Origin of the sequence: Pseudomonas sp. ES3-33, from assembly GCF_000952175.1 — a bacterium.
Taxonomy (GTDB): domain Bacteria; phylum Pseudomonadota; class Gammaproteobacteria; order Pseudomonadales; family Pseudomonadaceae; genus Aquipseudomonas; species Aquipseudomonas gregormendelii.
This window is the reverse complement of the sequence record NZ_JZRI01000036.1, coordinates 57672-104061: the sequence shown is the minus strand read 5'-3', so window position 1 is coordinate 104061 and position 46390 is coordinate 57672. Positions and strand designations below refer to the sequence as shown.

The 46390-nt window shown below is 61.5% G+C and carries 40 protein-coding genes (1 of these 40 running past the window's edge); 25 read left to right on the top strand and 15 right to left on the bottom strand.

Annotated features, from left to right (window positions below; translation table 11 throughout):
• Positions 1 to 371 precede the first annotated feature (371 nt).
• Positions 372 to 1259 carry a threonine/homoserine exporter RhtA gene (gene rhtA, locus UB23_RS04635; RefSeq protein WP_045058154.1) on the top strand — a complete coding sequence of 296 codons (888 nt, stop codon included), beginning with the start codon at positions 372 to 374 and terminating at the stop codon, positions 1257 to 1259.
• Positions 1260 to 1438: 179 nt separating this feature from the next.
• Positions 1439 to 1720 carry a hypothetical protein gene (locus UB23_RS04630; protein WP_045058153.1) on the top strand — a complete coding sequence of 94 codons (282 nt, stop codon included), beginning with the start codon at positions 1439 to 1441 and terminating at the stop codon, positions 1718 to 1720.
• Between the two features lie 7 nt (positions 1721 to 1727).
• Here the strand turns inward: UB23_RS04630 and UB23_RS04625 are convergent, their stop codons facing one another.
• The gene (locus tag UB23_RS04625; protein WP_045058152.1) at positions 1728 to 2288 is read right to left on the bottom strand and encodes a TetR/AcrR family transcriptional regulator; all 561 of its coding nucleotides are present in this window, start codon (positions 2286 to 2288) and stop codon (positions 1728 to 1730) included.
• 90 nt (positions 2289 to 2378) lie between these two features.
• Here UB23_RS04625 and UB23_RS04620 point away from each other — a divergent pair, with 90 nt between their 5' ends.
• Positions 2379 to 3107, top strand: a complete 729-nt coding sequence (locus UB23_RS04620; protein WP_045058151.1) for an SDR family oxidoreductase — start codon at positions 2379 to 2381, stop codon at positions 3105 to 3107.
• 34 nt (positions 3108 to 3141) lie between these two features.
• Positions 3142 to 3732 carry a 2-hydroxychromene-2-carboxylate isomerase gene (locus UB23_RS04615; protein WP_045058150.1) on the top strand — a complete coding sequence of 197 codons (591 nt, stop codon included), beginning with the start codon at positions 3142 to 3144 and terminating at the stop codon, positions 3730 to 3732.
• Between the two features lie 37 nt (positions 3733 to 3769).
• On the opposite strand, the gene UB23_RS04610 is transcribed toward UB23_RS04615, so the two are convergent.
• The 4 genes from UB23_RS04610 to UB23_RS04595 form a co-directional block, all read right to left on the bottom strand.
• Positions 3770 to 5578: an aminopeptidase P family protein gene (locus UB23_RS04610; protein ID WP_045058149.1), complete on the bottom strand. Its 1809-nt coding sequence runs from the start codon at positions 5576 to 5578 to the stop codon at positions 3770 to 3772.
• A 65-nt stretch (positions 5579 to 5643) separates the two neighbouring features.
• Positions 5644 to 6801 (bottom strand): cysteine desulfurase family protein, encoded by a 1158-nt coding sequence (locus tag UB23_RS04605; protein ID WP_045058148.1) that lies wholly within the window; start codon positions 6799 to 6801, stop codon positions 5644 to 5646.
• A gap of 204 nt (positions 6802 to 7005) precedes the next feature.
• Entirely contained in the window at positions 7006 to 7620 is a 615-nt protein-coding gene (locus tag UB23_RS04600; protein WP_045058147.1) for a LysE family translocator, read from the bottom strand.
• 98 nt (positions 7621 to 7718) lie between these two features.
• Positions 7719 to 7988 (bottom strand): hypothetical protein, encoded by a 270-nt coding sequence (locus UB23_RS04595; RefSeq protein WP_045058146.1) that lies wholly within the window; start codon positions 7986 to 7988, stop codon positions 7719 to 7721.
• A gap of 412 nt (positions 7989 to 8400) precedes the next feature.
• Between UB23_RS04595 and msuE the strand changes: the two genes are divergently transcribed.
• The 4 genes from msuE (at position 8401) to UB23_RS04575 (ending at position 12570) form a co-directional block, all read left to right on the top strand.
• Positions 8401 to 8964, top strand: coding sequence for an FMN reductase (gene msuE, locus UB23_RS04590; RefSeq protein WP_045058145.1), 564 nt, complete (start codon positions 8401 to 8403; stop codon positions 8962 to 8964).
• Between the two features lie 10 nt (positions 8965 to 8974).
• Positions 8975 to 10120, top strand: a complete 1146-nt coding sequence (gene ssuD, locus UB23_RS04585; protein WP_045058144.1) for an FMNH2-dependent alkanesulfonate monooxygenase — start codon at positions 8975 to 8977, stop codon at positions 10118 to 10120.
• Between the two features lie 134 nt (positions 10121 to 10254).
• Positions 10255 to 11442 carry an acyl-CoA dehydrogenase family protein gene (locus UB23_RS04580; protein ID WP_045058143.1) on the top strand — a complete coding sequence of 396 codons (1188 nt, stop codon included), beginning with the start codon at positions 10255 to 10257 and terminating at the stop codon, positions 11440 to 11442.
• A gap of 24 nt (positions 11443 to 11466) precedes the next feature.
• Positions 11467 to 12570, top strand: coding sequence for a sigma-54 interaction domain-containing protein (locus UB23_RS04575; protein WP_045058142.1), 1104 nt, complete (start codon positions 11467 to 11469; stop codon positions 12568 to 12570).
• On the opposite strand, the gene UB23_RS04570 is transcribed toward UB23_RS04575, so the two are convergent.
• Positions 12567 to 12932: an antibiotic biosynthesis monooxygenase gene (locus UB23_RS04570; RefSeq protein WP_045058141.1), complete on the bottom strand. Its 366-nt coding sequence runs from the start codon at positions 12930 to 12932 to the stop codon at positions 12567 to 12569. The two genes, UB23_RS04575 and UB23_RS04570, sit on opposite strands and share 4 nt — an antisense overlap.
• Positions 12933 to 13026: 94 nt before the next feature.
• On the opposite strand from UB23_RS04570, the gene soxR reads away from it, so the two are divergent.
• The 10 genes from soxR (at position 13027) to UB23_RS04520 (ending at position 20396) form a co-directional block, all read left to right on the top strand.
• On the top strand, positions 13027 to 13482 hold the full coding sequence (gene soxR / locus UB23_RS04565; protein ID WP_045058140.1) for a redox-sensitive transcriptional activator SoxR: 456 nt from the start codon (positions 13027 to 13029) through the stop codon (positions 13480 to 13482).
• 100 nt (positions 13483 to 13582) lie between these two features.
• Positions 13583 to 14041 carry a VOC family protein gene (locus tag UB23_RS04560; RefSeq protein WP_045058139.1) on the top strand — a complete coding sequence of 153 codons (459 nt, stop codon included), beginning with the start codon at positions 13583 to 13585 and terminating at the stop codon, positions 14039 to 14041.
• Between the two features lie 215 nt (positions 14042 to 14256).
• Positions 14257 to 15450: a PepSY-associated TM helix domain-containing protein gene (locus UB23_RS04555; protein ID WP_045058138.1), complete on the top strand. Its 1194-nt coding sequence runs from the start codon at positions 14257 to 14259 to the stop codon at positions 15448 to 15450.
• Complete coding sequence (locus UB23_RS04550) at positions 15447 to 15989, top strand: hypothetical protein (RefSeq protein ID WP_045058137.1); 543 nt, start codon at positions 15447 to 15449, stop codon at positions 15987 to 15989. Before UB23_RS04555 ends, UB23_RS04550 begins: the two co-directional genes overlap by 4 nt.
• Positions 15986 to 16309 carry a hypothetical protein gene (locus UB23_RS04545; RefSeq protein ID WP_045058136.1) on the top strand — a complete coding sequence of 108 codons (324 nt, stop codon included), beginning with the start codon at positions 15986 to 15988 and terminating at the stop codon, positions 16307 to 16309. The genes UB23_RS04550 and UB23_RS04545 overlap by 4 nt, the downstream gene beginning before the upstream one ends.
• A complete protein-coding gene (locus UB23_RS04540; protein WP_045058135.1) occupies positions 16306 to 16878 on the top strand; it encodes a DUF6162 family protein in 573 nt (190 codons plus the stop codon). Before UB23_RS04545 ends, UB23_RS04540 begins: the two co-directional genes overlap by 4 nt.
• A gap of 35 nt (positions 16879 to 16913) precedes the next feature.
• On the top strand, positions 16914 to 17837 hold the full coding sequence (locus tag UB23_RS04535; protein ID WP_045058134.1) for a metal ABC transporter substrate-binding protein: 924 nt from the start codon (positions 16914 to 16916) through the stop codon (positions 17835 to 17837).
• Positions 17834 to 18577, top strand: a complete 744-nt coding sequence (locus tag UB23_RS04530; RefSeq protein WP_045058133.1) for a metal ABC transporter ATP-binding protein — start codon at positions 17834 to 17836, stop codon at positions 18575 to 18577. The genes UB23_RS04535 and UB23_RS04530 overlap by 4 nt, the downstream gene beginning before the upstream one ends.
• Positions 18577 to 19476: a metal ABC transporter permease gene (locus tag UB23_RS04525; RefSeq protein ID WP_045058132.1), complete on the top strand. Its 900-nt coding sequence runs from the start codon at positions 18577 to 18579 to the stop codon at positions 19474 to 19476. The genes UB23_RS04530 and UB23_RS04525 overlap by 1 nt, the downstream gene beginning before the upstream one ends.
• Positions 19476 to 20396 (top strand): metal ABC transporter substrate-binding protein, encoded by a 921-nt coding sequence (locus tag UB23_RS04520; RefSeq protein ID WP_045058131.1) that lies wholly within the window; start codon positions 19476 to 19478, stop codon positions 20394 to 20396. Before UB23_RS04525 ends, UB23_RS04520 begins: the two co-directional genes overlap by 1 nt.
• 101 nt (positions 20397 to 20497) lie before the next feature.
• Here the strand turns inward: UB23_RS04520 and UB23_RS04515 are convergent, their stop codons facing one another.
• The 5 genes from UB23_RS04515 to UB23_RS04495 form a co-directional block, all read right to left on the bottom strand.
• Positions 20498 to 20725 (bottom strand): MbtH family protein, encoded by a 228-nt coding sequence (locus UB23_RS04515; RefSeq protein ID WP_045058130.1) that lies wholly within the window; start codon positions 20723 to 20725, stop codon positions 20498 to 20500.
• 80 nt (positions 20726 to 20805) lie between these two features.
• Positions 20806 to 22218: an aspartate aminotransferase family protein gene (locus tag UB23_RS04510; protein ID WP_045058129.1), complete on the bottom strand. Its 1413-nt coding sequence runs from the start codon at positions 22216 to 22218 to the stop codon at positions 20806 to 20808.
• Positions 22219 to 22259: 41 nt separating this feature from the next.
• Positions 22260 to 22781 carry a GNAT family N-acetyltransferase gene (locus UB23_RS04505; protein ID WP_045058128.1) on the bottom strand — a complete coding sequence of 174 codons (522 nt, stop codon included), beginning with the start codon at positions 22779 to 22781 and terminating at the stop codon, positions 22260 to 22262.
• Positions 22782 to 22888: 107 nt separating this feature from the next.
• Positions 22889 to 24214 carry an ATP-binding protein gene (locus tag UB23_RS04500; protein WP_045058127.1) on the bottom strand — a complete coding sequence of 442 codons (1326 nt, stop codon included), beginning with the start codon at positions 24212 to 24214 and terminating at the stop codon, positions 22889 to 22891.
• Positions 24211 to 24891 carry a response regulator gene (locus UB23_RS04495; protein ID WP_045058126.1) on the bottom strand — a complete coding sequence of 227 codons (681 nt, stop codon included), beginning with the start codon at positions 24889 to 24891 and terminating at the stop codon, positions 24211 to 24213. The genes UB23_RS04500 and UB23_RS04495 overlap by 4 nt, the downstream gene beginning before the upstream one ends.
• A 151-nt stretch (positions 24892 to 25042) precedes the next feature.
• On the opposite strand from UB23_RS04495, the gene dsbD reads away from it, so the two are divergent.
• The 5 genes from dsbD to rimJ all read left to right on the top strand — a co-directional run bounded on the left by dsbD (position 25043) and on the right by rimJ (position 29299).
• Positions 25043 to 26779 (top strand): protein-disulfide reductase DsbD, encoded by a 1737-nt coding sequence (gene dsbD / locus UB23_RS04490; protein ID WP_045058125.1) that lies wholly within the window; start codon positions 25043 to 25045, stop codon positions 26777 to 26779.
• A complete protein-coding gene (locus tag UB23_RS04485; protein ID WP_045058124.1) occupies positions 26779 to 27636 on the top strand; it encodes a TlpA disulfide reductase family protein in 858 nt (285 codons plus the stop codon). The genes dsbD and UB23_RS04485 overlap by 1 nt, the downstream gene beginning before the upstream one ends.
• On the top strand, positions 27612 to 28382 hold the full coding sequence (dsbG, locus tag UB23_RS04480; RefSeq protein WP_045058123.1) for a thiol:disulfide interchange protein DsbG: 771 nt from the start codon (positions 27612 to 27614) through the stop codon (positions 28380 to 28382). The genes UB23_RS04485 and dsbG overlap by 25 nt, the downstream gene beginning before the upstream one ends.
• A 147-nt stretch (positions 28383 to 28529) precedes the next feature.
• Complete coding sequence (locus tag UB23_RS30485) at positions 28530 to 28655, top strand: hypothetical protein (protein WP_269082872.1); 126 nt, start codon at positions 28530 to 28532, stop codon at positions 28653 to 28655.
• A 77-nt stretch (positions 28656 to 28732) separates the two neighbouring features.
• Complete coding sequence (gene rimJ / locus UB23_RS04475; RefSeq protein ID WP_045058122.1) at positions 28733 to 29299, top strand: ribosomal protein S5-alanine N-acetyltransferase; 567 nt, start codon at positions 28733 to 28735, stop codon at positions 29297 to 29299.
• A 164-nt stretch (positions 29300 to 29463) separates the two neighbouring features.
• Here the strand turns inward: rimJ and UB23_RS04470 are convergent, their stop codons facing one another.
• Complete coding sequence (locus UB23_RS04470) at positions 29464 to 42447, bottom strand: non-ribosomal peptide synthetase (RefSeq protein ID WP_045058121.1); 12984 nt, start codon at positions 42445 to 42447, stop codon at positions 29464 to 29466.
• A gap of 271 nt (positions 42448 to 42718) precedes the next feature.
• Between UB23_RS04470 and UB23_RS04465 the strand changes: the two genes are divergently transcribed.
• Positions 42719 to 43267 (top strand): RNA polymerase factor sigma-70, encoded by a 549-nt coding sequence (locus UB23_RS04465; protein WP_045058120.1) that lies wholly within the window; start codon positions 42719 to 42721, stop codon positions 43265 to 43267.
• 152 nt (positions 43268 to 43419) lie between these two features.
• On the opposite strand, the gene UB23_RS04460 is transcribed toward UB23_RS04465, so the two are convergent.
• The 3 genes from UB23_RS04460 to UB23_RS04450 all read right to left on the bottom strand — a co-directional run bounded on the left by UB23_RS04460 (position 43420) and on the right by UB23_RS04450 (position 46042).
• The gene (locus UB23_RS04460; RefSeq protein WP_045058119.1) at positions 43420 to 44433 is read right to left on the bottom strand and encodes a GNAT family N-acetyltransferase; all 1014 of its coding nucleotides are present in this window, start codon (positions 44431 to 44433) and stop codon (positions 43420 to 43422) included.
• Positions 44434 to 44532: 99 nt separating this feature from the next.
• Positions 44533 to 45327, bottom strand: a complete 795-nt coding sequence (locus tag UB23_RS04455) for a substrate-binding periplasmic protein (RefSeq protein WP_177328526.1) — start codon at positions 45325 to 45327, stop codon at positions 44533 to 44535.
• Positions 45328 to 45415: 88 nt separating this feature from the next.
• The gene (locus UB23_RS04450; protein ID WP_045058118.1) at positions 45416 to 46042 is read right to left on the bottom strand and encodes a TetR/AcrR family transcriptional regulator; all 627 of its coding nucleotides are present in this window, start codon (positions 46040 to 46042) and stop codon (positions 45416 to 45418) included.
• 227 nt (positions 46043 to 46269) lie between these two features.
• Between UB23_RS04450 and UB23_RS04445 the strand changes: the two genes are divergently transcribed.
• A protein-coding gene (locus UB23_RS04445; RefSeq protein WP_177328530.1) for an acyclic terpene utilization AtuA family protein crosses the window boundary here: on the top strand, positions 46270 to 46390 show its 5' portion. It continues 1670 nt past the right edge of the window; 121 of the gene's 1791 nt are visible here — the first part of the coding sequence; its start codon is at positions 46270 to 46272; the stop codon falls past the right edge of the window.

The following is a 46390-nucleotide window of genomic DNA, read 5'->3' as shown; positions in this document are numbered from 1 at the left end:
AGAAGTTTTCCAAGTTTCCTTAGCAACTTCAACCACTTGCGCTTTCGATCTCTCGTTAGCGGGAGGCGAATTCTACAGCGTTACACGCTGCTGTCAACACCTCTTTTTCAACTTCTTTTGCGCTTCGATGACCTGAAGCAGCTGACCGTCAAAACTGCGTAACTCATTGTTTACCAAGGAGTTTTCCGTTTCGACTGCGCCGGAAGTGGGGCGAATTATAGACATCTGAAATCTGCCGTCAAGCACTGATTACGCTTTTCTATCAGAGGATCGAATTTGCTGCATAGAGATAGACGTATCACCACCGAATGCGCAGTATATTGCCCAGATATGGAATTACTCTCGCTTCCTGCCTTGGACGATGCCGCGAAATGAACAACCAGCCCCGCACTCTCTCCTCGACCCTGTTCTCGGTTGGCCTGCTATTAATAGCCATGGCATCGATCCAGTCTGGCGCATCACTGGCCAAAAGCATGTTCCCATTAATAGGCGCTCAAGGGACCACGACCCTGCGCCTGATCTTCGCCAGCGTAATCATGCTGCTGATACTGCGGCCCTGGCGCGCCAAGCTCACCGCCAAGTCCCTGCGCACTGTAATCATCTACGGCATGGCGCTGGGCGGCATGAACTTCCTCTTCTATATGTCTCTGCAAACGGTTCCCCTGGGGATCGCGGTCGCCCTGGAGTTCACCGGCCCCTTGGCCGTAGCGATCTATGCCTCGCGCCGAGCCATCGACTTTCTGTGGATTGCTTTAGCTGCGGTAGGCCTGCTCCTGCTGATTCCTACCGGCGCCACCAGTACCGGGATCGATCTCGTGGGTGCCGGTTATGCACTCGGTGCCGGCGTGTGCTGGGCGCTGTACATTCTGTTCGGGCAGAAAGCCGGCGCAGACAACGGCGTCCAGACAGCCGCCTTGGGCGTAATGATCGCAGCGCTGTTCGTCGCACCCATAGGGATCGTGCATGCAGGTGCGGCCTTGCTTACCCCCTCGCTGATTCCCGTGGCCATCGGCGTTGCCATCCTGTCCACTGCCCTGCCTTATACGCTGGAAATGGTCGCCCTCACGCGCATGCCTGCCCGCACCTTCGGTACGCTGATGAGTATCGAACCCGCTTTCGGCGCACTGTCTGGCTTACTGTTTCTGCAGGAATACCTTTCGTTGTCACAGTGGATGGCCATCATGTGCATTATCCTGGCATCCGTCGGAGCGACCCTGACCATGGGCAGCAATGCAAAGCCCGCGGTCGCGGTAGACTGATGAAGGATTTTACGAGAGTCTGGTATTTGACGACCAATTAGGCCATGTTTAACGCCCTGCCCGGCCCCACGACCCGGTGCCAGGCAGGAATGTTCAAGATCTGGATATCAAAACGCTTCAAACGAAAGCGAATGCAGTCAGACCCGGGCATCAGACCCGGGGACGCTATAGGGATAGTAATGAAACGAATTTTGATACTGATCGCGGTACTCGCAATTGCGGGTTGTGCGGCAACCTCCAAAACCCAGGTCAAGCACGGCAAGAAAGGGCTGCACATCAACTGTTCCGGTCTGTCGTCCTCTTGGGACAAGTGCTACACCAAGGCTGTCGACTCGTGTGCACCCAAAGGTTACAAGGTCATTGCCAAGTCGGGGGACTCAGTAGAAGAGCCAGGCGATTACCCGTTCGGCCTCAATCCAGCCGGCTACACCAGCCGCAGCATGATCGTCATTTGCAAGTAAGCGCACGTCAGGTTCGCGGCTCTGCTATTTGCTTGCGGATTTCGTCGTAGCTGGACTTCAGCACCGTGCGCTGGACGTCCGGTGTCGCCAACATCCGCGCCACTACCAGTGCGCCAACGCACTGCGACAGGATGGCCCAGGCGAGGCTTTCGCTGCCCAGTGTCAGCGCCCAGTTTTGTTGAAGCCGACAGATCCAGTCTTGCGCCAGCTGACGGACCGCATCGTCCGAACGGGCAATCTCGGCGCCCAGGGCGGGCAAAGCGCAACCGTTCTGCGCACTCTCGACGTGCGCCATGCTGAGGTATTGCCGCAGACAGCGATCCAGCTTCTGCAAGTCCTGATCCCCTTCCAGCCGGCACAGGCTTTGCCCCAGCTCGCGCTCCACAATCGCAGCGAACAGTTCATCCTTGGACGAGAAGTGGCTATAAAAAGCCCCTCCGCTCAAACCGATCGCCTTCATCAGGCCATCCACCCCCACGGTAGAGAACCCGGACTGCTTCGCCGATACGGCGCTGCTCTGCAAGAGCCTTTCTCTGGTTTCCAGCTTGTGGTTGGCCGAATAACGCATCGCCCTGCCCTCAGAAGTAATCACCTTGACGCTAGTCGGATCGTAGCATAACGTTCGTTTAGTTAACGATCGTTTACTAAAGGGTTTGCCATGAATAACAAGAAGGTCGTACTCGTTGTTGGCGCCGGTGATGCTACAGGTGGCGCGATTGCCAAACGCTTTGCGCAGGAAGGCTTCATCGCCTGTGTCACCCGACGCAGCGCCGATAAACTCCAGCCCCTGGTCGATGCCATCAAGGCTTCCGGTGCACAGGCCCATGGTTTTTCCTGCGATGCGCGCAAGGAAGAGGAGGTCGTGGCGCTGATCGAGCAGATCGAAAGCCAGATCGGCCCCATCGAAGCCTTCGTTTTCAATATCGGCGCCAACGTTCCTTGCAGCATCCTTGAAGAGACGGCGCGCAAATACTTCAAGATTTGGGAGATGGCCTGTTTCTCAGGTTTTCTCAACGGGCGCGAAGTGGCCAAGCGCATGGCCCAACGGCAGCGCGGAACGATTCTGTTCACCGGCGCGACCGCCGGGCTGCGCGGTGCAGCAGGCTTTGCAGCTTTTGCCGGGGCCAAACACGGGATCCGCGCCTTGGCCCAGAGCATGGCCCGGGAACTGGGGCCGATGAATATTCACGTGGCCCACGTGGTGGTCGACGGCGCAATCGATACCGATTTCATCCGCGAAAACTTCCCCGAGAAATACGCCACCAAAGACCAGGACGGCATCCTTAACCCCGAGCACATTGCCGACAATTACTGGTACCTGCACAGTCAGCCCCGTGATGCCTGGACCTTCGAGCTCGATCTACGTCCCTGGAACGAACGCTGGTAAACCCTTCCCTACAATTAAGCAGAGCACTTCGATCATGACTAAAACCGTGGAGTTCTTTTTCGACCTCGGCAGCCCGGCCACCTACCTTGCCTCTACGCAACTGCCGCGGATATGCCAGCAGACCGACAGCCAGCTGATCTACGTTCCGATGCTGCTGGGGGGTGTATTCAAAGCGACGGGCAACGCTTCGCCGGTAACCATTGCCGCCAAGGGCCGGTACATGTTCCAGGACCTGGCTCGATATGCGAAACGCTACGGCGTGCCACTCAAGTTCAACCCGCACTTTCCCATCAATACCCTGATGTTGATGCGCGCGGTGACCGGCATGCAGCTACGCCATCCCGAGCGGTTCGAGGTATTCATCGACTGCCTGTTCCGGGCGCTGTGGGTTGAGGGTCGCAACATGGATGATCCGCAAACGGTTGCCGCAGTGCTGACGGAACACGGATTTGATCCAGCTGAAACGCTGGCACTGACCGCAGACGAGCAAGTGAAGACGGCGCTCAAGGACAACACTGAGCGAGCGGTACAACGAGGGGTGTTTGGTGCACCGAGCATGTTCGTGGGTGATCAGCTGTTCTTCGGCCAGGACCGACTGGACTTCGTGGTTGAAGCCCTGAGCTGAATACAGGCGCCGCCATCGGCGCCTGATATTGCGATAATCAGATGGCAGCTGTCCGTGTGTTCAACCACTCAAGCGCAGCGCCATCGAGCAGCGGAGCGAGGCGCTCACGCACTTGGGCGTGATAAGCGTTGAACCACTGTTTTTCGTCCTCCGTCAGCAGCGCTGGCACCAGGCAGCGGGTATCGATCGGGCACAGCGTAAGCGTTTCAAATTTGAGGAATTCACCAAACTCGCTCTTGCCCGCTTCGCGATTCAGTACCAGGTTTTCGATTCGAACACCCCAGCGGCCAGGACGGTAGGTACCCGGTTCGATGGAGGTAATCATGCCCGGCTGCATGGCGGTTTGCGGTGCGGCAGCGGCTTGGTAGGCAATCACCTGCGGACCTTCATGCACGTTCAGGAAATACCCTACGCCGTGACCCGTACCGTGGCCATAATCGACGCTTTCGGCCCAGATCGGCGCGCGTGCAATGGCGTCCAGCAGCGGTGAAAGAATACCTTTGGGAAACTGCGCCCGGGACAAGGCGATGACGCCCTTGAGCACTCGTGTGCAATCACGCTTCTGCTCCTCGGTCGGGGTACCGACCGGAACCATCCGCGTAATATCGGTGGTGCCGCCCAGGTACTGGCCACCGGAGTCGATCAACAACAGGCCATCGCCCTCTATCACCGCGTGCGCTTCTTCGGTGGCGTGGTAGTGCGGCATCGCGCCGTTGGCGTTGAAGGCGGCGATGGTGTTGAAACTCAGCGACACATAACCCGGACGACGCATGCGTGCTGCCGTCAGGTGTTCGTCGATGGTCAGTTCGGTGATGCGCTCACGACCCCATGCCGACTCCAGCCAGGCGAAGAACTCGCACAGCGCCGCACCGTCCTGCTCCATGGCCAGGCGGATATGCTCGGCGTCCGCCAGGCTTTTCTGCGATTTGGCCAGGGTGGTCGGGTTCAGGCCCTCGACCAGTTTCACGCCGCTGTCCAAATTGTCCAACAGCCCGGCGGTGACCCGTGCCGGATCGATTTGCAGGCTCGCGCCGGCCGGTAACGCGCGCAAAGCGTCAGCCACTTCGCTGTAATCACGCAGCGTCACGCCGTCCTGTTCAAGGGTGGCGCGCAACTCGGCGCTGACCTTGCTCATGGCCACGAACAAGGTAGCCTGGTCCTGCCCGATCAAGGCGAAGGAAACAAACACCGGATTGAAAGACACGTCGCCGCCACGCAGGTTGAACAACCAGGCAATGTCATCGAGAGTGGCGATGAAATGCCAGTCAGCTCCAAGCGCCTTCATTACCTCGCGCAGCTTGCCGAGTTTTTCAGTGCGGCTGACGGTCGCCTGGGGTGGCAGGTGCTGATAGATCGGCTCGTTGGGCAAGCTCGGGCGATCGCTCCAGACTTCGCTTAACAAGTCGATGTCCGTGCGCAAGCGAGCACCGCGCTCCTCGAGCTTGCCACCCAGGGTGCGCGCCGAGGCCACTGCCATCACCGCACCGTCAACTGCCACCACACCACCTTCGGGGGTTTGCTCAGCAAGCCAGTCCAGCGGCCCAGGCTGGCCCGGTTGCAGCTTGACCAGTTCAATGCCACTGCCCTCAAGCTCCTTGGTCGCCTGCTCCCAATAACGGCTGTCGGCCCAGACTCCAGCGAAGTCCGGTGTGACGATCAGCGTGCCGACGGAACCATGAAAGCCCGACAGCCACTGACGCCCTTGCCAGTAACCCGGCAGGTATTCCGACAAATGCGGGTCTGCTGACGGCACCAGCAGCGCATGAATGCCCTCCCGGCTCATCAGCTCGCGGGTTTGCGCCAGGCGCTGGGGCACTGACCCATTGATCGAAGGCTGCGTACTCATCATGTCTCCTGCTAATCACGTATTCATTATTGTTGAAGCGCTGAGGTGCATGGGCGCTTTAAGACCTATTGCCAGAATGCCGGAGCACTGGTGCAGGCCGCTTTTATCAGGTCTGCCGCCTGGTCAATGTCCTGCGCGGTGGTGAACCGTCCAAGACTCAAGCGGATGGTGCGACTTGCCGAGTGGGTGTCATGCCCCAGGGCGAGCAGCACGTGAGAGGGGGCGTTACTCGCGGAATTGCAGGCCGACGTCGCGGAAAACGCGATCGAATGGCTCAACGCCGCGGAATTGAATTCACCCTCGGCAAACGTCAGGCTCAGGGTGTGGGGAATGCGTTGCGACGGGCTACCGTTGAGACGAACGCCGGGAATGCTTGAAAGTTGTTCGAGCAGGCGTTCGTGCAGACCGGCAACGATGACTTTTTCATCCTCGAACAGCTGCGCCGCCAACTCGAATGCCACACCCATGGCCGCAATCTGATGGGTAGCCAACGTACCCGAGCGCAAGCCGCCCTCGTGCCCGCCACCGTGAATCTGCGCGTGCAGGCGTTGTTGCGCACGGGGCCCCACGTACAACGCACCGATACCTTTAGGGCCGTAGATTTTGTGGGCGGAAAACGACATCACGTCCACCGGCAATTGCGCCAGGTCGATGACGACCTTGCCGGCGCCCTGCGCCGCGTCGACGTGAAACAAGGCATCACGCGCACGCACGATGTCGCCAATGGCAGCGATATCGTTGACCGTACCCAGTTCGTTATTGACCAGCATCAGCGAGACCAGGAAGGTGTCCTCACGCATGGCTTCGCTGACCGCCTGCGCGGTAATCAGGCCATCGGCATCAGGCACCAGGTAAGTGACCGCGACCCCGGCATCCTGCAATTGCCTGGCCGTGTCGAGTACCGCCTTGTGCTCGATCTGACTGGTAATGACATGGCCGCCAGCGACGCCTCGCGCCTGGGCCACGCCCTTGAGCGCGAGGTTATTCGATTCGGTGGCGCCGGAAGTCCAGACGATCTGATCGGCCTCGGCACCCACCAGATTGGCGACCTGCCGGCGGGCATGTTCTACGGTTTGCCGAGCCTGTTGCCCGAACGCATGGGAGCTGGACGCGGGGTTACCGAAGTTGCCGGTGAAACCCAGGCACTCGACCATGACCTTGATGACCCGCTCATCCACCGGGGTGGTGGCGGCGTAGTCGAAATACAACGGGCGTTTATTCATATAAGACTCGCAGAGCAGGTTCCGGGATCAGGAATCTCGTTGCTGGAACGGCAAAGCGCAGCCTCGTGAGCTGCGCCGACATCCCAGAACGTTAGAAATACCCGATCAGAGGCCGTTAAAGAAGAACAACTTCATTTAAAAGTGCGTAGGAACGCTCCTGAAGTCGAGCTTAACAGGCATCGGCCAACCGGTTGAAGCAATGCATCAGCCGATGCTCTCCAGCAGCAGCGGATAAAGCGATATCACCAGCAGTGCGGCCATGCCCCAGTTGAACACGCGCAACCAGCGGTGATCCTTCAACACATTGCGCAGCAGCGTGCCGCAGGCCGCCCAGACGCCGACGCTGGGCAGATTGATCACGGCAAAGACGGCGGCAATCACGATCACATTGGTGAAGTAGCCCTGCATCGGTGTGTAGGTACTGATGGCGCCAATGGCCATGATCCAGGCCTTGGGGTTCACCCACTGAAACGCCGCCGCACCCAGGTAGCTGATCGGCTTGCCCTTGCCGTCCTCGCTGTCTGACACCGGTCCGGAATGGGCGATCTTCCACGCCAGATACAACAGATAGGCGGCGCCTGCATAACGCAACACGGTGTAAAGCAACGGATAGGTTTGAAACACCGCGCCCAGGCCGAAACCCACCGCCACCACCAATACGAAGAAGCCGCAGGTGATGCCCAGCATATGCGGGATGGTGCGGTTAAAGCCGAAGTTCACGCCAGATGCCAGCAACATGGTGTTGTTCGGGCCAGGAGTAATCGAGGTGACCAGCGCAAACAGCGCAAAGCCCATCAGCAGATCGAGAGAGAGCGTCATCGGTTGCAGTCCGTCAGGGTCGGTCAGGTATCGACCCTATCGCAAGGGTTGCCTGAAGCCCATGGACAGTTAGGTAAAACTTCGAGCGGTACAGTCGTTCAGCTTGGGCGACCGTGCAGTTGGACAGTACGTTCGGCGTTCATTTCGCCCTGTTTGTCGAAGCTGAAGGCTTTCTGCGGCTTGCCGAGCAATTCGGCTTTTTTCGCGTGGTACTCGTCAAATGACAGGCTGCGACGATTCAGATCTTCCAGGGCCAATTGGCGGCTTTCTTGCGGAGTGTAAGGGCGTAACTCCGGGGAAACGTGGCTTGCACATCCAGCGAGTACGGAGAAAGCGAGCAGTAGCAAAACGGCGATGGGAGATTTCATGGCGTGGCGTCCTGGCATCTGGGTTCGGGGCAATGAACACAGGCTACTCGCGCCCCTCGCCGGGCAGAAATCAACGCTCTCGATAGTGGGTATCAAGCTTTCAGCCTCCCTACCGCAAGCACCTAGGAGGCAAACCTCTATTATTCTATATAGATCTATAAATATCTTTTAATGTTCTTTTGAGGAATAAGAGCAAACCTTTATAACAACTCCATCGCGTCGGCATCACTGTTGCTCCTGCAACTGTTGGCCGGGCAACAGCGAATCAACAATCAGCACCCGCAAGCGACAGTGGCAAGCGCCAGGCGGGGCGCAGCCCCCATGAAACAAGGCCTTCAGGGGTTGGTATAGCTCTTGCTCAACTCAGTGACTACTCACTGCTCCCCGAGCAACTGTTTAAAAGGAACTGATCATGTCGCGCCCATTGAAAGTCGTTGCCGTCTCCGGTGGTACCTGGCGTCCATCCCGTACCCTGGTACTGACTCAATCGCTGTTGGCCGAGCTGTCCGAACACTTGGTGATCGAAAGCAAAGTGATCGAGCTGGGCGACATTGCCCGGCCCTTGGGTGCGGCGCTGTCCCGCCAGGAACTGGGGCCGCAGGTCGAAGCCGAGTTGCAGGCGATCGAGAACGCCGAGCTGTTGATCGTTGCCGCACCGGTGTTTCGCGGCTCCTATCCCGGCCTGCTCAAGCACCTGTTCGACCTGATTGACCTCAATGCGCTGATCGATACGCCGGTGCTGCTGGCTGCCACCGGCGGCAGCGAACGGCACGCCCTGGTACTCGATCATCAACTGCGCCCGCTGTTCAGTTTCTTCCAGGCCCTGACGTTGCCGATTAGCGTCTACGCCACCGAAGCCGATTTCTCAAACTACCAAATAACCAGTGAGCCCTTGAAGGCCCGCATTCGTCTTGCTGCAGAACGCGCCGCACCGCTGTTCGGCGCGCATCCCAAAAATCTGCTGAAAATCGCTTAAGGATCTCTTCATGGATGTTTTCTGGTTCCTGCCCACCCACGGCGACGGCCACTACCTGGGCACCACCCAGGGCGCTCGCCCGGTGACCCTCAACTATCTGAAGCAAGTGGCCCAGGCCGCTGACAGCCTTGGCTACCACGGCGTGCTGATTCCCACCGGGCGCTCCTGCGAAGATTCGTGGGTGATTGCCTCGGCACTGGTGCCGCTGACCGAACGTCTGCGTTACCTGGTCGCCATCCGGCCGGGCATCATCTCGCCGACCGTATCGGCACGCATGGCTGCCACCCTGGATCGCCTGTCCGGAGGGCGCCTGCTGATCAACGTGGTCACCGGTGGCGACCCGGATGAAAACCGCGGCGACGGCAGTTTCCTTGATCACAGCGAACGCTACGAGGTGACCGACGAGTTCCTGAAAATCTGGCGCCGAGTTCTGCAAGGTGAATCGGTTGATTTCGAAGGCAAACACTTGCGGGTGCAGAACGCCAAGGCGCTGTATCCACCGGTGCAGAAACCCTACCCACCGCTTTACTTCGGTGGGTCTTCGCAGGCTGCCCACGATCTCGCGGCCGAACAGGTCGACGTCTACCTGACCTGGGGCGAACCGCCCGCCGCCGTGGCGCAAAAACTCGCCGATGTGCGTGAGCGCGCTGCGTGCCAAGGGCGCACGGTCAAGTTCGGAATTCGCTTGCATGTCATCGTGCGCGAGACGGCTGAGGAGGCCTGGAAAGCCGCCGACAAATTGATCGAACACATCAGCGACGAAACCATCCAGGCGGCCCAGAAATCCTTCTCGCGCTTTGATTCGGAAGGCCAGCGACGCATGGCCGCATTGCATGACGGGCGTCGCGACAACCTGGAGATTTCACCCAACTTGTGGGCCGGTGTCGGCCTGGTACGTGGCGGTGCCGGTACTGCACTGGTGGGGGATCCGCAGCAGGTTGCCGCGCGGATCAAGGAGTACGCAGACCTGGGCATCGAGAGCTTCATTTTCTCCGGCTACCCGCACCTCGAAGAAGCCTACCGCTTTGCCGAACTGGTGTTCCCGCTGCTGCCTGAGCCCTACGCCAGCCTGGCCGGGCGTGGCGTGACCAACCTTACCGGACCGTTTGGCGAAATGATTGCCAACGATGTGCTACCCGGCAAAGCCACCGCTTAAAGGGTGCTCCCAGTGGGAGTGGGTCTGCTGGCAAGGTCGTCCGTTCAGCCGACAATCATGTTGGATGTTCCGACCTCATCGCGAGCAGGCTCGCTCCCACCGGGGATCTGCGTCGAATTTCCTGAGGAACCCCCGTGACTGCCAAGCCACAAAGCGCCTTGATATCCCCGCTGCAGACCGCCCGGCAACTGGCCGCGCAGTTTGCCCTCACCGCTGTCGAGCGCGATGAACGCGGCGGTACGCCCAAAGCCGAACGTGATGCTTTGCGTGAAAGCGGCCTGCTCGCCTTGAGCATCCCCACCGAATACGGGGGCCTGGGCGCGCGCTGGAGTGAAATCCTGGCCATCGTGCGCGAGTTCGCCAAGGTCGACAGCTCGATCGCCCATGTCTTCGGCTTCCATCACCTGATGCTCGCCACTGTGCGCCTGTTTGCCAGGCCCGAACAATGGCAACCCTGGTTTGAGCAGACCGCGCGCAAGAACTGGTTTTGGGGCAATGCCTTGAACCCCCTGGACACCCGCACCGTAGTACGCAAGCTGGATGGCTGGCGCGAGTTCTCCGGCAAGAAAAGCTTCTGTTCCGGCGCCAGCGATTCGCAAATGCTGATTGCCTCGGCGGTGGATGAAACGGCCGGTGGCAAGCTGTTGATCGCGGCGATCCCCAGCAGTCGCAGCGGCATCACCCTGCACAACGACTGGAACAACATGGGCCAGCGCCAGACCGACAGCGGCAGTGCCACCTTCGAACGGGTGCGGGTGGAGGAATCGGAACTGCTGCTCGACCCAGGCCCGTTGAGCACGCCATTCGCGTGCCTGCGCCCACTGATCGCCCAACTGACCTTTACCCACATGTTTCTCGGTATCGCCGAAGGCGCCTTCGATGAGGCACGGGCATACACCCTTACCGAAGCCCGGCCCTGGCATAAATCCAACACCCGGGAGGTCAGCCAGGACCCTTATGTGCTGGGTCATTACGGCGAATTCTGGGTGGCGCTCGAAGGCGTTCGATTGCTCGTGGAGCGCGCCGCCGACCTGCTCGACAAGGCCTGGGCAAAGGGCCCGAAACTCAGCGCCGAAGAACGCGGGCACTTGGCGATTGCCATCGCTACCGCGAAGGTTGCCGCTACCCGCAGCGGCCTGGACCTGTGCACGCACCTCTTCGAGGTGACCGGCGCGCGCTCAACCCACGCCTCGCTCAGGCTGGACCGTCACTGGCGCAACCTGCGCACGCAAACCCTGCACGATCCGGTGGATTACAAACTCCATGAGCTGGGTGACTGGGCGCTGAACCAGTGCCTGCCGATTCCGACTTTCTATTCCTAGCCTGCCATTCATGGAGCGAACCCCATGCAACTGCTGACCTTACCGCCCTCGCCCGCGTTGGCCACGTCAATCCGAGCCACCGCCCAGGTGTTCGAAGACCCGAAATCCCAAGCCCTGCTTGCGCATTTGCAGCAGGTGGCGCCGAGTGAGGCCAGCGTGCTGATCATCGGCGAAACCGGCACCGGCAAGGAGCTGGTAGCGCGACACATTCATAACCTCAGCGCGCGGCGCAATCGCCCTTTCGTCGCCGTGAACTGCGGCGCCTTCTCCGAATCCCTGGTCGAGGCGGAGCTGTTCGGGCATGAGAAAGGTGCTTTTACCGGCGCTCTCAGTGCCAAGGCCGGCTGGTTCGAAGAGGCGAATGGCGGCACCTTGTTCCTCGATGAAATCGGCGACCTGCCGATGGCGATCCAGGTCAAGTTACTGCGAGTGTTGCAGGAGCGCGAAGTCGTGCGCCTGGGCTCGCGCAAGAGCATTCCGATCGATGTACGGGTGCTCGCCGCCACCAACGTGCAGTTGGAGAAAGCCATCAACGCGGGGCACTTTCGCGAGGACCTGTATTACCGCCTCGACGTGGTCAGCCTGGAACTGAGCCCGCTGCGCGATCGACCCGGCGACATCCTGCCGCTGACCCGGCACTTCGTTGATGCCTACAGCCAGCGCCTGGGCTACGGCACTATCACGATCAGCAAAGAGGCTGAACTGAAACTGCGCAGCTACAGTTGGCCAGGCAATATTCGTGAACTGGAAAACGTCATTCACCACACCTTGCTGATCTGCCGCAACGGCGTCATCGAACGCGATGACCTGCGCCTGTCGAACATGCGCATCGAACGTCAGGACGACCAGGGCGGCAGCTTCCACGACTCCCCGGAAGCCCTGCTCGAGCGGGCATTTGAAAAACTCTTCGAGGAACAGGCCGGAGCGCTGCATGAAAAGGTCGAGGATGCATTGCTGCGCGCAGCCTATCGCTTCAGTCATTACAACCAGGTGCACACCGCCGCACTGCTGGGGCTGAGCCGCAATGTGACGCGCACCCGACTGATCAAGATCGGTGAACTGGCGGTGAACAAACGCCGGCCTGCGGAAAACCTCCAGGGTGAGCGCTTGATGCAGCTGTCTATCTAGCCCACCAGATGGCAGTGCAGCGCGTTGTCATGGCTACGTTCCAGGCTGTGCAACACCTGGAACGAGCCGAAGGTTACGGTCTTCGCCTGATGGGCACGAATCAATTGCCAGAAATCCTGCTCGCCACTTTCAAACTGCTGGAACGCCGCTTCCCCTGCTTCGCGCGTCTGCCATTGCAGATAGTTGAGCACCCGCCGGCCATCGTCGCTGGCCTGGATACTGGCACTGAGGAAACCCGCGTGGTCCTGAGCCAGGCGTTCGGTTTGCATCGATAGCGCCGACACCAGTGCCGGTTGCTGATGAGGTTCGATCTCGAACTCGATCAGTTGGGTAAAGCTGCGATTTTTCTCTGGCGCCTGCATGAAAAAGTCCCCGTCTGTGTATGCCGGACATTGCGATCCGAAGGCTTGCAGGGTAAAACCTCTAGTTAAGTCAAGGTCAAGAGGGATTTTTCAAATGATGACCCCGGAACCCCTGCAGCGGGAGCTCACGGTCGGCCAGGTTGCCGCCCGCAGCGGCGTGGCAGTCACCGCGCTGCATTTCTATGAAACCAAGGGCCTGATCAAGAGCAATCGCAACCAGGGCAACCAGCGCCGCTATCCGCGGGAAGTGTTGCGCCGGGTGGCGTTGATCAAGGTGGCACAACGCCTGGGCATTCCGTTGGCAGAGATTGGTAAGGCGCTGCAATCGCTGCCCGATAACCGCGCACCGACCGCCGCCGACTGGAGGGTGTTGTCGGCGCAGTGGAGCCGGGATCTGGATGAGCGGATCAACCAGCTGACGTTGCTGCGCGACCGGTTGAATGGATGTATTGGTTGCGGATGCCTGTCGATGGAGGCCTGTCCGTTGCGCAATTTTGGTGATGTTTTGGGGGACCGTGGGCCTGGGGCGCATTTGCTGGAGGAGGACTGAGTGCTGGCGAAGGGTAAAGCAGGTCAAAAGATCGCAGCCTTCGGCAGCTCCTACTATATTTGTGGGGCATTCTCATTGCATAAAACCTGGGAGGACCGCCATGAGCGTCAAACCCATTCCAGAGGGCTATCACAGCATTACGCCGTATCTGGGTATTCAAAAAGCTGCCGAAGCCATCGAGTTCTACAAAAAAGCCTTCGGTGCCGTCGAAGTGATGCGCCTGGCGATGCCCGATGGTGGAATCGGTCACGCCGAATTGCGCATAGGCGATTGCCCGATCATGTTGGGCACCCCCTGTGATCAAGGGCCATTGAGCAATCCTGATGAGTCCCCTTGCGTGGGATTGCATCTGTACGTCAATGATGTGGATGCCTCGTATAAACAGGCGATTGCTGCTGGTGGCATTGTCGTGTCCGAGGTCAAGGATCAGTTCTATGGTGATCGGTCCGGCACGCTCAAAGACCCCTACGGACACATGTGGTTTCTGGCCACGCGCAAGGAAGATCTGACCCAGGAGCAAATCGAGCAGCGCGCGCAGGAAATGTTCCAGCAGGGCTGACTTCCCGCTCCGCCTCCACCGTTACCTCGACGCTGCAGGCGGATTAACGACGCTCGAAACATTTTCTTGCATATGCGGATTCGGGATTCTTGATTCTCATTCGTCTTATATAGATGCAGTCTGCTCGCGTAGGCAAAAGCCACGAGCGACTTTTCATCGACCCAACGCTGGGAAGCCTGCAGCCGAGGTCCTCTCATCGCTATAAGACTTACATCATGTCGAAGAAATCCCGCTCCAAAATCTGGTTTCTGGTGCACAGCTGGCTGGCGCTGCCGATCTGGTTTTTTGTACTGATCGTCTGCGTGACCGGCACACTTGCCGTGGTCAGCCAGGAGATCGTCTGGCTGGCCAATCCGCTAATGCGCGCCAGCCAGCCTTCCGATGATGCCCCGATGCTCAACTACGACCAGATCGTCGCCGCGATCAAAAAGGCCGAGCCGAACACCCTGGTCGAAAGCATCAGCCGTCCCGATGAGTCGCACTTTGCCCTCGACGTCGAGGTCAGCTACCCGGACGGGCGTTCGGTGACGGTCTACGTCAACCCTTATACCGGGGTGATACAGGGCACGGCACCGCAATTCAATTTCCAGGCCTTCACCCGCGCACTGCATGGCTGGTGGCTGGTGCCGTTCACCAACGGTTACAGCTGGGGCTGGTACCTGGTGTCGTTCCTGAGTCTGCCGATGCTGGCGTCCCTGGTCACCGGGCTGGTGGTGTACAAGAAATTCTGGAAAGGCTTCCTCAAGCCGACCCTGCGCATTCGTCACGGTGCACGAATCTTCTGGGGCGACTTTCACCGGCTCAGCGGCATCTGGTCGATCTGGTTTATCGCGGTAATTTCCGTGACCAGCACCTGGTTCCTGATCGAGGCATTCATGTTCGATAACCAGGTGACGATTTCCACTGCCCCGGTGGCCCTGGTAGTGCCTCGAGAGAGCGTGCCGCTGAGTACCGATGGTTCGCCTGCGCCGATGATCAGCCTGCAGAATGCGATTACCGAGGCCAAGGAGCGTATTCCCGGGCTGGAGGACAGCTTTGTCAGCATGCCCGCCAATGCCTACAGCTACCTGACGGTAGGCGGACGCAGCTGGTACCCGCTGATGTTCCAGACCGCCGATATCAACCCCTACACCGGTGAAATCGCCTCCACTCGCCTGCTCTCGGATCGCTCCGGGCTGGAGCTGGTAACCGAATCCATGCGTCCCCTGCACACCGGCGACTTTGGCGGCCTGTGGATCAAGCTGATCTGGTTCTTCTTCGGCTTGCTGCTGAGCATGATGGTCCTCAGTGGCCTGCTGATCTGGACCAAACGCACCGCCCTGGCCACGGCCAACGCCCTGAAGCGGGAAAACAAACGTGCCCGAGTGCCAACTGCCCCTCGCCACGAAACCACGGAGGTGAGCCAATGAGCCTGCTCGTTGCGGATAAACCTTCTTCGAAACTGAGCCGTTTCTGGCACAAGTGGCGCTTCCACATCAATGTCCTGCTGTTGCTGGTACCGCTGGGTTTCATGCCCAAGTACTTCGCCGATGCCGCGCTGTTCCGGGGTGATACCGGTTTGGGTGAACGCGAAGCCGGAGAAGTGCAGGTCGGCCCCTGGAGCCTGCGCCTGGCTGAACTGCGCAACGAAGCGCCGCGACTGGATGGGCCCGCCGGCTACATGAAGAGCTTCAACGCCGCGCTATGCGACAGCTGCCGCGACCAGGTCAAGGCCACCTACCTGCGCATCGGCAAGCCCCGCAGCCTGCGCGCCGCCGGGGTGATTTTCTTTGGCACGCCTTACCGCATGGGCGCCATGTTGCCAATCCCGGAAAAGACCAAGGCCGATGCCGAACTGTGGATCACCATGGAGGGCTGGGACGGTGCCATGCACCAGGCTTCCATGCCCCTGAGCCAGGCATCCCCCGCCACCATCGAGTGGCTGAACAAACAAGGAGGCAAACCATGACTTTGCGTCATCTGCGCAACCTGGTGCTAGTGCTCTGCGCCGGATTCAGCACCAGCGCCCTGGCCCATAACCCGATGTGCGAATGCAAGGCCGTCGACGCCGAACAGATCGAATGTACCGGGGGCTTTTCCGATGGCAGCGGTGCCCCGGGTGTGACCCTGGATGTGATCGGCTACGACGAAACCATTCTGGTGCCCGGCAAGCTCGGCGCCGATTCGAAGATGACTTTCAAGAAACCCGCCGCCGAGTTCTATGTGCTGTTCGATGCGGGCCCGGGCCATGTGGTGGAAATAGACCAGGCGGACATCCAGACCCCATGAGCACCCCCACAAACCAGATAGTCCGCCCGGCCGGAGCCGGCCACGAAACGCTGTACGTATTGCTCTTGTGCCTGATGATCCTGGCCGTGGCCGCCTCGGTCGTGGCCTGGCGCCATGAGTCCCAGGAGGTCAGCACCGTAGCCAGTCATCAACTGGATGCGCGCCGCGACCTGAGCGCTTCCGAACAGGGCATCTACGCCGACCTGCGGGTCACGCTCGACGAGATCCACTTGTTGCGCCAGGAGCAGCAGGCATTGCCAACGCCGGCGCTGCTGGCTGACGAAGGCTTCGCGCCATTTGCCCAGGACGCCAGCTCGGTCAGTCGTGGCAGCCATGCCTGGGAGTTGCTGCAGGACCAGGCTTATTTCGGCCAGAGCCAGTCTCCCGACGTGGCCGGCTCTTTCCTGATGCGCCTCACCGCTGATGACGATGAGCCGGACATCTGGCTGCATCGCGGCAAAGCCCTCAAGGCGCCAGCCAATCTTGCCGACTCCGCGCTCGAAAGCGCCGGCTGGCAGCAGATCGTCGCGCAATTCGATGCCGGCGTCACTCGCCAGCATCGGCACTGACCCCTCGCCTTTACCCGAGAGAAGACCGCTTTCCCATGCCTATTTCATCTCAACGTTTCATGCCCGCCCTGCTGGCTGGCCTGCTTGCCTGCCTGCTGGTCCCCCTGGCCAGTGCTGAGGAGGCCAAGCGCCTGCGCATCGGTATCACCCTGCATCCGTACTACAGCTACGTGGCAAATATCGTCGGCGACAAGGCCGAAGTGGTGCCTTTGATTCCCGCCGGTTTCAACCCGCATGCCTACGAGCCACGCGCCGAAGACATCAGGCGCATCAGCGGACTGGACGTGGTTGTGCTCAACGGGGTTGGGCATGACGATTTCGCCGACCGCATGATCGCCGCCAGCGAAACGCCCAACGTGGCGGTGATCGAAGCCAACCAAAACGTGCCGCTGCTGGCCGCTACCGGCGTGGCTGCCCGTGGGGCCGGCAAGGTCGTCAACCCGCATACCTTCCTGTCGGTCAGCGCCTCGATTGCCCAGGTCAACAACATTGCCCGGGAGCTGGGAAAACTTGATCCGGCGAACGCCAAGACCTACACCCGGAACGCCCGAGCCTACGGCAAACGGCTGCGGCAGATGCGCGCCGACGCCCTGGCGAAACTCACCGAAGCGCCCAATGCAGAGCTGCGCGTAGCCACCGTGCATGCCGCCTACGACTACCTGCTGCGCGAGTTCGGCCTGGAAGTGACGGCCGTGGTCGAGCCTGCCCATGGTATCGAGCCCAGCCCGAGCCAGTTGAAAAAGACCATCGACCAGTTGCGAGAGCTGGACGTGAAAGTGATTTTCTCCGAGATGGACTTCCCTTCGAGCTATGTCGACACCATCCAGCGTGAATCCGGAGTGAAACTGTACCCGCTGTCGCACATTTCCTATGGCGAATACACGGCTGACAAGTATGAGAAGGAAATGACCGGCAACCTCAACACCGTGGTCCGGGCTATTCAGGAGTCGGGCGCATGACTGTCCAGGAGACCCTGATTGTCCAAAGCACCGGCCCGACCCTGGATTTCGCCGACGTCGGCCTGACCCTCGGCCGCACCACGATCCTTGACCAGGTGACCTTCCAGGTACAGCCCGGCAGCATCCATGCACTGGTCGGACCCAACGGTGGCGGCAAGAGCTCGCTGATCAAGACCCTGCTCGGGCAAATGCCCCACCAGGGCCGCCTGAGCCTGCAATGGCCAGGCACCCCGGGGACGATCGGCTACGTGCCGCAAGCGCTGGAGTTTGATCGCGGACTGCCGATGACCGTCGACGACTTCATGGCCGCGATGTGCCAGCGTCGACCGGCATTTCTGGGGGTGAGCAAGCATTACGCGGCAGCCATCGGTGATGCCCTGGAACGGGTCGGCATGCAGGACAAACGCAAACGACGCATGGGCGCTTTGTCCGGTGGCGAACGTCAGCGAGTATTACTGGCCCAGGGGCTGATACCGGCGCCGCAGTTGCTGGTACTCGATGAACCCATGTCGGCTCTCGATGAAGCCGGCATCCAGGTTTTCGAGCGACTTCTCGGGGACTGGCGCCAAAGCGGCATCACGGTGCTGTGGATCGAACATGACCTGGAAGCCGTAGGTCGTCTGGCGGACCGGGTCACCGGGCTCAACCGCCGGGTGCTGTTCGATGCAACGCCCAAGCAGGCACTGACACCGGAACGCCTGCTGACGCTGTTTTCCACCCATCCACGGAGCGCCGCCTGATGAGTTATGAAGCCTTTCGCCTGATGATTCAGGGCTGGGCGTCTTCGGGTTACCTGCCTGAAGCGCTGGCGTACGGTTTCGTGGTCAATGCGTTGTTGGCCGGCCTGCTGATCGGACCGGTGCTGGGTGGCCTGGGCACCCTGGTGGTGGTCAAGCGCTTTGCGTTTTTCTCCGAAGCAGTCGGCCACGCGGCACTGACCGGCGTGGCCGTCGGCATTCTGCTGGGGGAACCTTACACCGGGCCTTATGGCAGCCTGTTCGGCTACTGCCTGCTGTTCGGCATCCTGCTCAACTATTTGCGCAACCGCACCGGGCTGTCACCGGATACGCTGATCGGCGTGTTCCTCTCCGTTTCGTTAGCCCTGGGTGCCAGCCTGCTATTGATTCTCGCCGGGAAGATCAACGTGCACATCCTTGAAAACGTGCTGTTCGGTTCGGTCCTGACGGTCAACGGGAATGACCTGCTGGTGTTGGCCATCGTGGGTTCACTGGTCATGGCACTGGCCTTGCCGCTGTACAACCGCATCATGCTCGCCAGCTTCAATCCGCAGCTGGCGGCGGTGCGCGGGGTGGCGGTGAAGACCCTCGATTACCTGTTCGTGATTCTGGTAACCCTGATCACCGTCGCCGCAGTGAAAGTGATCGGCGCCATTCTGGTCGGGGCCCTGCTGGTCATTCCGGCGGCGGCTGCACGATTGCTCAGCCAGTCGCTCAAGGGCTTTTTCTGGTGCTCGGTGCTGATCGCCACGATCAGTACCCTGTGCGGCATTCTCGCCCCGATCGTTTTTGATCTGCCAATTCCATCCGGTGCCGCGATCATTCTGGTGGCCGGCATCGCCTTCGCCCTGGCGGCCGTTGCCCGTGGCGTCGTTCCTGGCCTGAAAGGGAATATCGGATAATGTCTTTTAAGTTGCGTCAACTAACCCTGGCGGTCGCCTTGTGCACCTTGGCCCACACGGCCTTCGCGGCCGACAGCACAAAACCCCTACGCGTCCTGGCCTCGCTGCCGATCACCTATGGCTTGGGCGAAGTCCTGCTCAAGGGCACCAACGTCCAGCTCGAACGTGCCGCGCCGGCGAACCTGCCCGGCAGCCGGCAGACCGCCTACTTCACCGGCCGAGGTGCACCGGCCCTGGCCAAGCTGGCGACCGATGCCGATGCAGTGATCGGCCTGCGTTCGTTGTGGGCCGACGACCCGCTCTATCCCATGTCCCGACGCAGCAACATCCGGGTCGTCGAAGTCGATGCTGCCCGCCCGGTGGACGGCGCCCTGCCCGGCATCGCCGTACAGCCGGACAACAAGGTCGACGGCCTCAACAGCCAGCCATGGTTGTCCAGCAACAACATGGGACGCATGGCGGATGTGATGGCGGCAGATCTGGTGCGCCTGGCACCCGCAGCCAAGCCGGTCATCGAGGGCAACCTGGCGACGCTCAAACAGCGCCTGCTGAAGTTCAGTGCCGACAGCGAAGCGCGCCTGGCCCGCGCCGACAACCTCAGCGTAATGAGCCTCAGCGATCATTTCGGTTACCTGATTGGTGGTCTCAACCTGGAACTGATCGGCCTCGACGCCCGCCCGGATGCCGAATGGACCCCGGAGGCACTCAAGCAACTGGCGGCGACGCTCAAGGACAATGATGTGGCCGTGGTGTTACATCACCGCCAGCCGTCGGATGCGCTCAAAGCGGTGATTACCGAGGCAGGAAGCCGCCTGGTGGTACTGAATATCGATGGGGTGGATCCGGTGGTTGAGCTGGAAGGGAATGTGGATTCGGTGATCAAGGGGTTGAGTGACCCAGCCGCACCCTCCCCCCTGTAGGCGCTGTCGAGTGCAACGAGGCTGCGATCTTTTCTGCAGCCCAGGCACCAAAAAGCCCGCTGACTGTCACCAGTCCAGCGGGCTTTTTTTGACAGGCAGGCTCAGTGCACCGCAGCCGCCTGCTCTTCCATCTTCTTGCGCAGGCTAAGTGGGCGCATATCCGTCCAGGTTTCCTCGATGTAGGCCAGACACTCCTTTTTCAGGCCGCTCTTGCCCACGGTGCGCCAGCCTTGCGGCACGGCCTTGTAGTCGGGCCAGATCGAATACTGCTCTTCGTGGTTGACCACGACTTGAAATAGGATGTCCTCGCGGTCGAATACAGATGTCATGGCGTTTCTCCATCGATGTAGGGTGGGCTGCACGCACGTGCATCCGGTCTGTAGAAGGTACGTTCGGGACGCGGAAAAATTTAGAGACTGGCGGTGGCAGCGGCCATGGCCCGACCAAAGATTTCGGCCACCTGATCGATTTCGCCGCAGGTAATCACCAGCGGTGGCAGGAAGCGCACCACGCCGCCATGCCGCCCGCCCAGCTCGAGGATCAAACCTCGCTTGAGGCACTCACGCTGCACCAGCGGAGCCAGGCGGGCAAAGATCGGCGGGTGACCTTGGGCATCCGGCACACCGGAAGGGTCGACCAGCTCTACGCCGAGCATCAGACCTCGACCGCGTATGTCACCCAACTGCGGAAAATCCCGCTGCAGGATGCGCAGGTGTTCGCCCAGGCGCTCGCCCATGGCGGTCGCATGCTCGCAGACCCTGTGCTCGGTCAGGTAGCGCATCACGGCGGAACCGGCGGCCATCGCCATCTGGTTACCGCGGAAGGTCCCGGCATGGGCTCCCGGAAGCCAGGTATCGAGCCAGTCCCGATAGACCACCACCGCCAACGGCAGGCTGCCGCCAATGGCCTTGGACATCACCACCACGTCCGGAATGATCCCGGCGTGTTCAAAGGCAAACATCTTGCCGGTGCGTCCAAACCCGCTCTGGATTTCGTCGACTATCAGCGCCACCCCGGCCTTTTCGGTAATACGGCGCAAGCCACGCAACCAGTCGAGGTCAGCCGGAATAACCCCGCCCTCGCCCTGCACCGCTTCGACTATCACCGCCGCAGGCAACTGCACGCCGGCTTCCGGGTCACTCAGCAGATTTTCCAGGTAGCTCAGGTTGACCTTGACCCCTTGTGCGCCGCCGAGCCCGAATGGGCAACGGTAGTCGTAGGGATAGGGCATGAATTGCACTCCGCTGCCGAGTAAGGCCGCCATGGGTTTTTTCGGCGCCAGGCTGCCCATCAGGCTGAGCGCGCCCTGACTCATGCCGTGGTAGCCGCCTTGAAATGACAACACAGTGCTGCGACCGGTGGCGGTGCGCACCAGCTTCAACGCCGCCTCCACGGCGTCGGTGCCGGTGGGTCCGCAGAACTGGATTTTCGCTTCGCCAGCCAACCCCTGTGGCAGCAGGGCGAACAGGTCCTGGACGAATTGATCTTTGACCGGAGTCGTCAGGTCAAGGGTGTGCAACGGCAATTCATCGGCCAGCACCTGCCGGATCGCCTCAATCACTACTGCGTGGTTGTGCCCCAACGCCAGCGTGCCTGCGCCGGCGAGGCAGTCGATGAAACGGCGGCCTTCAACGTCCTCGACATAGATACCCTTGGCCCGCTTGAGCGCCAGGGGGATGCGCCGTGGATAGCTGCGGGCGTTAGACTCCTGCCGGGTCTGTCGCGCCAGCAACGGCGACTCGTTGAACTGATAAAGCGTTTCGGCCGGCGCCGGAGCGACCCGCGCCGACTGATCTTGCACAAGGCTGGTAGCGACTGACATCTCTCGACCCCTCAAAAAGGTTTTCCTGTTGTGGAAACGCTTCAGGCGGCTGAGGATTTAGACCCTTGGTCAGCTTTTGCAGCAGGCAACAACAGCCCTTTGCGCATGGGAATGGCCTGCAGACCGGCAACCTTGAAGGTCGGGGCGCAGGGCTGGTATCCCAGATGCCGGTAGAACCCCTCGCCAGTGAGCGTACTGTTGAGTTGCACGTGGCACAGGCCATGACTGATCAACCAGCTTTCCAGGTCAGCCACCAGCGCCTGGCCCGCGCCGCGCCGAAACCATTCCGGTTGCACGTAGCAAAACGCCAACTTGCCGCTGATCGCAGCCATGGCGGCCCCCACTGGCTTGTCCTGTAGCAAGGCGATGTTGAGGTAAAACCGCGGGTCAGTCAGCCAGGCCATGACATGCCTGACGGTTTTGCTGTGGGTCCAGGTGGCAACGGTGTGTGGATCGTTGCGGTGATCAATGGCGCAGCCAACGCGGATCGAACGTTCGACTATCCGGCAGATGATGCCGGCATCGGCGGGGGTTGCCTTGCAGACATGCAGGGATGTTTCCATGGCGCCAGTACCTCAATCCATTGAGTCAAAGCCGGCGAGGACGATAGCGCTAAGGGGGCGGGATGCCTATCGGATAGACGTTACTTTTGATGTGTAACCACGCCTTCTCAGACCGGCTGCAACGGCATCGTCAGTTCAACCCGCAAGCCATCCGGCTTGCTGTCGAACTTCAGCGTGCAACCGCAGCGCTGGACAATTGCCTGGACAATCGCCAACCCCAGGCCACAGCCGGTGCTTTGGCCATTGCGCCAGAAGCGCTGGGTAAGATGTTGCAAATCATCCTCGGCGATACCAGGGCCATGATCGCGAACCACGAACTGCACGCGGTTTTCGACGGTTTCCACGCTCAAGTCCACCGGACCATCACCAGGGGTATGGCGCAGTGCGTTGTCCAGCAGGTTACGCAGTGCGGCAATCGACAGCACCGCCGGCATTTGCACCGGCGCCGCTGAAAGCCTTGCGGGCGCCTTGAAGCGGATGCGCTGGCGATCGCCACTGCCGGCGTCCTGGATCGCCAGCCTGGCCACCTGCTCGGCATTGCATTGCACACCGTCATCGAACGACAGACTGCCTTCGACCCGCGCCAGCAACAGCAATTGTTCGAGGGTGCGGTGCAGACGGTCAGCCCCCTCCTCCGCCCGGGCGAGGGACTGGTCCCGAGCGGCGCCCTCGGTCATGCGCGCGACCTGCAGGTGGGTCTTGATCGCCGTGAGCGGGCTACGCAATTCGTGGGCCGCGTCGCCAGTCAGGCGCCGCTCGCGCTCGATGGTCTTGCCGATCCGTTGCAGCAACTGATTCTGGGTGTCGAGCAACGGCTGCAATTCGCTGGGCAGCGGCTGGATCTGCAGCGGTTCCAGGGAGTCGGCGCTACGCCGCATCAGGGCATCACGCATGCGATTGAGCGGCGCCAGGCCCTGGCCGATCCCCAACCACAGCAGGCACAGGCAACCGAGCAACGCCACGCCGACCGGCACCGATGCCGCCAGCAGGATCGACATGTTCAAGGCTTCGCGCTCGATCTGCCGGTCGGCGGTGGTGATGCGCAGATCTCCCCGAACCAGGGTGAAACTGCGCCAGGGCGCACCATCGATCATCTGGTCATGAAAACCCAGTTGCTCGGCTTCCAGGGTCTGTTGCGGATCGGTGTGACTGCGAGCCAGGATCTCGCCGCGCAGTGAACTGACCTGGCAGGCCATGCCGCCCGGGATGTTCAGTTGCTCGGCACTGAAATGGGTGCCCTCGCCCTTGCTCGGAAGCGCCGGCAGTTGCTCCATCAGCCCGGCGACCATGCGCGCCGACGCCACCAGGCGCTGGTCGAGGGAAAACATCATCTGGTTGCGCAGGTCGCTGAGCATCCAGGCGGCCGCCAGCGCCCAGATCAGCGCGAACGCGGCGCCCAGGGTCAGGCTCAGGCGCAGGCGCAGGCTCATCACTTCGAACGATCTCCACTGCCTGCCGGCCCCAGCCGATAACCCAGGCCGCGTACGGTCTCGACGATGCCGTTACCGAGTTTGCGCCGCAGGTGATGGATGTGCACGTTCAGGGCGTTGCTTTCCAGCTCATCGTTGAACCCATAGACACTGTCTTTGAGCTGTTCCGTGGACAGGACCCGGCCACGGTTGTGCAACAGCGCCTGCAACAGCGATTGCTCACGCCGTGACAAGTCGACCGGCTGGCCGCCCAGGGTGGTTTCGCGGCTACTCGGATCGTAGGTCAGCGCGCCATGCTCAATCAGGTTGACGCTGCGCCCCGCCACTCGCCGCAACAAGGTGTGCAGGCGCGCGGCCAGCTCACGCAGGTCGAACGGTTTGAGCAGGTAATCGTCGGCGCCCGCTTGCAGCCCATCGACCCGGTCCGTGACCGAATCCCGGGCGGTGAGGATCAGCACCGGAATCTCCAGGCCACTGTGACGCAACTGCTGCAACAGCTTCAGGCCGTCCTCATCGGGCAGGCCAAGGTCGAGCACCATGACGTCGAACTCGGCAACCTTGAGCATCGCCCGGGCAGCCGATGCGGTAGCCACGTGCTCCACGGTCAGGCCCTGGGCGGTGAGGCCGGCGACTATGCCGCTGGCGATCAGCTCATCGTCTTCGCAAACCAGTACGTGCATAGTGAGTACCTGAAAAGAAACCAATTAGGCCTGTAGCCGATTAAGCCGACATTATGCCGCAAGCGCCGTTGCGACAAGGCCGTGGCGGTTAATCATCGGTTAATCGCCGTCTCTCATCCTGCCCCCACTTGCACAGGGATAAGGCTTACCCATGCGTCGAATTTTACTGCTTTTCGTTCTCCTGATATCGGGCATGGCCCAGGCCGCCAACGATCCATTCGCGACCAAACCGGACTTCCTTCCTGTAGGCAAGGCGTTCATCTTCACTTCCGAGCGCCTGGAGTCCGGTGAAACCCAACTTTTTTGGCAGATCGCCGATGGCTACTATCTGTACCAGCAGCGTCTGAAGTTCGACGGTTTGCCGCCAGAGCACAAGCCAGCGATGCCCCCTGGGGAATCTCACAGCGATGAATTTTTCGGTGAGCAGCAGGTGTACCGCCAGGGCCTTGAGCTGAAAATACCGGCCGGTGCCACCGGCCAGGTGAAAGTAGGATTCCAGGGGTGTGCCGATGCCGGCCTGTGTTATCCGCCGCAAACCCAGGTCGTCGACCTGGGGGGGACAGTCGTTGCCCCTGCCGCCGCCGAAGCGCCGGACCAGGCCCTGGCCAGCGGCCTGCAACAACGGGCGCTGGGCTGGAGCCTGCTGGTGTTCTTTGGCCTGGGCCTGCTGCTGGCATTCACCCCTTGCACCCTGCCGATGTTGCCAATACTTGCAGGGCTGGTCGTCGGCAGCGGCGCCAGCCCTCGACGCGGCTTCGCCCTCGCCGGCAGTTATGTGGTGTGCATGGCTTTGGTCTATGCCGCGATGGGCGTATTGGCAGCGATGCTTGGCGCCAATCTGCAGGCCTTGCTGCAGAACCCCTGGCTGCTGGGCACCTTCGCCGCCGTGTTTGTATTGCTGGCGTTGCCGATGTTCGGTTTTTTTGAATTGCAACTGCCCGTGGCCATTCGTGACCGCCTGGAAAATGTATCGCGCAACCAGCGTGGCGGCAGCCTGATCGGCGCTGGCGTGCTGGGTGCGGTGTCGGGGCTGCTGGTGGGACCTTGCATGACCGCGCCCCTGGCCGGCGCCCTGCTCTATATCGCGCAGAGCGGCAACGCCTTGCATGGCGGGCTGATCCTGTTCGCCATGGGCATCGGCATGGGGATCCCGCTGCTGTTGCTGGTGACGGTTGGCAATCGCTTCCTGCCCAAGCCAGGCGCCTGGATGAACCTGCTCAAAGGCGTGTTTGGCTTCCTGTTCCTCGCCACTGCCCTGCTGATGCTGCGCCCGGTGCTGGATGAATCACTGTGGGTGGGGCTGTGTGGAGCATTACTGTTGATCGCGGCCTACAGCGCCTGGAAGCAATCGGAAGGTTTCGGCCGGGTTGCCCAGCTGTTCGGCGCAAGTTCCTTGCTGATGGGGGTGTGGGGAAGCCTGCTGCTGATCGGTGCCGCCGGCGGCAGTGATGACCTGTTCAAGCCATTACAGGTCTACAGCACGGCAAATTCGACCAGCATCGCCCGCCCGGTTGGCCACGAGGCCTTCACCACCATCAAGGACCCGGCTGCGCTGCAACGGGAACTGGATGCGGCCAAGGCTCAAGGTCAATGGGTGTTGCTCGACTATTACGCCGACTGGTGCGTGGCCTGCAAAATCATGGAAAAACGCGTGTTCGGCCAGCCGCAGGTGCTCACGGCACTCAGTGACGTGCGTTTGCTACGTCTGGACGTAACCGCCGATAACGCCGCCAGTCGCGAACTTCTCGGTCGATACAAGGTGCCAGGGCCACCGAGCCTGCTGTGGATCGGCACCGACGGCGAGGAGCGACGTAGCCAGCGCATTACCGGCGAAGTTGATGCCGCCACATTCCTGCAACGCTGGAACCTCACCCGAGAGGCCCGTTAATGCTGACGCTCACCCTCGGCACGTTTGCCATTGCGCTCAATCACCTGCTGCTGATCGGTGCCCTGGCGCTGGCGACCTTTGTGGGTTGGCGAGCGGCCAGGCGCGGTGGCGAAAACCCCGAGTCGGTGCTGTTCAGCCTGTTCCTGATCGGCATGCTGGCGGCGCGGATCGGTTTCGTGGCGCTCTACTGGAAGCATTATCGTAACGATCTCTGGCAAGTCATCGACCTGCGTGACGGCGGCTTCCTCGCCTGGCCGGGGGTGATCGCGCTGTTGCTCGTTGCCCTCTACCGGGGCTGGCGCCGCCCGGGACTGCGTCGCCCCCTGGGGTTTGGCGTGGGTAGCGGCCTGGCGTTCTGGCTGCTCGCTACTTTTTCCCTCTCCATCTACGAACAAGGCACGCGCCTGCCGGAAATCACCCTGCGCAATGCGGCCGGGGAAACCGTGCGACTGGAGGATTACAAAGGGGGTCCGCTGGTGATCAATCTCTGGGCCACCTGGTGCCCGCCCTGTCGCCGGGAAATGCCGGTGCTGGAAAATGCCCAGCAACAGCGTCCGGACCTGACTTTCCTGTTCGTCAATCAGGCCGAAAGCATGCAAAGCGTAAGTACTTACCTGGAAACCCAGGGCCTGAGCCTGTCCAACGTATTGTTCGATGGCAGTGGCCGCCTGGGTCAGGCGGTGGGCTCCATGGCCTTGCCGACTACGCTGTTCTACAGCAATGAGGGCCGCCTGTTGGGCAGCCATCTGGGCGAACTGTCGGAAGCCAGCCTGGCCCGCGCCCTGGAAAACTTCGACAGCCCTGGTTCCGCCACTTCTTCAAGGAAACTGCCATGCCCCGCCTCCGCCACCTGCTGACGTTGACCCTGGGCACTGCCCTGCTGCACCTCCCATTCGCGCAGGCTGCCGAAGAGTTGCCTGAAGCGATCAAGAAAATAGAAGCCAAGGGCGCAAAAATCGTCGGCCAGTTCGACGCACCGGACGGCCTGCGCGGTTACGCCGCGCAGTACCAGAACCGTGGCATGGCCCTGTACCTGACCCCGGATGGCAAACACGTGCTGCTGGGCAACCTGTATGACGCCGACGGCAATGACCTCAGCACCGCCCCCCTGCAAAAGCTGGTTTACGCGCCGATGTCCAAGGAAGTCTGGGGCAAGATGGAAGCGAGCAACTGGATTGCCGACGGCAACAAGGACGCACCGCGCGTGGTGTACCTGTTCAGCGACCCGAATTGCCCTTACTGCAACATGTTCTGGGAACAGGCGCGGCCTTGGGTGAAAGCCGGCAAAGTGCAACTGCGCCATATCATGGTCGGCATCATTCGCGAGGACAGCCCGGGCAAATCCGCAGCGCTGCTGGCCGCCAAGGACCCGCAAAAGGCCCTGGCAGACCACGAAAAAGCCGGCAAGGCCAGCTCGCTCAAGGCCTTGAAGGATGTTCCACCGGCGATCCAGGCCAAGCTCGCGGCGAACATGCAGTTGATGGAAGAGCTGGAATTGTCGGCCACCCCGGCGATTTTCTACATGGACGACAAGGGTGAGTTGCAACAGCAGCAGGGCGCGCCGTCGCCGGATAAGCTGGTGAAGATTTTGGGGCCGAAGTAAGAGTCCGTTGGCCGCGGACTCAATGAGTTCGCCCATTTACTACTTCCGTCACGGGGTCACATCTCCTACTGGGTAATGCGGCCAAATACACACTGCCGGGGGTGTCATGTCACTCCATCGATCGGGGCCACGGCCGATGTGCTGGAGATGAGTACTTACGATGACAGCATCGGCATCTGCGCCCAGGCCCTGCCGTTTATCTTCGAGCCGTTTGCACAAGACGTGCATGCCAACGGCTTCAACGGCGATGGCCAGGGCAGCCCTTTATCGTGACATTGCCGCTGGTGATTTGAGTTTTTCCGCTGGTCACGTAATGCTTGCGTGACGATCCATGCCAACCGGAGCGCTTTATGCCGCTGTTGTCCCTGCCCTGTAAACGCCTGACGCTGGCGGTACTCGATCCTGAACAGGCGGCGCTGGAAAGCGACTTCTACCGGCGCAACCAGAGGCATCTGGCCCGCTGGTCACCGATTCGCCCCACTGACTACTACAGCGCCGAACGCATCCGACCACGCCTTGAGGTGCAAGCCAGCGCTTTCGCCGCCGGCCTGGCGGTGCATTTTGCACTGCTGGATACGGACGACGGCCAGATGATCGGCGCGTGCAACTTCAGCGGCATCACTCGCGGCGCGTTCCAGGCGTGTTATCTCGGCTACCACATCGACGAAGCCCACCAAGGCCAGGGTTTGATGCAGGAAGCACTGGAAGCGGGCATCCGCTACATGTTCGAAGAACAGCAACTGCACCGGATCATGGCTAATTACATCCCTGGCAATGAACGCAGTGCGCGGCTGCTGGAACGTCTGGGATTTGAACGCGAGGGCTACGCCAAGGCCTACCTGAGTATCGCTGGACGCTGGCAGGATCATGTGTTGACGGCGTTGATCAACCCGGCGCCCAGCGCAGTGTTCCGCTAAGCACTCATGGGATGATTGCGCAACGATCGTCTGCGCTGCATCTGGCCTCAGGCAACTTTTGGCCATCCACTGACAGTCCCTCGCCCAGTGATAACCGGTTTCCAGGTTGGCTCCGTCGCCGTAACAGGTAGCTTTGCTCCCGCAATCCCAAGTATTCCAAGCAGTCACATCCCCTCAAGCTCCGCCATCAGATCGGTCAACCGATCCACCTTCTCTTCGGTGATATCGCTCGCCGCCAGCCCATCGATGTATTCGGCCAAGTCCTCAACCGTGCTGCACTCGAACATCGCCCGCAGCGGCACCTCGCGCTGCAGCGCTGTCTGCACCCGCGAAGCAATCTGCGTGGCCAGCAGCGAATGCCCGCCCAACTCGAAGAAATTATCGCGCACACCCACCCTGTCGACTTTCAACACCTGCGCCCAGATGTCCGCCAGCTTCAGCTCAAGCTCAGTGCGCGGCGCCTGGTAGTCCTGGCTCTGCAACTGACCTATCTCCAGTGCTGGCAACGCTTTGCGATCCAGTTTGCCGTTGGCATTGAGCGGCATGTGCTCCAGCCACAGCCAGTGCAGCGGCACCATGTACTCCGGTAGCTCGGTGCGCAGACGCTGCTTTATGCGCTCCAGGCGTTCGCCGGGATTGAGCACCGAATCCGCCGCTACCAGATAACCCACCAGGTGCTTGCCATTGGCGCCCTCCTGCACGCCCACCGCAGCGTCCCGCACTTCTGGTTGTTCGTGCAGGCGCGCCTCGATCTCACCCAACTCAATGCGATAGCCGCGAATTTTCACCTGATGATCGATTCGCCCGACGTACTCCAGCACCCCATCGCTGCGGCGGCGGGCCAGGTCGCCGGTGCGGTACAGACGATCCCCCGGCGCGCCAAACGGGTTGGGCACAAATGCCTGGGCAGTGCGCAACGGATCGCTCACATACCCGCGGCCAACCCCTGTGCCGGCGACACACAATTCACCTACGGCACCCAAGGGCACCAGTTCCAGCGCGCCATCGAGCAGGTACAGGCGATTGTTGTCGGTTGGCATGCCGATCGGCAGATAACTGCTGCGGGTCGAGGCCAGGTCGACTCGATAAAACGCCACGTCATCCGAACATTCCGCCGGGCCATACGCGTTCACCAGGCCGACTTGCGGGTAACGCAGCAGCCATAGGTGGGCCAGTTCAGGTGGCATGGCTTCACCGGTCGGCAGCATCCAGCGCAGGCCATCGAGGCTCATGTGTGCTTGAACGAGCATGCCCTGGATCAGCGACGGCACGCTTTCCAGCACGGTGACGCCTTGGGCGACCACGTGTGCCAGCAATCCCTGCGGATCATGGGCGATGGCGTTCGGCACGATGTCCACACGTGCACCGAACAGCGGTGCCGCGAGGAACTGCCAGACGGATATATCGAAGCTTTGCGAAGCGGTCTGCGCGATCACATCGGCCTCGCCCAGGTTCAGGTACGGCACCTTGCTCAACTGATTGTTGAGCATGCCGCGCTGTTCGACCATCACGCCCTTGGGCAGACCTGTGGAACCGGAGGTGTAAATCACGTAAGCGAGGTTATCCGGTCCACTGTAGATCCCGGGATTGGCGACCGATGCAGCGCTCGCCTGCACCTCTTCCCAGACCAGCAGCTTGGGCCGATGCGCACAGCTGAATGAATCCAGCAGCGAAACGGCCTGCTCCCGGCAAGCCTGGGTGCACACCAGCAACGGCGTGCGGCTGCGATCGAGGATACGGCTCAAGCGTTGGCTCGGCAGGCCCGGATCCAGCGGCAGATACCCCGCACCCGCCTTGAAGCTGCCGATGATCATGCCCAGCAACGCAAAGTCGCGTTCGGCCAGCAGGGCCACCGGTTGATCCAGCCCCACCCCGGCCGCCAGCAGTGCATGACCGAGCCGGTTGCTGCACACGTTCAGTTCGGCATACGTGTGCCGCTGATCGAGACAGCTGGCCGCCACTCGCTGCGGATGCCGGGCCACCTGCGCTTCGAACAGCGCCACGTAGCTCTGCTCCAGCGGATACTCATGGGCGCTCTGGTTGCAACCGTAGAGCAGGAAATCCCGTTCCTCGGTGCCCAGCAGCGGTAGATCCGCCATGTCACCATGGAAACCCTGTACCAGTGCCAGCAACAGGCGCTTGAACTCGGCGAGCATGCGCTCGACCGTGGTTTCATCGAAGAATCGCTGGTCGTACGACAGATGCAAGCCCAGGTCGTCCCCCGGATAACACACCGCCGTCAGGGGGAAATTGGTGTGAGTACGACCCGAATCCGAGGTGGCATTCAGGCTCTGCGCGCGGTCCAGAACCGAGACCTCGACCGGCGCATTCTCGAACACGAACAGGCTGTCGAACAGCGGCTGGCCCTTGGGCAGCTCACTGTGTTCCTGGATGTTCACCAGCGGCAGGTACTCGTATTCACGCAGCTGCATATTGCTGTCGAGCAACTCGCCAAGCCATTGGCGAACGCTGCATCGCTGATCGTCCCCGGGCATCTTCACCCGCAGCGCGATGCTGTTGATGAACAGCCCCACCGTGCGTTGCATTGCCGGCATCTGCACCGGACGCCCGGCCACCGTGACACCAAACAACACATCGCGATCACCACTGAGGCGCCGCAGGACCAAGGCCCAGGCCGCCTGGGCGAAGGTATTGACGGTCAACTGATGGGCCTGGGCCAGTTCACGAAGTTGCGCGCCGTCCCGGGCCTCCAAGCGGGTGTAGCAGTCGCCGACGACCATGCCGCCGCTGTCGCCGGCATGCTCGCGCAGCAAGGGCCGATCGCTTGGAATCGGCGTTGTCCGTTCAAAACCCTGCAGATTGTCTTTCCACCACTGCCGGGCTTCGGCAAGGTTCTGCCGCTGCAGCCAGGCGATGTAATCACGATAACGCGGCGGTAGCGTTAATTGCGCTTCGCGCCCCTCGCCCAAGGCGGTGTAGATCTCAAAGAAATCGTTCATCAATAGCGAACGGCACCAGGCATCGATAAGAATGTGGTGGTTGCTCATCATGAACCAGTAGCGCGCCGCGCCGACACGGATCAGGCGCAGGTGAAACGGGGCCTGGTGGAGCAGGTCGAAGCCGGTTTCACGTTCGCTTTTGAGCAGCGCCTGCAACCTGGGTTCCTGCTCGGCCTGGGCAACAGCCGACCAATCGAGGTACTCGATCGGCGTGCTGCCCGGCTTGTGGATAACCTGCAGCATGTCCTCGCCAACGTTCCAGCAGAACGATGCCCGCAGGGCCTCGTGCCGGGCGATCACCGCATGCCAGGCATCGGCAAAACGCTGCGGGTCCAGTTCACTGTTGATGCGGTAACGGTCTTGCATGTAGTACAGGCCGGTGCCCGGTTCCAACAAGGTGTGCAGCAGCATGCCTTCCTGCATCGGCGTCAGCGCAAAGACATCTTCAATGAGCGCGGCAGGTACTGGCAGCGCATCGAGCTGGGGCTGGGTGAGTTTCGCCAGCGGGAAGTCCGACGGCGTCAGGCCTCCCGCGCCATCGCCCAGGCAATGCTCGATCAGACTCTGCAATTCTTCGAGGTAGGCGTGCGCCAGCTCGGCGATGGCCTGCGGGTCGTGACGCTCTGTACTGAAGGTCCAGCGCATCACCAGCTCACCGCCATAGACCTGGCTGTCGACGCTCAGCTCGTTGGGCAGCGGCGCCTCCGGATCGTGTGCCGCGCCGACCGGTTCGTCCAGCGGACGGAACAAGGCGTCGTCAGCAAAACTCTGGTCGAACTGGCCCAGATAATTAAAGGTGATCTGCGCCGCCGGCAAGGCCGACATGGCGTGGCGGCAGACGTCGTCGGCCAGGTAACGCAGTACCCCATACCCAAGGCCCTTGTGCGGTACGGCGCGCAGTTGCTCCTTGATTGCCTTGATCGTGTGCTCATGCTCAAGTCCTGGCGTCAGGCGCAGTACGAATGCGCTGGTGAACCAGCCAACCGTGCGGGTCAGGTCGATGTCGTCAAACAGGTTCTCGCGGCCGTGGCCTTCAAGTTGAATCAGCGCCGACTCGTGCCCGCTCCAGCGGCACAGAACCCGGGACAAGGCACTCAGCAGCAGGTCGTTAACCTGCGTGCGATAGGCACTCGGCGCCTGTTGCAGCAACTGGCGGGTGCGCTCGCCGTCGAGGCGTACGCTGATGGTCTCGGCGTGGCGATGCTGGCGTCCACCCTCAGGGCGGGCGCACGGCAGCGCAACATCCGGCCCGGCCAATTGTGCCTGCCACCAACCCAATTCCTCACGCAGCGAATCACTGCCTGCGTAGGCCTGCAGGCGAGCCGCCCAGTCGCGCAAGGCGCCGCTTTTCGCCGGTAACTCGACGGATTTTCCCGCGAGCAATCGACGATAAACCGTCTGCACATCGTCCAACAGTACTCGCCAGGACACGCCATCCACCACCAGGTGGTGAATGGCGATGAACAGGCGTTGCTGACCCTGCGGACCATCCACCAGCAGCGCCCGCAACAACGGCCCCTGCTTGAGGTCCAGACTTCTCTGGGCGTCGGCGAACAGCGCGGTGCACTGTTCCATGGATTTGACCCGCACCTGCCACAGCACGGGGGTGTCGCTATCGATCCGATGTTCGGCGCGCCAGGCGCCAGCCACTGCGGTGAAGCGCAGCCGTAATGCATCGTGTTGCTCGATCACCGCCAGCAGTGCCTGCTCCAGGCAATGGGGTTCGAGCAGCATGGTCGGCTCCAGCAACAAGGCCTGGTTCCAGTGTTGAGGCTCAGGAATTTGACAGTCGAAAAACCAGTGCTGGATCGGCGTCATTGGCGATTCACCGGTGAGCAGGCCTTGTTCGGCCACCACCTGTTCCGTACGCGTGGCGATGGCGGCGAGCGCCTGCACGCTCTGGTGCTGGAACAGGTCCCGTGGGCTGAAATGAATGCCCTGCTGACGGGCGCGGCTGACCACCTGGATAGACAGGATCGAGTCGCCACCCAGTTCGAAAAAGTTGTCGTTGAGACCCACTTGCGTGACGTTCAACACCTCGCACCAGAGGCTGGCCAGGGTCAGTTCAAGCTCGCTGCCGGGTGCCACGTAATGCTGACGATTGAGCGCCGGGTCCGGTGCCGGAAGCGCACGACGATCGAGCTTGCCGTTGGCCGTCAGCGGCCAGTGTGCCAACAGGATCAGGTGCATGGGCACCATATAGTCCGGAAGCTGGGCATTGAGGTGAGCCTTGAGGGATTCGCGCAGGCTGCTCTGTTGCGCGTCATCCTGCTCGGCGACCGCCGTCAGCAGGTAGCCCACCAGCTGCTTGCCACTTGACGCATCAAGCGCCAGCACCACCGCTTCACGCACCGACTCATGCTCCAGCAGGCGATTTTCGATCTCGCCAAGCTCGATACGGAAACCGCGAATCTTCACCTGATGATCGATGCGGCCGAGGTACTCCACCAGCCCATCGCCGCGCTGGCGCACCCGATCTCCAGTGCGGTACAGGCGTGTGCCATCGGCGGCAAAGGGGTCGGCCACAAAGCGTTCGGCGGTCATGCCCGGACGCTGGTGGTAACCCTGGGCCAGGCCGGCACCGCCGATGAACAACTCGCCCGTCGCGCCCTGGGGCACCAACGCCAGGTCGGCGTCGAGGATGTACCCAACCCGGGCGCCGATCACGCTGCCGATCGGTACGCTGGCCATGCCCTCTTCCAGCTGTTCCGGGGCCAGGCTGGCCAGTGGCATGACCACGGTTTCAGTCGGGCCGTAAGCATTGAAGAACAGGCTCGGCTTGAACGCCGCGCGAATTCGTTGCAGATGTTCGCCGGTCAAGGCTTCGCCGCCGGTGATGCACATACGCACTGGCAGGGTTTCATTGCGGGTGGCCAGCCACTGCGCCAACTGGCTGCCATAGCTTGGCGTGAAGCCAAGGATATTGATGTGGTGCCGACGGATCAGCTCGCAGATCTCCTGCGCATCCCACTGACCTTGCGCCCGCAAGACGACCTGGGCGCCGCTCAACAAAGGCACCAGCAATCGCTCGGTGGCGGCGTCGAAATTGATCGAATAGAAGTGCAGTTCGCAATCATCGGCGCGCATGCCGAAGCGCTCGATCACCGCGCGGCAATGCATGGCGATTTCGCCGTGGGACACTACCACGCCCTTGGGTTTTCCGGTGGAACCCGAGGTGTAGATCAGGTAGGCCTGATGCTGGGGCAAACTGCTGCGAGGCAACTCGGCCGCCGGGTAATCGGCCAGGGCGGCGCTGTCATCTTCAAGGCACCAGCGCGAAACGCCAGTCGGCAACTCGCCCAGGGCCGTGAACATGGCCGAATTGCTGAGGAGCAAGCCGATGCCACTGTCCTTGATCATGTAGTGCAATCGGTCCAGCGGGTATTCCGGGTCCAGCGGCACGTACGCGCCGCCGGCTTTGAGTATCGCCAGCAGACCGACCACCATCTCCAGCGAGCGCTCCAGCGCCAGGCCAACCCGCACCTGCGGCCCGACTCCACGCTCACGCAGCATCCAGGCCAGGCGATTGGCCCGGGCGTCGAGTTCGGCATAGCTCAGGGTTTGCCCGGCGAAGGTCAACGCCGGTGCATCGTTGCGCAGCAGCGCCTGTTCACTGAACAGGTGATGCACGCACTGGTCCAGACGATGCTCGCCCGGCTCCACGCCGAGGCTGCCGAGCAGGTTTTTCTGCTCGTCGGCGGCCAACAGCGGCAACTCGCTCAGGCGCTGTTGCGGATCGGCCAGCAACGCCTCCAGCAGGTTGCGCCAATGCCCGGCCATGCGCGCAATACGCGGCTCATCGAACAGATCGGTGCTGTAGGTCAGGCAGCAACCCAGGCGATGGTCAAGGTCGGTGACTTCCAGGTTGAGGTCGAACTTGGTTGCACGAGCATCGTTGGCCAGGTACTCGACGGTCATCCCCGCCAGGGTGCGTTTTTGCTGGAATTCCCAGCGCTGCACATTGCACATCACCTGGAACAGCGGGTTATAGGCGGCGCTGCGCGGCGGCTGCAAGGCTTCCACCAGATGATCGAACGGCAGATCCTGATGGGACTGGCCTTCGATGACGGTGTGGCGCACCTGATCGAACAACTCGCCGACGGACATCTGCCCATTGAGCTGGCATCGCAGTACCTGGGTATTAAGGAACGCCCCGATCAGCCCCTCGCTTTCCGGACGGATGCGGTTGGCCACCGGCGCGCCGATGCGCAGGTCGGTCTGGCCGCTGTAGCGATAGAGCAATACGGCCAGTGCAGCGGTCATGGTCATGAACAGGGTCAGGCCATGTTGCGCATTGAAGGTTCGCACCCGCGCGGCCAACTCGTCGGGCAGGTCAAAACGGTACAGCTCGCCCCGGTGGCTTTGCACCGGTGGCCGCGCTCGGTCGGCGGGCAGCTCCAGCAACGGATGTTCCCGGCCCAGCTGCGCGGTCCAGTAATCGAGTTGACGCTGGCGCTCGCCGGACTCCAGCCACTGGCGCTGCCAACCGCTGTAGTCGAGGTATTGCACCGGCAGCGGCACCAGGGGAGATTCGCGGCCATCAACCAGCGCTTCGTACAGTGCGCTGAGCTCCCGGGCAAAGATGTCCATGGCCCAGCCTTCGGTGACGATGTGGTGCAAGGTCAGCACCAGGTAGTACTCCTGCAAGGCGGTCCTGACCAGGCAGGCGCGCAGCAGTGGACCTGTTTCCAGATCGAAGGGTTTATGGGCCTCGGCGTCAGCCAGAAGCTGGACCTGGCGCTCGCGGTCAGCGTCTGCCAGCGCGCTGAAATCCTGCAATTCCAGGAGCACGCTGCTGTGCGGGTGAACCTGCTGTCGAGCCACACCGTCGACACTCGGGAAGGTGGTGCGCAGGGTTTCGTGGCGCAGGATCAGCGCTTGCAGCGCAGCGTCGAAGCGCTCGACATCCAGCTCGCCGCGCAGTCGCGCCATGCCACCGACGTTGTAGGCAGGGCTGTCGGGCTCCATCTGCCAGAGAAACCACATGCGCTGCTGGGAATATGACAGCGGCACCGGCTGGCTGCGGTCAACCTGCTCGATGGGCGGCTGCCGATTGATGTTGCCGCTGATTTGGAGCAAACGTACCTGTTCGGCGAACGCACCGAGTTCACTGTTCTCGAACAGGGCCCGCAGCGGCAGTTCGACGTCACACGCCTGGCGGGTCCTGGAGATGATTTGCGTGGCCAGCAAAGAGTGGCCGCCAAGGGCGAAGAAGTCATCGCGCAGGCCGATCTGCCCATGGCCCAATACCTGGCGCCAGATGCCGGCGAGCTGCTGTTGCAGCGCCGTCACCGGCTCGACATGCTCGCACACCTGCCACAGCGGCTCCGGCAAGGCCCGGCGGTCGAGCTTGCCGCTGGGACTCAGGGGCATCGCCTCCAGGCGCATCAGTTGCGCCGGCACCATGTACTCGGGCAGCTCGGCCACCAGGGCAGCGAGCAGCCGGGTGTTATGCCCGTCATGTGGCTCAGCGTCAGGCGTAGCGGTGTAGTAACCGATCAGCTGTGCACCAGCGACCGTGTCGCGCACCAGCACCGCAGCCTGGGCGACGCCGTCCTGAGCCAGCAGGCGCGCCTCGATCTCCTGCGGTTCTACGCGGAACCCACGTAATTTGACCTGCTGATCGAGCCGCCCGAGGTATTCAATCACCCCGTCTGCGGTCCACCGCGCGCGGTCTCCGGTTCGGTACAGGCGCGCCCCTGGCTCGCCCAGAGGGTCGACGACAAATCGTTCGGCGGTCAGCGCCGCACGTCCCAGGTAACCCCGCGCCAGGCCGAGACCGCTGATGCACAGCTCGCCCGGCACGCCGGCCGGGAGCGCATTCAATTCGCTGTCCAGTATCCGGCACAGCACGTTCCCCAGCGGGCGGCCGATTGGCGAGCGCTCGCCGTCGGCGCGGGTGCAATGCCAGTGGGTGACGTTGATCGCGGTTTCGGTCGGACCATACCGATTGTGTAACTGCACGGCGGGCAACTGCGCCAGGACGCGGTCGCGCAGCTCGGGGGCCAGGGCTTCACCGCCGCTGAACACTTGACGCAGGCTGGTGCACTCGGCGCTCAGCGGCTCGTCAATGAACAACGAAAGCAACGGCGGCACAAAGTGCAAGGTGGTGACGCCGAACTGTTGCACCAGCCTCGCGATACGGTGGGGATCGCGGTGCTCGCCAGGCCCGGCAATCAGCAAGCGCGCACCGGTCACCAGCGGCCAGAAGCATTCCCACACCGATACGTCGAAACTGATCGGGGCCTTTTGCATCAGCACGTCAGTCTGGTCCAGGCGGTAAGTGTCCTGCATCCACTGCAGCCGTTCGGCCAGGGCCGCATGAGTATTGCCCACGCCCTTGGGCTGGCCGGTGGAGCCCGAGGTGTAGATCACATACGCCAGGTTGTCGCCTTGCAGGTGCAGGCCCGGTGCGTGGCTCGGCCAGCTTTCCAGGTGCAGGGTGTCCATCGCGATGACGCTGACGCCTTCGGTGGCCGGCAAGCGGTCGAGCATTCCGGTCTGGGTCAGCAGCAACCCGACCGCGCTGTCGGCGAGCATGTAGGCCAGGCGCTCGGCAGGGTAATCGGGGTCCAGCGGCACGTAGGCACCACCGGCCTTGATGATCGCCAACAGGCCGATCAGCAACTGCGGCGAACGCTCGGCGGCAATCGCTACGCGCACGTCAGGACCGACGCCTTTATCGCGCAGATAATGGGCCAGGCGGTTGGCCTGGGTGTGCAGCTGGGCAAAATCGAGGCTGCCGCTTTCCCAGATCAGCGCCGTACGTTCGGGGGTCAGGCGCGCCTGGTCGTTGAGCTGGTCAGGCAGCCATTGAGTGGCCGGCGCGCGGGGGGCACCGCTCCACTGCGCCAGTTGTGCCTGCTCGCTTGAGGTCAGCAGGGGCAGGTCGCCGATGGCGGTAGCAGGCTGCTCGCAAACCGCGCGAAGCAGGTTGCAATAATGCTCGGCCAGGCGCTCGAGGGTGCTGGCGTCAAACAGCTCGCTGGCGTAGTCGAAGGACAGGCTCAGGCGCCCCTTCTGGTCCTCTTCACTGTGCAATTGCAGGTCGAACTTGGCTTCGCGGCTGTGCCACGGCAGCTCTTCGGCCAACAGACCCGGCAGCCGCCGCAGTGCACTCAGGTCGCGCTGCTGGTGGTTGAACATGACCTGGAACAGCCCTTGTTCGCGCGCCTGGGGACAGGCTTGCAGCAGCTGCTCGAACGGCAGGTCCTGATGGGCTTGCGCACCCAGCGCGGCGTCGCGGGTCTGCGCCAGCAGCTCGACGAAAGGCTGCCGCGAATCCACCTCGGCACGCATGACCTGGGTGTTGATGAAGAAGCCGATCAGGCCCTGGGTTTCCAGGCGCGGACGGTTGGCGTTGGGCACCCCGATACGGATCTCGCGCTGGCCGCTGTAGCGATGCAACAAGCTCTGGAAGGCCGCGAGCAGCAGCATGTACGAAGTCGATTGATGCGCCAGGGCGGTCTGGCGAATGGCATTGCTCAGGGCCCTATCGAGCTTCACGCCATGGCGTGCCGCGCGGCGCAGGTGCTGCGCCGAGCGCGGATGGTCGGTCGCCAGGTTCAACGTCGGATGTTCATCGCCCAAGTGCGCTTTCCAGTAGGCCAGCTGCCGCTCACCCTCCCCTTGCCCCAGCCATTGGCGCTGCCAGCTGGCGTAGTCGGCGTAATGGGTCTCCAGGGCACCCAGCGCGGCGGTCTGCCCCTGGGACGCGGCGGCGTAAATCCGCGAAAACTCGTCGATCAGTACGTTCAGCGACCAGCCGTCAGCGATGATGTGGTGCATCGTCACCAGCAGTTGATGGTCTTGCTCATCGAGGCGTACCAGGGTCACCCACCACAACGGGCCCTTCTCCAGATCGAACTGGGTCCGCGCTTCGTCCTCACGAATCTGCCAGGCACAGGCTTCACGCTCGGTCACCGGCAGGTGACTGATATCGATCACTTGCAGATTGAATTCGGCGGCGGCATCCACCTGCTGCAACGCCACCCCGTCATGCTCGAAAAAGCGCGTACGCAAGGCCTCATGACGCTCGATCAATTGCTGGAAACTGATGCGCAATGCGTTCTCATCCAGCTCGCCACGCAGGCGCAGGGCACCGGGAATGTTGTAAGCGCTGCTATGCGGGTCAAGCTGCCAGGTGATCCACAACCGGTTCTGCGCCAGGGACTGTGGCAGCGCTTCGCGGCGTGGCAGGGCAGCTATTGTGCCTTGGGCCAGGCCACCCTCCTGCTGTTGCTGCAGGACTGCTGCGGTGAAAGCGCCCAGGGTTGGCGCCTCGAACAGCAGGCGCAGGTTCAACTCCAGGCCGAGCGCCTCGCGCAGTTGGGCGATCACTTGGGTGACGGCGATGGAGTTGCCGCCCAGCAGGAAGAAGTGATCGTCGGCGCCGAGCTGCTCGACCTGCAATTGTTCGGCCCAGATTTTCCCGATCAGGCCTTGCAGTTCAGACTCTGCTTCGCCCGTCGCCTCGTTGGCCGGGGTCGCTGACGGGAACTGTGCATAGCTGTCCAGGCTGCCCTCGGCCAGGCAAATGCGACAGGCCGAGCGTTGCAGTTTGCCGCTGGAGGTCTTCGGCAGCGCACCCGGATTGAGCAACACCACAACACCCGGGGCCTCCTGATACGCTTCGGCTACTGCTTGACGGATGGCCTTGATCAGCGCCTCGGGCGCAAGGATTTTCTGCACGCTGCGGCTGATTTCGGCGGCGATGCCGATGCCTTCGACACCGTCCACTGATACGGCAAATGCTGCGACGCGCCCCTTGCGCACCACCTCGACTTCGCGCTCGATGGTTTGCTCGATATCTTGCGGGTACAGGTTGTGGCCGCGCACGATCAGCAGGTCTTTCAGGCGACCGGTGATGAACAGTTCACCGCCACGCAGGAATCCCAGGTCGCCGGTTCGCAGCCAGGTGCGGCCGTGGTGCTGGACGAACGTCTCGGCACTGGCCTGGGGATTGCGCCAATAGCCGTGGGCGATGCTCGGCCCCGTGGCCCAGACTTCCCCCACGCAATTGTCGCCCAGTTCGGTCCGTGCCAACGGATCGACCACTCGCAGCCCATGGCCCGGCTGGCTGATGCCGCAACTCATGATCGCGTTGCCTGCACCCGCCTCGGCACGATTGGCGGCCAATGCCAGGTCGTCGACTCGCAGGCTGCCAATGCCTTGGCCTCGCGGACTGCCGGCAACGAACAATGTGGCCTCCGCCAGTCCGTAGGACGCCATGAAGGCATCCGGTATAAAACCGCACGTGGCGAAGTTCCCGGCGAAGCGTTCCAGGGTGTCGAGGCGAATCGGTTCGGAGCCGGAATACGCCACCCGCCAGCCACTGAGGTCGAGCTGCGCCAGGGCCGACTCGCTGACCCGCTCGCTGCACAGCCGGTAAGCAAAATCCGGCCCGCCGCTGATGGTACCGCCGTACTCGCTGATCGCTTCGAGCCAACGCAACGGGCGCGCAAGGAAGTAAGCCGGCGACATCAATACACAGGGCACGCCACTGAAGATCGGCTGCAGCAGGCCACCGATCAGTCCCATGTCGTGGTACAGCGGCAGCCAGCTGACGATCACGTCATCTGGGTTCAGATCGATGCCAAAGCCTTGGCGGATCAGCGCCTCGTTTGCCACCAGATTGCCGTGGCTGACCTGCACACCTTTAGGCATCGCCGTGGAGCCGGAGGTGTACTGCAGGAAAGCGATATGCTCGTCCTGCACCGAGGGCTCAATCCATTGCCCGGCGAGCATGCGGTCGAGTGTGTCGACGCACAGCAGCGGCGGCGCTCCTTCGATTTGCCCCAGGGCGTCGCGCAGGCCGGCGCTGGTCAGCAGCAGGCGTGGCTCGGCATCGCTGATGATCGACAGCAGGCGTTCCTGATGATGACGCCGGCTTGATTCCGGCGGATAGGCCGGCACCGCGATCACGCCCGCATACAGGCAGCCAAAAAAAGCCGCCACATAATCCGGGCCGCTGGGAAACAGCAGCACCGCGCGATCACCCCATTGCGTTTCCTGCTGCAATGCCCCAGCGATGGTCCGCGCCCGCTCATCAAGCTCGCGATAGCTGAGCACCAGCGCTTCATCCCGGGATTCGGCAAGAAACCTCAAGGCCACCCGATCCGGCGTCAGGGCCGCGCGGCGCTGGAGGGCTTGGACCAGATTGCTTGGAAGTTCGAACGCGTCGGTCATGGGGGTTCCTGCGAAAATTTGGGCTGTATGCGTGCGGTGCCATTCACCAAGGAGAACGGATGGGGTAAGGCAAGAATTAGTCGTCGGCAGCGATCGCCAACGGGGCTGGCGTGCGTCAGCGTGTCGCAGTTCACAAAACGCACCGCCAGGAAGCATTAATTCTCTTTCTCAATTGACAATCATTATCATTCAACATAATTTGTCGCTCGATGTGTAGGGCAGCCCGGGTCTCAGGCCGCTCCACTAACCTATTTGCAGCAGGGTGTTTTCCATGACGGAACAAGTATCCACAAGCAGGTGCGATTCACCGCTACTTCAGGCATTCGTCGACAATCGACTGATACTGGTCAAGATTGCAGCACGCATTACCGGGTGCCGGTCACGCGCTGAAGACGTGGTACAGGATGCGTTCTTCCGCCTGCAGTCGGCGCCGCAGATCACCTCCTCCTTCAAGGCACAACTCAGCTACCTGTTCCAGATCGTGCGCAACCTGGCGATCGATCACTATCGCAAGCATGCATTGGAACAGAAGTATTCCGGCCCGGAAGAGGAAGGCCTGAATGTGGTGATCCAGGGCGCGTCGCCGGAAACCTCGCACATCAATTTCTCGACCCTGGAAAACATCGCTGACGCCCTGACGCAACTGCCCAGCCGCACCCGTTATGCGTTCGAGATGTACCGCCTGCATGGCGTACCGCAGAAAGACATCGCCAAGGAACTGGGCGTGTCGCCCACCCTGGTGAACTTCATGATCCGCGATGCACTGGTGCATTGCCGCAAGGTGTCGGGAAGTCGCGCGGATACGTTTGCACGGCGTTGAGATCTGGCAATTGCGGTGCGCTCAATCACGAGCAGGCTCACTCCCACACGGGATCTTCCACCCTGGACCCATGCCAAGCGCATATCCCCTGTGAGAGCCCGCTTGCTCGCTAAGGCTGACTCAAGATCAATGAGGACCTTGATCCCTGAAACTCAAGCCAGCACACACCGTTCGAAAAACCGCTCCCTCCCCAACACCATCAACGCCGCCCGCTTGTGCGGAAAGTCGAACTCCTTCTCGCAGTGAAACCGCTGCCCCTGCATGTACCCGATCATCTTCGCGTTGTCCGCGCGCGGCTCGGCGACTACTCGCTGGGTGCGCGGGTCATCGAGAAACAGGTAGTGCGTCAGCGCCGATAACCAACTCGCCACTTTGTGCGGGCCGCGGTGCTGCTCTTCACCTACCAGCATATGGATTCCACGGTCGTAATCGCCCGCCTGGTAGAACGGCGCGAGGCGGTCCTCCTTGGCCCAGTAGGCCTCGAAGTAGGCAAACGGCTGGTCATCGAAACAGCCGATCAGCGTCAGCGTGTGCGGGTCGGCCAGCAACTTGGCCAGATACTCCCGATGCTGATCGAGGCTGCCCTCCTCCTGCCAGAAACTCGCAACCCGCGCGCTGTTCTGCCAGCGATTGAAGCGCGCCAGGTCATGTTCGATATCGACCGTGCGCAGGGATATCCATGCCCCCAACCGCGCATCGAACCGTCGGTACACCTCGCCCCGAGGTTTGAGCGGCCGCAAGGGGTGGCGTTTGCCGCCGCTGATCACTGGATGCTGTGGGTAGCTGTTTACACTGGCCTGGCTCAACCAGGGGCGGGGCAACTGCCAGAACAGCGCGCGCTCGCAACGGTATTGGCCACTGACTTCACCGGTGACCAGCAAGCCGCTGAGCAGTGCCTCGGTGGGCAGTTCATCAAGGTGCCAGGTCAAGTGCTGACAGGCTGAATCGCGGGCGAACAACCAATAACAGGCCAGGTACAAGACTTCGCTGTCCGGGTGTTCGCAACGTTGCTCGATGGCCACGTGCAGCGCAGGCACGCGGTTCACTCGCAAGCTGAGCAACGGCTGCCCGTCGCAGCCGAGGCTCAAGCGGTCGGTGGTTTCATCCGCCATAAGGCACCGGCCATCGGGCAGAGCCAGGGCAGTCAGAGCGTTCAGATCAGGCATGGGTCAGGCTCACGTTAGTCGTCCACTGTTAAACGAGGTGACGTGAGCCGATCAGGGAAATTTAACCGAAGACAGAAAATACCCGACGTGCGATCCCCATCAGTCCCCAGGAACAGGGACCACGGCGATTTGGTACGGCGCAAAAATTTTCATCATCTGGCCGCTCTCCCGCAACCCTTGCAGCAATTTGCCAAAGGCTTCACCGCTGATGGGTGCCGCAGGACGAAGCATTGCGTAATGGTGATAGACCTGGTCCACCCGCTGGGACACCAGCAACTGAGCGGCGACTTTTGCGTTGCGCAGAAGGTAATCGCTCAGGTACGACCGCGTGACCAACGCGATGTCCGCACGGCCGCGCAGCACCATGAGCAAATTGCTGTCATGGGAATAGGTCAGAGAGGCGTTGTAGCGTTGCGCAAGTATTTTGGGGTCGGCATCGAAGTTGGCGAACTCGTAGTGATACCCGCTGAAAAGTGCCAAACGTTTGCCGGCAAGTTCGGCAAAATAGTCTTGCTGGCGGTCCGGCAGTTGTTGCGCGACGAAAATCTCGGCATCTTCCAGGCCCATGTCGACCGTAACATGTGGAATATCCTTCCAGCCCCAATCAGGATTCTCGAAGATCGCCATGTCCACCCGGCCTTGCTTGAAATCACCAAAGCGGCGGGGAATCGAAGTTGGCACCAGGACAAACTGGTAGTCATGCTGGGCAACATTCAATGCTTCGACCAGCTGTGGCAGCAAGCCAGTGTCGGCCCCCATTTCCGGACGCACAGTATAGGGAGGGAAATGCGCCGCTCCGACTCGAACCAGCTGTGCCGCCTGGGAAGGCAGTAACCATAATGCGGGAAGCGCCGCCAGTAAAAACCGGAAGGCCGTCCGTGTTGGCGAGGACATCAAAACAACCTACTCCCGAAAATTACGCGCTATGCATTCAAGCCAGGCGGTTTCGCCCGATTAGCCAGAGGCTACTGGCAAATCACCACTATCGTGGCTCTTTCAATACCATGATAAGGGCTTCGTCCGCCAGTTGATCCAGGCTCATGCTGCCGCCGGCACGAAACCAGGTGGTGGTCCAGGACAGCGCCCCCGTCAGGAAACGACGCGTGATAAACACATCGCCGCCAATCAAACCGGCGTCCTTGGCCTCTCCCAGCACCTGCAACCATAGCTCTTCGTAGATATCGCGCAGGGCCAGCACCTGCGCCTGGCCCTCCTCGGATAACGACCGCCATTCGTAGACCAGCACGGCCATGGCCTCGCCGCTGCCCCCCATGATCGATTGCAGTTCGCAACGAATCAGCGCCAGCACCCGCTCACGCACGCTTGCGGCGTCACCGAGGGCGGCACGCATGAGCGCCGTGTTGTAGCGGATGGTTTCCTCCATCACTGCGCGCAGGATGTCGTCCTTGCTTTTGAAGTGATGAAAAATACTGCCCGACTGTATGCCCACGGCGCCGGCCAGGTCGCGCACGGTGGTGCGCTCGTAGCCTTTATTGCGAAACAGGTGGGCGGCCACTTGCAGCAGTTTGCCGCGGGCGCTGTCCGGGTCGGTCAACTGGCCGCTGTCGACCAGTTCGCGCATGACGCCCAGGGCTTTTTGCTCGTCCACCCATTCTCTCCTACAGTCGATCAATCCAGATGCGCCGCTCGCCGCTGAAACCGCGGGCTTGCGCGGGCAATTTAAGCTGGCGCCGGCAACCAAGCAAGCGCTCGGGAAGAAGATATTTCAAGGCATTTACAAACCAAGCGCTTGCTTGGTAGTCTCGAATCGCGAATCAGCAGTCTCGCAGCGGTAGTCTCCCAATACTGTCGACGGAGGTGAGCATGAAGCCAACTGTGCCGGAAACCATTCGCATCGGGTGCGCCAGCGCGTTCTGGGGCGACACTTCGACGGCCGCGGCGCAGCTGGTGGAAGGGGGAAGCCTGGACTATCTGGTGTTCGACTACCTGGCAGAAA

Coding starts and splice junctions, on each gene's coding strand:
- rhtA (WP_045058154.1), top strand. CDS start 372: ATGAACAACCAGCCCCGCACTCTCTCCTCGACCCTGTTCTCGGTTGGC.
- UB23_RS04630 (WP_045058153.1), top strand. CDS start 1,439: ATGAAACGAATTTTGATACTGATCGCGGTACTCGCAATTGCGGGTTGT.
- UB23_RS04625 (WP_045058152.1), bottom strand. CDS start 2,288: ATGCGTTATTCGGCCAACCACAAGCTGGAAACCAGAGAAAGGCTCTTG.
- UB23_RS04620 (WP_045058151.1), top strand. CDS start 2,379: ATGAATAACAAGAAGGTCGTACTCGTTGTTGGCGCCGGTGATGCTACA.
- UB23_RS04615 (WP_045058150.1), top strand. CDS start 3,142: ATGACTAAAACCGTGGAGTTCTTTTTCGACCTCGGCAGCCCGGCCACC.
- UB23_RS04610 (WP_045058149.1), bottom strand. CDS start 5,578: ATGAGTACGCAGCCTTCGATCAATGGGTCAGTGCCCCAGCGCCTGGCG.
- UB23_RS04605 (WP_045058148.1), bottom strand. CDS start 6,801: ATGAATAAACGCCCGTTGTATTTCGACTACGCCGCCACCACCCCGGTG.
- UB23_RS04600 (WP_045058147.1), bottom strand. CDS start 7,620: ATGACGCTCTCTCTCGATCTGCTGATGGGCTTTGCGCTGTTTGCGCTG.
- UB23_RS04595 (WP_045058146.1), bottom strand. CDS start 7,988: ATGAAATCTCCCATCGCCGTTTTGCTACTGCTCGCTTTCTCCGTACTC.
- msuE (WP_045058145.1), top strand. CDS start 8,401: ATGTCGCGCCCATTGAAAGTCGTTGCCGTCTCCGGTGGTACCTGGCGT.
- ssuD (WP_045058144.1), top strand. CDS start 8,975: ATGGATGTTTTCTGGTTCCTGCCCACCCACGGCGACGGCCACTACCTG.
- UB23_RS04575 (WP_045058142.1), top strand. CDS start 11,467: ATGCAACTGCTGACCTTACCGCCCTCGCCCGCGTTGGCCACGTCAATC.
- UB23_RS04570 (WP_045058141.1), bottom strand. CDS start 12,932: ATGCAGGCGCCAGAGAAAAATCGCAGCTTTACCCAACTGATCGAGTTC.
- soxR (WP_045058140.1), top strand. CDS start 13,027: ATGATGACCCCGGAACCCCTGCAGCGGGAGCTCACGGTCGGCCAGGTT.
- UB23_RS04560 (WP_045058139.1), top strand. CDS start 13,583: ATGAGCGTCAAACCCATTCCAGAGGGCTATCACAGCATTACGCCGTAT.
- UB23_RS04555 (WP_045058138.1), top strand. CDS start 14,257: ATGTCGAAGAAATCCCGCTCCAAAATCTGGTTTCTGGTGCACAGCTGG.
- UB23_RS04550 (WP_045058137.1), top strand. CDS start 15,447: ATGAGCCTGCTCGTTGCGGATAAACCTTCTTCGAAACTGAGCCGTTTC.
- UB23_RS04545 (WP_045058136.1), top strand. CDS start 15,986: ATGACTTTGCGTCATCTGCGCAACCTGGTGCTAGTGCTCTGCGCCGGA.
- UB23_RS04540 (WP_045058135.1), top strand. CDS start 16,306: ATGAGCACCCCCACAAACCAGATAGTCCGCCCGGCCGGAGCCGGCCAC.
- UB23_RS04535 (WP_045058134.1), top strand. CDS start 16,914: ATGCCTATTTCATCTCAACGTTTCATGCCCGCCCTGCTGGCTGGCCTG.
- UB23_RS04530 (WP_045058133.1), top strand. CDS start 17,834: ATGACTGTCCAGGAGACCCTGATTGTCCAAAGCACCGGCCCGACCCTG.
- UB23_RS04525 (WP_045058132.1), top strand. CDS start 18,577: ATGAGTTATGAAGCCTTTCGCCTGATGATTCAGGGCTGGGCGTCTTCG.
- UB23_RS04520 (WP_045058131.1), top strand. CDS start 19,476: ATGTCTTTTAAGTTGCGTCAACTAACCCTGGCGGTCGCCTTGTGCACC.
- UB23_RS04515 (WP_045058130.1), bottom strand. CDS start 20,725: ATGACATCTGTATTCGACCGCGAGGACATCCTATTTCAAGTCGTGGTC.
- UB23_RS04510 (WP_045058129.1), bottom strand. CDS start 22,218: ATGTCAGTCGCTACCAGCCTTGTGCAAGATCAGTCGGCGCGGGTCGCT.
- UB23_RS04505 (WP_045058128.1), bottom strand. CDS start 22,781: ATGGAAACATCCCTGCATGTCTGCAAGGCAACCCCCGCCGATGCCGGC.
- UB23_RS04495 (WP_045058126.1), bottom strand. CDS start 24,891: ATGCACGTACTGGTTTGCGAAGACGATGAGCTGATCGCCAGCGGCATA.
- dsbD (WP_045058125.1), top strand. CDS start 25,043: ATGCGTCGAATTTTACTGCTTTTCGTTCTCCTGATATCGGGCATGGCC.
- UB23_RS04485 (WP_045058124.1), top strand. CDS start 26,779: ATGCTGACGCTCACCCTCGGCACGTTTGCCATTGCGCTCAATCACCTG.
- dsbG (WP_045058123.1), top strand. CDS start 27,612: ATGCCCCGCCTCCGCCACCTGCTGACGTTGACCCTGGGCACTGCCCTG.
- UB23_RS30485 (WP_269082872.1), top strand. CDS start 28,530: ATGAGTACTTACGATGACAGCATCGGCATCTGCGCCCAGGCCCTGCCG.
- rimJ (WP_045058122.1), top strand. CDS start 28,733: ATGCCGCTGTTGTCCCTGCCCTGTAAACGCCTGACGCTGGCGGTACTC.
- UB23_RS04470 (WP_045058121.1), bottom strand. CDS start 42,447: ATGACCGACGCGTTCGAACTTCCAAGCAATCTGGTCCAAGCCCTCCAG.
- UB23_RS04465 (WP_045058120.1), top strand. CDS start 42,719: ATGACGGAACAAGTATCCACAAGCAGGTGCGATTCACCGCTACTTCAG.
- UB23_RS04460 (WP_045058119.1), bottom strand. CDS start 44,433: ATGCCTGATCTGAACGCTCTGACTGCCCTGGCTCTGCCCGATGGCCGG.
- UB23_RS04455 (WP_177328526.1), bottom strand. CDS start 45,327: ATGTCCTCGCCAACACGGACGGCCTTCCGGTTTTTACTGGCGGCGCTT.